This window comes from Paraburkholderia adhaesiva, assembly GCF_021390575.1.
In the GTDB taxonomy this organism is placed as follows: domain Bacteria; phylum Pseudomonadota; class Gammaproteobacteria; order Burkholderiales; family Burkholderiaceae; genus Paraburkholderia; species Paraburkholderia adhaesiva.
The window spans coordinates 1,605,688-1,663,358 of record NZ_JAJEJQ010000001.1; the positions used below are offsets into that span (position 1 = coordinate 1,605,688).

Annotated in this window: 53 protein-coding genes (2 of these 53 only partly in view); 24 read left to right on the plus strand and 29 right to left on the minus strand. The window is 63.4% G+C overall.

What is annotated here, in order from left to right:
- The 13 genes from L0U80_RS07185 to L0U80_RS07245 all read left to right on the plus strand — a co-directional run.
- Positions 1–779 carry the 3' portion of a LacI family DNA-binding transcriptional regulator gene (locus tag L0U80_RS07185; protein WP_233863275.1) on the plus strand. It extends 286 nt beyond the left edge of the window, so only the last 779 of its 1,065 coding nucleotides appear in the window; the start codon falls outside the window, past its left edge; the stop codon is at positions 777–779.
- A gap of 99 nt (positions 780–878) precedes the next feature.
- Entirely contained in the window at positions 879–1,817 is a 939-nt protein-coding gene (gene rbsK / locus L0U80_RS07190) for a ribokinase (RefSeq protein ID WP_308444844.1), read from the plus strand.
- Between the two features lie 411 nt (positions 1,818–2,228).
- Complete coding sequence (locus tag L0U80_RS07195) at positions 2,229–2,990, plus strand: 2-keto-4-pentenoate hydratase (protein ID WP_233863276.1); 762 nt, start codon at positions 2,229–2,231, stop codon at positions 2,988–2,990.
- A 580-nt stretch (positions 2,991–3,570) separates the two neighbouring features.
- Positions 3,571–5,493 (plus strand): PrkA family serine protein kinase, encoded by a 1,923-nt coding sequence (locus L0U80_RS07200; RefSeq protein WP_233863277.1) that lies wholly within the window; start codon positions 3,571–3,573, stop codon positions 5,491–5,493.
- Between the two features lie 173 nt (positions 5,494–5,666).
- On the plus strand, positions 5,667–6,935 hold the full coding sequence (locus tag L0U80_RS07205; RefSeq protein ID WP_233863278.1) for a YeaH/YhbH family protein: 1,269 nt from the start codon (positions 5,667–5,669) through the stop codon (positions 6,933–6,935).
- Entirely contained in the window at positions 6,932–8,623 is a 1,692-nt protein-coding gene (locus tag L0U80_RS07210) for a SpoVR family protein (RefSeq protein ID WP_233863279.1), read from the plus strand. The genes L0U80_RS07205 and L0U80_RS07210 overlap by 4 nt, the downstream gene beginning before the upstream one ends.
- A gap of 192 nt (positions 8,624–8,815) precedes the next feature.
- Positions 8,816–10,492 (plus strand): SulP family inorganic anion transporter, encoded by a 1,677-nt coding sequence (locus L0U80_RS07215; protein WP_233863280.1) that lies wholly within the window; start codon positions 8,816–8,818, stop codon positions 10,490–10,492.
- Positions 10,493–10,700: 208 nt separating this feature from the next.
- Positions 10,701–12,110, plus strand: a complete 1,410-nt coding sequence (locus L0U80_RS07220) for a GH1 family beta-glucosidase (RefSeq protein ID WP_233863281.1) — start codon at positions 10,701–10,703, stop codon at positions 12,108–12,110.
- Positions 12,111–12,236: 126 nt separating this feature from the next.
- A complete protein-coding gene (locus tag L0U80_RS07225) occupies positions 12,237–13,433 on the plus strand; it encodes an ABC transporter substrate-binding protein (RefSeq protein WP_233865743.1) in 1,197 nt (398 codons plus the stop codon).
- An 8-nt stretch (positions 13,434–13,441) separates the two neighbouring features.
- Positions 13,442–14,377, plus strand: coding sequence for a carbohydrate ABC transporter permease (locus L0U80_RS07230; protein ID WP_233863282.1), 936 nt, complete (start codon positions 13,442–13,444; stop codon positions 14,375–14,377).
- The gene (locus L0U80_RS07235; protein WP_233863283.1) at positions 14,374–15,306 is read left to right on the plus strand and encodes a carbohydrate ABC transporter permease; all 933 of its coding nucleotides are present in this window, start codon (positions 14,374–14,376) and stop codon (positions 15,304–15,306) included. Before L0U80_RS07230 ends, L0U80_RS07235 begins: the two co-directional genes overlap by 4 nt.
- Before the next feature lie 15 nt (positions 15,307–15,321).
- Complete coding sequence (locus L0U80_RS07240) at positions 15,322–16,419, plus strand: ABC transporter ATP-binding protein (protein WP_233863284.1); 1,098 nt, start codon at positions 15,322–15,324, stop codon at positions 16,417–16,419.
- 45 nt (positions 16,420–16,464) lie between these two features.
- Entirely contained in the window at positions 16,465–17,487 is a 1,023-nt protein-coding gene (locus L0U80_RS07245) for a LacI family DNA-binding transcriptional regulator (RefSeq protein ID WP_233863285.1), read from the plus strand.
- A 22-nt stretch (positions 17,488–17,509) separates the two neighbouring features.
- Here the strand turns inward: L0U80_RS07245 and L0U80_RS07250 are convergent, their stop codons facing one another.
- From L0U80_RS07250 to L0U80_RS07270, 5 genes are all read right to left on the minus strand, one after another.
- Entirely contained in the window at positions 17,510–18,892 is a 1,383-nt protein-coding gene (locus tag L0U80_RS07250; protein WP_233863286.1) for a cytochrome c peroxidase, read from the minus strand.
- Positions 18,893–19,489: 597 nt separating this feature from the next.
- The gene (locus L0U80_RS07255) at positions 19,490–20,257 is read right to left on the minus strand and encodes an ABC transporter ATP-binding protein (RefSeq protein WP_233863287.1); all 768 of its coding nucleotides are present in this window, start codon (positions 20,255–20,257) and stop codon (positions 19,490–19,492) included.
- Positions 20,258–20,290: 33 nt separating this feature from the next.
- Positions 20,291–21,004, minus strand: a complete 714-nt coding sequence (locus tag L0U80_RS07260) for an ABC transporter permease (protein ID WP_233863288.1) — start codon at positions 21,002–21,004, stop codon at positions 20,291–20,293.
- Complete coding sequence (locus L0U80_RS07265) at positions 21,001–21,690, minus strand: ABC transporter permease (RefSeq protein WP_233863289.1); 690 nt, start codon at positions 21,688–21,690, stop codon at positions 21,001–21,003. Before L0U80_RS07265 ends, L0U80_RS07260 begins: the two co-directional genes overlap by 4 nt.
- Before the next feature lie 85 nt (positions 21,691–21,775).
- Positions 21,776–22,534 carry an ABC transporter substrate-binding protein gene (locus L0U80_RS07270; protein WP_233863290.1) on the minus strand — a complete coding sequence of 253 codons (759 nt, stop codon included), beginning with the start codon at positions 22,532–22,534 and terminating at the stop codon, positions 21,776–21,778.
- A 299-nt stretch (positions 22,535–22,833) separates the two neighbouring features.
- On the opposite strand from L0U80_RS07270, the gene hutH reads away from it, so the two are divergent.
- Positions 22,834–24,357, plus strand: coding sequence for a histidine ammonia-lyase (gene hutH, locus L0U80_RS07275; RefSeq protein WP_233863291.1), 1,524 nt, complete (start codon positions 22,834–22,836; stop codon positions 24,355–24,357).
- 629 nt (positions 24,358–24,986) lie between these two features.
- Positions 24,987–26,411 (plus strand): ISNCY family transposase, encoded by a 1,425-nt coding sequence (locus L0U80_RS07280; protein ID WP_233863292.1) that lies wholly within the window; start codon positions 24,987–24,989, stop codon positions 26,409–26,411.
- Between the two features lie 449 nt (positions 26,412–26,860).
- Here L0U80_RS07280 and L0U80_RS07285 read toward each other — a convergent pair whose 3' ends face one another.
- Complete coding sequence (locus L0U80_RS07285; RefSeq protein WP_308444845.1) at positions 26,861–28,078, minus strand: phospholipase A; 1,218 nt, start codon at positions 28,076–28,078, stop codon at positions 26,861–26,863.
- Between the two features lie 285 nt (positions 28,079–28,363).
- Between L0U80_RS07285 and L0U80_RS07290 the strand changes: the two genes are divergently transcribed.
- From L0U80_RS07290 to L0U80_RS07300, 3 genes are all read left to right on the plus strand, one after another.
- On the plus strand, positions 28,364–28,840 hold the full coding sequence (locus L0U80_RS07290) for a Spy/CpxP family protein refolding chaperone (protein ID WP_233863294.1): 477 nt from the start codon (positions 28,364–28,366) through the stop codon (positions 28,838–28,840).
- Between the two features lie 937 nt (positions 28,841–29,777).
- A complete protein-coding gene (locus L0U80_RS07295) occupies positions 29,778–30,158 on the plus strand; it encodes a DUF883 domain-containing protein (RefSeq protein ID WP_233863295.1) in 381 nt (126 codons plus the stop codon).
- A gap of 420 nt (positions 30,159–30,578) precedes the next feature.
- Positions 30,579–31,010: a hypothetical protein gene (locus L0U80_RS07300; protein WP_233863296.1), complete on the plus strand. Its 432-nt coding sequence runs from the start codon at positions 30,579–30,581 to the stop codon at positions 31,008–31,010.
- A gap of 170 nt (positions 31,011–31,180) precedes the next feature.
- On the opposite strand, the gene phnX is transcribed toward L0U80_RS07300, so the two are convergent.
- Together phnX and L0U80_RS07310 are read right to left on the minus strand one after the other, a co-directional pair.
- Positions 31,181–31,984 (minus strand): phosphonoacetaldehyde hydrolase, encoded by an 804-nt coding sequence (phnX, locus tag L0U80_RS07305; protein ID WP_233863297.1) that lies wholly within the window; start codon positions 31,982–31,984, stop codon positions 31,181–31,183.
- 64 nt (positions 31,985–32,048) lie between these two features.
- A complete protein-coding gene (locus tag L0U80_RS07310) occupies positions 32,049–33,209 on the minus strand; it encodes a 2-aminoethylphosphonate--pyruvate transaminase (protein ID WP_233863298.1) in 1,161 nt (386 codons plus the stop codon).
- Positions 33,210–33,377: 168 nt separating this feature from the next.
- Between L0U80_RS07310 and L0U80_RS07315 the strand changes: the two genes are divergently transcribed.
- Positions 33,378–34,235 carry a LysR substrate-binding domain-containing protein gene (locus tag L0U80_RS07315; RefSeq protein WP_233863299.1) on the plus strand — a complete coding sequence of 286 codons (858 nt, stop codon included), beginning with the start codon at positions 33,378–33,380 and terminating at the stop codon, positions 34,233–34,235.
- Between the two features lie 15 nt (positions 34,236–34,250).
- Here the strand turns inward: L0U80_RS07315 and L0U80_RS07320 are convergent, their stop codons facing one another.
- Entirely contained in the window at positions 34,251–34,472 is a 222-nt protein-coding gene (locus tag L0U80_RS07320; RefSeq protein WP_233863300.1) for a hypothetical protein, read from the minus strand.
- A gap of 225 nt (positions 34,473–34,697) precedes the next feature.
- On the opposite strand from L0U80_RS07320, the gene L0U80_RS07325 reads away from it, so the two are divergent.
- Positions 34,698–35,357 (plus strand): phosphoribosyltransferase, encoded by a 660-nt coding sequence (locus L0U80_RS07325; RefSeq protein WP_233863301.1) that lies wholly within the window; start codon positions 34,698–34,700, stop codon positions 35,355–35,357.
- A gap of 21 nt (positions 35,358–35,378) precedes the next feature.
- Here L0U80_RS07325 and L0U80_RS07330 read toward each other — a convergent pair whose 3' ends face one another.
- Complete coding sequence (locus L0U80_RS07330; RefSeq protein ID WP_233863302.1) at positions 35,379–35,675, minus strand: YciI-like protein; 297 nt, start codon at positions 35,673–35,675, stop codon at positions 35,379–35,381.
- A 256-nt stretch (positions 35,676–35,931) separates the two neighbouring features.
- Between L0U80_RS07330 and L0U80_RS07335 the strand changes: the two genes are divergently transcribed.
- Positions 35,932–36,243, plus strand: a complete 312-nt coding sequence (locus L0U80_RS07335) for a PsiF family protein (RefSeq protein WP_124150526.1) — start codon at positions 35,932–35,934, stop codon at positions 36,241–36,243.
- 272 nt (positions 36,244–36,515) lie between these two features.
- The gene (locus L0U80_RS07340) at positions 36,516–36,977 is read left to right on the plus strand and encodes a hypothetical protein (RefSeq protein WP_233863303.1); all 462 of its coding nucleotides are present in this window, start codon (positions 36,516–36,518) and stop codon (positions 36,975–36,977) included.
- Positions 36,978–37,110: 133 nt separating this feature from the next.
- Here L0U80_RS07340 and L0U80_RS07345 read toward each other — a convergent pair whose 3' ends face one another.
- From L0U80_RS07345 to mltG, 11 genes are all read right to left on the minus strand, one after another.
- Positions 37,111–38,178: a glycosyltransferase family 4 protein gene (locus tag L0U80_RS07345; protein WP_233863304.1), complete on the minus strand. Its 1,068-nt coding sequence runs from the start codon at positions 38,176–38,178 to the stop codon at positions 37,111–37,113.
- Positions 38,179–38,410: 232 nt separating this feature from the next.
- Complete coding sequence (locus L0U80_RS07350) at positions 38,411–39,574, minus strand: AAA family ATPase (RefSeq protein WP_233863305.1); 1,164 nt, start codon at positions 39,572–39,574, stop codon at positions 38,411–38,413.
- 92 nt (positions 39,575–39,666) lie between these two features.
- Complete coding sequence (gene otsA / locus L0U80_RS07355; protein ID WP_233863306.1) at positions 39,667–41,064, minus strand: alpha,alpha-trehalose-phosphate synthase (UDP-forming); 1,398 nt, start codon at positions 41,062–41,064, stop codon at positions 39,667–39,669.
- 172 nt (positions 41,065–41,236) lie between these two features.
- Positions 41,237–42,529, minus strand: coding sequence for a mechanosensitive ion channel family protein (locus L0U80_RS07360; RefSeq protein WP_233863307.1), 1,293 nt, complete (start codon positions 42,527–42,529; stop codon positions 41,237–41,239).
- Between the two features lie 351 nt (positions 42,530–42,880).
- Positions 42,881–43,237, minus strand: coding sequence for a Rap1a/Tai family immunity protein (locus tag L0U80_RS07365; protein WP_233863308.1), 357 nt, complete (start codon positions 43,235–43,237; stop codon positions 42,881–42,883).
- An 84-nt stretch (positions 43,238–43,321) separates the two neighbouring features.
- Complete coding sequence (locus tag L0U80_RS07370; RefSeq protein ID WP_233863309.1) at positions 43,322–44,065, minus strand: ankyrin repeat domain-containing protein; 744 nt, start codon at positions 44,063–44,065, stop codon at positions 43,322–43,324.
- 67 nt (positions 44,066–44,132) lie between these two features.
- Positions 44,133–44,918 (minus strand): TatD family hydrolase, encoded by a 786-nt coding sequence (locus L0U80_RS07375; protein ID WP_233863310.1) that lies wholly within the window; start codon positions 44,916–44,918, stop codon positions 44,133–44,135.
- A gap of 17 nt (positions 44,919–44,935) precedes the next feature.
- The gene (locus L0U80_RS07380; RefSeq protein WP_233863311.1) at positions 44,936–45,448 is read right to left on the minus strand and encodes a GNAT family N-acetyltransferase; all 513 of its coding nucleotides are present in this window, start codon (positions 45,446–45,448) and stop codon (positions 44,936–44,938) included.
- A gap of 116 nt (positions 45,449–45,564) precedes the next feature.
- Positions 45,565–46,602 carry a DNA polymerase III subunit delta' gene (locus L0U80_RS07385; protein WP_233863312.1) on the minus strand — a complete coding sequence of 346 codons (1,038 nt, stop codon included), beginning with the start codon at positions 46,600–46,602 and terminating at the stop codon, positions 45,565–45,567.
- Between the two features lie 85 nt (positions 46,603–46,687).
- Positions 46,688–47,308: a dTMP kinase gene (gene tmk / locus L0U80_RS07390; protein ID WP_233863313.1), complete on the minus strand. Its 621-nt coding sequence runs from the start codon at positions 47,306–47,308 to the stop codon at positions 46,688–46,690.
- Positions 47,309–48,319 carry an endolytic transglycosylase MltG gene (mltG, locus tag L0U80_RS07395; RefSeq protein WP_233863314.1) on the minus strand — a complete coding sequence of 337 codons (1,011 nt, stop codon included), beginning with the start codon at positions 48,317–48,319 and terminating at the stop codon, positions 47,309–47,311.
- Positions 48,320–48,397: 78 nt separating this feature from the next.
- On the opposite strand from mltG, the gene ygfZ reads away from it, so the two are divergent.
- Positions 48,398–49,426, plus strand: a complete 1,029-nt coding sequence (ygfZ, locus tag L0U80_RS07400; RefSeq protein WP_233863315.1) for a CAF17-like 4Fe-4S cluster assembly/insertion protein YgfZ — start codon at positions 48,398–48,400, stop codon at positions 49,424–49,426.
- 81 nt (positions 49,427–49,507) lie between these two features.
- A complete protein-coding gene (locus tag L0U80_RS07405; protein WP_233863316.1) occupies positions 49,508–50,341 on the plus strand; it encodes an NRDE family protein in 834 nt (277 codons plus the stop codon).
- A gap of 21 nt (positions 50,342–50,362) precedes the next feature.
- On the opposite strand, the gene L0U80_RS07410 is transcribed toward L0U80_RS07405, so the two are convergent.
- From L0U80_RS07410 to L0U80_RS07445, 8 genes are all read right to left on the minus strand, one after another.
- Positions 50,363–51,325, minus strand: a complete 963-nt coding sequence (locus L0U80_RS07410; RefSeq protein WP_233863317.1) for an alpha/beta hydrolase — start codon at positions 51,323–51,325, stop codon at positions 50,363–50,365.
- Positions 51,326–51,327: 2 nt separating this feature from the next.
- Complete coding sequence (locus L0U80_RS07415) at positions 51,328–52,215, minus strand: SDR family oxidoreductase (protein ID WP_233863318.1); 888 nt, start codon at positions 52,213–52,215, stop codon at positions 51,328–51,330.
- An 86-nt stretch (positions 52,216–52,301) separates the two neighbouring features.
- Entirely contained in the window at positions 52,302–53,300 is a 999-nt protein-coding gene (locus L0U80_RS07420) for an NADP-dependent oxidoreductase (protein WP_233863319.1), read from the minus strand.
- Between the two features lie 63 nt (positions 53,301–53,363).
- The gene (locus tag L0U80_RS07425) at positions 53,364–53,861 is read right to left on the minus strand and encodes a PaaI family thioesterase (RefSeq protein ID WP_233863320.1); all 498 of its coding nucleotides are present in this window, start codon (positions 53,859–53,861) and stop codon (positions 53,364–53,366) included.
- An 8-nt stretch (positions 53,862–53,869) separates the two neighbouring features.
- Positions 53,870–54,172: a Dabb family protein gene (locus tag L0U80_RS07430; RefSeq protein WP_267954768.1), complete on the minus strand. Its 303-nt coding sequence runs from the start codon at positions 54,170–54,172 to the stop codon at positions 53,870–53,872.
- Positions 54,173–54,311: 139 nt separating this feature from the next.
- The gene (locus tag L0U80_RS07435) at positions 54,312–55,490 is read right to left on the minus strand and encodes an acetyl-CoA C-acyltransferase (RefSeq protein WP_233863322.1); all 1,179 of its coding nucleotides are present in this window, start codon (positions 55,488–55,490) and stop codon (positions 54,312–54,314) included.
- A gap of 95 nt (positions 55,491–55,585) precedes the next feature.
- Complete coding sequence (gene pncA, locus L0U80_RS07440; RefSeq protein ID WP_233863323.1) at positions 55,586–56,221, minus strand: bifunctional nicotinamidase/pyrazinamidase; 636 nt, start codon at positions 56,219–56,221, stop codon at positions 55,586–55,588.
- A 26-nt stretch (positions 56,222–56,247) separates the two neighbouring features.
- Positions 56,248–57,671, minus strand: the 3' portion of a protein-coding gene (locus tag L0U80_RS07445; RefSeq protein ID WP_233863324.1) for a 3-hydroxyacyl-CoA dehydrogenase NAD-binding domain-containing protein. 658 nt of this gene lie beyond the right edge of the window; only the last 1,424 of its 2,082 coding nucleotides appear in the window; the start codon falls outside the window, past its right edge — the gene reads right to left on this strand; its stop codon occupies positions 56,248–56,250.

The following is a 57,671-nucleotide window of genomic DNA, read 5'->3' on the forward strand; positions in this document are numbered from 1 at the left end:
ACTCGGACGACGATCCGGTCAAGCAGCGCAACTATTTGCGCGTGCTGCAGGAGAAGCGCATCGACGGTCTGATCGTAGCGTCGGCCGGTGAAGACGCGGTGCTCGCGGCGACCCTCGCGGACGCGCGCGAGCCGCTCGTCGTGGTGGACCGCAACATTGAAGGCCTCAGCGCCGATCTCGTGCAGATCGACCACGAGCGGGGTGCGTGGCTCGCGACGCGGCACCTGATCGAACAAGGCCACTCTCGCATCGGCTGCATCACGGGACCGGTCTCGACGGCCGTGAGCGCGATGCGCGTGCACGGCTTCCTGCGTGCGATGGCCGCGCGCGGCCTCGAGATTGCGCCGGGCGCGATCGTGGAGAGTGATTTCTCGGGACCGGGCGGCTATCGCGCGGCGGCGCAACTGTTCGACACCGTGCGTCCCACCGCGATCTTCGCCTGCAGCGACATGATGGCTATTGGCGCGTTGCGCGCCGCGGCTGAGTGCGGCGTTTCCGTGCCGGGCGATTGCTCGATCATCGGGTTCGACGATATCGAGTTTGGCCGTTTCACCTGGCCGGCGCTGTCGACGGTCGGACACTCGGTACGTGCGCTCGGCGAAATGGCGGCGCTCAAGCTGATCGAGCGCATCTCGGGTGGAGCCGAGGCGTCGCCGCCCGGAGCCCGGCACGTGGCGGCGCCGCGGCTCATCGTGCGAGAATCGACTGGGCCGGTTTCCGGGGCGGTCGAGCCGGAGCAGGTCGCGACCTCAAGCGCCGTGCTGGAAGGGGCCGCCTGAAGGAGGCGCTTGCAGGGGCCGTTTCAAGCGGACGTTTGAAGCGATCTGCGAAAACGCGCGCAGCGCCACCAGACACAATGTCTCTACGCAGGAGAGCCTGTGGCGACTGAAACGCTCACCCGACCCGCACGCGGACGCGTCGCCGTGGTCGGCAGCCTGAATATGGACCTCGTCGTGCGCGCGCGGCGCCTGCCTCATCCCGGCGAAACGCTCGCGGGAAGCGCGTTTGCACAGGTCGCCGGCGGCAAGGGCGGCAACCAGGCGGTGGCCGCCGCTCGACTCGGCGCGCAGGTCGCGATGATCGGCTGCACCGGCGCCGATGCCAACGGTGCGGTGCTCCGCGCGGGACTAGCCGCAGAGGGCATCGACTGCAGCGCGCTGGAAACGTCGTCACAGGCGCCTAGCGGCGTGGCGCTGATTGTCGTCGACGATGCGAGCCAGAATGCGATTGTCATCGTCGCGGGCAGCAATGGTGACGTGACCCCCGACACGATTGCCCGGCACGAAGCCGTGCTCACACAGGCCGACGTGGTGGTCTGCCAGCTCGAAACGCCTTATGACGCCGTGCATGCGGCGCTTACCGTCGCGAGACGGCTCGGGAAGACGACGATCCTCAACCCCGCACCAGCCACAGGTCCGTTGCCGGCCGGGTGGCTGCCGCTCATCGACTACCTTGTACCGAACGAACTCGAAGCCGCCGCACTCACGGGTCTGCCGGCAAGCACGCCCGAGGACGCCGGACGCGCTGCCGTGGCGCTCCGCGGCCAGGGCGCGCGCAACGTGATCGTGACGCTCGGGGCACAGGGCGTCTGCGCGCTGCTCGGGGATTCGCCGGCCGTGCAGTGGCCGGCGCCGGGTGTTGCCGCGATCGATACGACCGCTGCCGGCGACACGTTCATCGGCGCTCTCGCTGCAAGACTGGCCGCTGGCGTCGCGGCGCCCGAAGCCGTGCAGTTCGCATTGCGCGCAGCATCGATCTCGGTGACGCGTGCGGGCGCGCAACCCTCCATTCCGCGCTTGCACGAGGTGCCGGTCTAACCGCCCGGGGCGCTGCCACGCGACGCGTTGCAGCCTTGCGGCCCGGCGAGTCTGAGGTTTCTCACTATTTGGCACACCGGGGCTGGGCGTCGTACTGCCACATTGGGCAAGCGCTCCCGCGCGCTGCCCACGGTCGCGCCGCTGCGCTGCAATAGCGTTACTTTTCATTCCGCTCCGTGGGAACCCGCACGCTGCGGCATCACAGTTACGGTAAATTGAGGGACGCTACCATGACCGTGGTCCGGTGGCGCGGTACACTGCGCGCGTCGGCATTCGGGCGCCGCCCTGCGGCGCTCCGGGCCCTCGTGTTTTGCCGCGGGCATTCCCGACGGAAGCGCCCCCGACGCAACGACACCCGAGTTCGCCGGCGCCTGGTGCCGGTCGTGTGTGACGGAACAAAAGGACCCAGACATGACGCATGACCATCTCGCGCAGCTACTCGTGAATGCGCGCCGCCAGCATCGACCGATCGTCACTGTGGAGCCCGAGCGCTTGCCGCCCGATGCGGCCACGGCCTATGCCGTCCAGCAGGCGGTGCTAGCCGGCCTTGGCATGAGCACGGGGGCGTGGAAGGTCGGCGCGCGTGCGCCGGGAGCCCCGGCATCGGGTGCGCCGATACCGGCGCCGCTCGTCTACGCGTCGCCCGCACGCCTCGAACAGCAGGCGTTCTTCCGCGTGCTGGTGGAACTGGAGGTTGCGTTTCGCTTCGCCGAGCCTATCGCCCCGCGCGGCGATGCCTATGCGCGCGACGAGGTCCTCGCGCGGGTCGGGCAGATCCTGCCGGCCATCGAGATCGTGGACAGCCGCTTCGCCGAATGGCCTAACGTTGCGCCGCTCGCGCAACTCGCCGACGCGCAGAACAACGGCGCGCTCGTGACCGGCCATGCGGTTCCATATAGTGCGCTCGCCCGCTCGTTTGATTTCGTCGCGCCGCGGCTTGAACTGACGTTCAATGGTGCGTCGCTCGTGTCCGAGGCGTCCGGCAATCCCGCGGGGGACCCCCGCGAGTTGCTGGTGTGGTTCGTCAACCACTGTGCGGCCATGGGCATCACGATCGAATCCGAGTGGACCGTGACAACGGGCACATACGTCGGCGCGCATCGCCTCGACGCACCTGGGTTGTTACACGGCCATATCGACGGACTCGGCGAGGTGGAAGTCGAGTTCGTTTGAAGCGGGCTGCGCCGCGGCACCCCGGTCTCGAACAAACTAAAGCCGTCGGCGCAGCGCGCGACGGCTTTCTTTTTTGCCTCGTGTTCATTGCCCGCACAAACTGTCGGGCCTGCCAGTTTCGTTCGCAGCAAAAGCACTACTGACTTCAGGGACAGGGACGCGACCCAGGGCGAATCCCGTATACGCATGTGAGGCTAACGAAACATGCGGCACTTGCACGTAAAGCGGGAAAAAAATAAACGGTGACGTGTAGTGACAACAGCGCGCAAAGGCACAGTGAGGCTACGAGAAGTGGGTGAGACTGTGGGTAGGCTCGATGACGATACGCCCTGTGCACCAGGGCGCTGACGCATAGTGTGGATCAGGCCTTCCGGATGCTGCGCGGCCTGAATATTGCGCGAGCGGGGAAGATAATTGTACGGCGTGATCGGCGGCCCTCCAAGCGCTCTTTCCACCAGGACATCAGGCGCGATTTATGTGTGAAAAAAAATAGAAAAGGGTTTAGGATGAATTCGAGCGATGTCGTTTCCTGTGGGCGCGCCGCGCACGACATCCGTCGCAGATCTAGCGAGGAGGTAGCATGGATATCTACAGCAGCTTCGCGACCCGCTTCGAAAAAACGCGAGAGGAAGAGTTCTCGCTTGAGGAGTATCTCGCGCTCTGCAAAGAAGATCCCAGTGCGTACGCCACAGCAGGCGAGCGCATGCTGACTGCAATCGGGGAACCCGAACAGATAGACACTCGCCACGATCCTCGCCTGTCGCGCATCTTCGCGAACAAGGTCATCAAGGTTTATCCCGCGTTCCGCGAGTTCTATGGCATGGAGGACGTGATCGAGCAGGTGGTCGCGTATTTCCGCCACGCGGCCCAGGGCCTCGAAGAAAAGAAACAGATTCTCTATCTGCTCGGTCCGGTGGGCGGTGGCAAATCGTCGATTGCCGAGCGCCTCAAGCAGCTCATGGAGCGCGTGCCGTTCTATGCGATCAAGGGATCGCCGGTGAACGAATCGCCGCTCGGGCTGTTCGATTACGACGAAGACGGACCCATTCTCGAAGAGCAGTACGGCATTCCGCGCCGCTATCTCAAGAGCGTGCTGAGCCCTTGGGCGGTCAAGCGTCTGCACGAGTACAACGGCGATATCCGCCGGTTCCGCGTGGTGCGCCGCTATCCTTCGATCCTGCGGCAGATCGGCATTGCGAAGACGGAGCCAGGCGACGAGAACAATCAGGACATCTCCTCGCTCGTCGGCAAGGTCGATATCCGCAAGCTCGAACAATACGCGCAAGATGATGCCGATGCGTACAGCTATTCCGGCGGCCTGTGCCTCGCGAATCAGGGTTTGCTCGAATTCGTCGAAATGTTCAAGGCGCCGATCAAGGTGCTGCACCCGCTGCTCACCGCGACGCAGGAAGGCAATTTCAAGGGCACCGAAGGATTCGGCGCGATTCCGTTCAACGGCATCATCCTCGCGCACTCGAACGAGTCCGAGTGGAAGGCGTTCCGCAACAACCGGAATAACGAAGCACTGCTCGACCGGATTTTTGTCGTGAAAGTGCCGTACTGCCTGCGCTACTCGGAAGAGATGAAGATCTACGAGAAGCTGCTGCGCAATTCGTCGCTGGCCGATGCCGTGTGCGCGCCTGGCACGCTCAAGATGATGGCCCAGTTTTCCGTGCTCACGCGTCTTCAGGAGCCCGAGAATTCCAGCCTCTTTTCGAAGATGCAGGTCTACGACGGTGAAAACCTCAAGGACACCGATCCGAAGGCAAAGTCGTATCAGGAGTATCGCGACTTCGCTGGCGTGGATGAAGGCATGAACGGCGTTTCCACGCGCTTCGCATTCAAGATTCTTTCTCGCGTGTTCAACTTCGATTCGACCGAAGTCGCCGCCAATCCGGTGCACCTGATGTACGTGCTCGAACAGCAGATCGAGCGCGAGCAGTTCCCGCCGGAAACGGAGCAGAAGTTTTTGTCGTTCGTGAAGGACGTGTTGGCATCGCGCTACGCAGAGTTCATCGGTAAGGAGATCCAGACCGCTTACCTCGAATCGTATTCGGAATACGGCCAGAACATATTCGACCGCTACGTCACGTATGCCGACTTCTGGATTCAGGATCAGGAGTTCCGCGACCACGATACGGGCGAAAGTTTCGACCGCGCGGCGCTCAACGCCGAACTGGAGAAGATCGAGAAGCCTGCGGGCATCAGTAATCCCAAGGACTTCCGCAACGAGATCGTCAACTTCGTGCTGCGCGCGCGCGCAGGCAACGCCGGAAAGAATCCGGCGTGGATTAGCTACGAGAAATTGCGCGTGGTTATCGAGAAGAAGATGTTCTCCAATACGGAAGAGCTTTTGCCGGTCATCTCGTTCAATGCGAAAGGCTCGGCAGAAGAGCAGCGCAAGCATGAAGACTTCGTCAACCGCATGGTGACGAAGGGTTATACGCCGAAGCAGGTACGGTTGCTCTGCGACTGGTATCTGCGGGTGCGCAAGTCGTCATGAGCGACGTGGCTTTACTGTCCGTTCGGGGCGCGACCTGTGCTGCACACAGGCCGCCCGCGCGGACTTCCGGCGTGGCACGCACCGCATGGCCGTAAGCGCGAAGTAGACGGCCTGCGCCGCACGCGCAAATCGCGCAGCGCCTCGCCATTCGAAACTCGAGCGGGAGACTGGATGTGCTTCATCAAATCATCGACCGCAGGCTGGCCGGCAAGAACAAGAGCATTGCAAACCGCGAGCGCTTTTTGCGCCGCGTGAAAAACTATATTCGTCACGCCGTCTCGGAGGCGGTGCGCGACCGAAGCATCAAGGACATACAAAAGAACCAGAGCATTACGATTCCGCGAAAGGACATCGCCGAACCGTCATTCCGCCACGGTCCTGGCGGGCGGCGTGAGATGGTCCATCCGGGTAACGAGGACTACGTGCGCGGCGACCGCATTCCACGTCCGCAGGGCGGTGGGGGCGGCGGCGGGAGCCAGGCGAGCAACGAGGGCGAAGGGCAGGACGATTTCGTTTTTGAGCTTTCGCGCGAAGAGTTCATGCAGTACTTCTTCGACGACCTCGAACTGCCGCGTCTCGTCAAAACCCATCTGATGGCCGTGCCTACGTGGAAGAGCATCCGCGTGGGCTGGGCGGCCGAGGGCACACCCAACAACATCGACGTCGTGCGTTCCCTGCGCAGCGCGCTCGGGCGCCGCATCGCGCTTGGCGCACCACTTGTCAACGAACTTCACGACCTCGAAGAGCAACTCGAGGTGCTCAAGGCCGATCCCGCCGACCGGCGCGAAGAAATCCGCGCGCTCGAAGAACAGATTCACCATCTGCGCGGACGCATCTGGCGCATCCCGTTCATCGATCCTTTCGACCTGCGTTACATCAACCGCATAAAACAACCGCAGCCGTCGAGCCAGGCGGTCATGTTTTGTCTGATGGATGTATCGGGTTCGATGGACGAACAGCGCAAGGATCTGTCCAAGCGCTTTTTCATCCTGCTTTACCTGTTCCTCAAGCGCAATTACGAGCGCATCGAGGTGGTTTTCATCCGCCACCATACGCGCGCCGAAGAGGTGGACGAAGATACGTTCTTCCATTCGACCGAAAGCGGGGGCACGGTCGTTTCCAGCGCGCTGGAACTGATGAGGGAGGTGATCGAGGACCGTTATTCGCCGACCGACTGGAATATCTACGGAGCGCAGGCGTCGGACGGCGATAACTGGACGGACGATTCACCCAAGTGCAAGAAGATCCTCGCGGATGACATCCTGCCAAAGGTGCGGTATTTTGCGTATATTCAGGTGACGCCGGAAGAGCAAAATCTCTGGCTCGAATACGCACAGCTGGCGCTCACCGAACCGCATCTGGCGATGAAAAAAGTCGACACCGCGGCGGATATCTACCCGGTTTTCCGGGAGCTTTTCGAAAAGCAGGTGGAGACATCATGACGACGCGCCACTTGCACAACGAAGCGCGCGGCTACCAGCCGGAGCGCCAAAAAACTGGCGGCCACGAAAAAGGGCAGCATGGCGTGCAGGAGGACGCCGCTGCGTCCGCCGCCGAGCCCGCCCGTGAGACGCAGCGCGCGCAAAGCCAGCGAAAGGAAGTGCAGATGAACGTAGCCGATAAAAGGCCGTTGCCGTGCCCGTCCGACTGGACCTTCGAGTTGATCGAGGAGTACGACACGCACATCTCGCACGTTGCGGAGCAATATGAGCTGGATGTCTATCCGATCCAGCTCGAGCTGATCAGCGCCGAGCAGATGATGGATGCCTACGCATCGGTGGGCATGCCGGTGAACTATCGCCACTGGTCCTTCGGCAAGCACTTTCTCTCGACCGAGAAAAGCTACCGGCGCGGCCAGATGGGGCTGGCGTACGAGATCGTCATCAACTCGAATCCGTGCATTGCGTATCTCATGGAAGAGAACACGATGACGATGCAGGCGCTCGTCATCGCGCATGCGGCTTACGGCCACAATTCGTTCTTCAAGGGCAATTACCTGTTCCGTCTGTGGACAGACGCGCACGCCATCATCGACTACCTCGTCTACGCGAAGAACTACATCGCGGAATGTGAAGAGCGCTATGGCCTCGATCGCGTCGAGGAACTGCTCGACTCCTGCCACGCGCTGATGAACTATGGCGTGGACCGCTACAAGCGCCCGCAGAAGCTCTCGCTCGAACGCGAAGCCGCCATGCGTCGCGAACGCGAGGTCTATCTGCAGTCGCAGGTCAACGATTTGTGGCGCACGCTCCCCGCGAGACATCAACCGGTCGCCGAAGAAGTAGAGGAGCGTTTTCCGCCCGAGCCACAGGAAAATCTGCTGTACTTCGCCGAAAAAAACGCGCCGCTTCTCGAACCATGGGAACGCGAGGTGATCCGCATCGTGCGGAAAATCGGTCAGTACTTCTATCCTCAGCGACAAACGCAGGTCATGAACGAAGGATGGGCTACGTTCTGGCATTACACGCTGCTCAACACGCTCTATACGCAGGGCAAGCTGGAAGACGGCTTCATGATGGAGTTCCTGCATTCGCACAGCAACGTCGTGTATCAGCCACCGGTCACGAAGCCCTATTACAGCGGCATCAATCCGTATGCACTGGGGTTCTCGATGATGAGCGACATTCGCCGCATCTGCGAAAACCCCACTGACGAAGACCGCAAATGGTTTCCCGAACTCGCGGGTAGCCCGTGGCTCAAGTCGCTGCACTACGCCATGCGTAATTTCAAGGATGAGAGCTTTATTGCGCAATACCTCTCGCCGCATCTGATTCGCGAAATGCGGCTTTTCTCTGTACTCGACGATGACATGCGCGACGCGCTGGAAGTCTCGGCGATCCACGACGAAAGCGGCTACCAGTATGTGCGTCAGGCGCTCTCGCGGCAGTACGACATGCATCACCGGGAGCCGAACATCCAGGTGTGGTCGGTCAACACGCGCGGCGACCGCAGTCTCACGCTGCGCCACTTCATGAGCGACAACCGCCATCTCTCCGGCGACACGGATGAGGTGCTCCGTCACATGGCAAGGCTGTGGCAGTTCGACGTGTTTCTCGAAAGCGTCGACGAAAACGGCACCGTGCGCAAGCGCTACGACTGTCGTTACATGCCGCCGCCGGTGAGGGCGTAGTCGCGCCGGCTGTCGCTCGCGCTTCGAGAGTCTCGTCCATCGCGTTGAAGGCCAGCCTGCGTGCTGGCCTTTTTCGTTTCCTCCGTGCATGTTGGCTAGCGCGTAGCAAAGTGCTCGGCCGCGCTACCATACGCGCTCATCGAAACCGATTGAAGGGGCATGCGCGGATGCAGAGATCCAACGGATGGCGCCATGGCATTTGAACCATTCAAGGGCCTGCGGCCGTTGAGCCGCGCGTCGGCGCTACGCGATTCGCGCGCGGGCGTGATGCTCGCGTTCATGAACATCCCGCAGTTACTCGGTTACGCACGCATTGCGGGCATGACTGGCGTCACTGGCTTGTATACGGGCTTTCTGCCTGTCATTGCGTTCGCGATCTTCGGCGCGTCGCGACATCTCGTCGTGGCCGCCGATTCCGCGACAGCCACGATCTTCGCAAGCCGTCTCTCGACGATGGCCACGCCGTCCAGCGCGGAATACGTTGCGCTCGCAGGCATGACCGCGCTGCTCACTGCCGTGCTGCTATTAATCGCGCGTGTTTTTCGCCTCGGCTTTCTAGCCGATTTTCTCTCGCGGACCGTGCTCGTTGGCTTCCTGACCGGCGTCGGCGTGCAGGTGGGCATTGCGATGCTCGGCGACATGCTCGGCATTGCAGTGACTTCGCGGCGCACCGTTGTGCAGATTCGTGAGATCGTGACGCAATTGCCGCACATCAACGGGTCGGCGTTGGGCATCGCGGCGTTTGTCGTCGTGGCAATCCTGTTCTTCAAACATTACCGGCCTCGCTGGCCAGTGCCGCTTATCGCCGTGGTGGGCGGCATAGTCGCGAGCGCGACCCTGAACTTTGCTGCACACGGCATCGCCGTGATCGGTCCTGTAGCGGGCGGATTGCCGCCCGTCACGTTTCCCTCCGTCGATTTATTTCAGGTGTTCGACCTGCTGCAGGTGTCCGCAGCGTGCGTCGTTGTCATCGTCGCGCAGAGCGCAGCGACGAGCCGTGCCTTTGCAGAGCGCTACGGTGAACGCGTCGACGAGGACGTCAACCTGCTCGGTCTGGCTGTGGCGAATGCCGTCGCGGGCTTGAGCGGCGCCTTTGTCGTGAACGGCAGCCTCACGCAGACGGCCATGGCCGTTGAGGCGGGCGCTCGCAGCCAGTTGGCGCAACTCGTGTTCGCAGGCGTCGTGCTCGTCGTGTTGCTGTTCCTCGGCCACTGGCTGCAATACCTGCCTCACTGCGTGCTGGCCGCGATTGTGTTCACGATCGCCGTAGGGCTGGTCCATGTCCGGCAGATGTACGCCATCCGACGCGAAAGTCCTGGCGAATTCCTGCTCGCATTGACGACGGCGCTGGCCGTGGTGGTGATCGGTGTGGAGAACGGCATTCTGATCGCGATCGGGCTGTCTCTGCTTCGTCACGTGCGTCATAGCTACCGGCCGCACACTATGGTGCTGTTGCCGGGCGAGCAGGGCCGCTGGCAGCCCGAACCGACGCAGCCCGGCATGCAGACCGCGCCCGGATTGATCGTCTACCGCTTCGGCTCCGATCTGTTCTACGCGAACGACCATCTGTTCGTCGATGAGGTCCGGCACCTGGTCGATCATGCGCCGACGACGGTGCGCTGCTTCGTCATCGACGCGGCAGCAATCACCGATCTGGATTATTCGGCTGGGCGCTCGGTGGGCGACTTGTGCGAATCTCTTTCGAACCGGGGTGTGAAGGTCATTTTCGGCCGCGTGAACCGCTATTTGCGTTCGGACATGGACCGGCATGGCATCACGCGCGTGGTTGGCGCAGAAAACCTCTACACGACGCTACACGAGGCGCTGGCTGCCGCGCGACCCGACCTCCAGATTCATACGGAAGAGTGAACGCGGCGCCGGGATCGGCACCAGATAGCGATCCTGGATGATTGCGCATAGCTTGCGAAAAGCTTTCTGCGGCGCGTCCAGACAAACCCCGATTGTCCCGGCGAATTCGCCGCTGCAATCTTGCGCCACAAGCGTGTGGAAGCGCTTCCACTTCTTACCGTTGCGGGCGCTGCGCGCGCCAGGTCGACGGTCTAGCGAAGGAGCTTTCGTGATACAAGATCCAGCCGCTTCGCCGTATTCCGCCCACACCGTCGCGCCGGACGATGCGTTCACGCCATCTGCCGAATCGTCGCTATGGCGCCGTGACTTTCTGCTCGGAGCAGCCACGGCGTCGTATCAGATCGAGGGCGCCATCGCCGAGGACGGCCGTCTTCCGTCGATCTGGGACACCTTCAGCGCGACGCCCGGAAAAGTGCTCGCGGGCGACACGGGTGCGGTGGCCTGCGATCACTATCACCGATGGGAAGCCGATCTCGACCTCCTCGACAACCTGAATTTCGAGGCCTATCGCTTCTCGATTGCGTGGCCGCGCGTGATGGACGCCGCGGGCCGCCCGAACACGAAGGGCATCGACTTCTACAAGCGCCTGCTCGAACGCCTGAAAGAGAAGGGCATACGCGCGTTTGCGACGCTCTACCACTGGGACCTGCCACAGCATCTGGAAGACCGCGGTGGCTGGCTCAACCGTGAGACGGCCTGGCGCTTCGCCGACTATGCCGACCTCATGAGCCGCGAACTCGCGGGCCTCGTCGATGGCTGGATGACGCTCAACGAGCCATGGTGCTCGGCGTATCTCGGCTACGGTAGTGGTCATCACGCGCCTGGTCTCGCGAATGTTCGCTATGCGACGCAGGCGATGCACCATCTGCTGCTCGGGCACGGCCTCGCGATTCCGGCGCTGCGTGCTAATGACCCGGGCTCGGCGAAAGGCCTCGTCGCGAACGTGGGACGCGGTACGGCGGATTCGTCGTCCGCCGCTGACGTGCGCGCAGCGCATTTGTTCGAGGTGCAGCACAACGCGTGGATTCTCGACCCGCTGCTCTGTGGCACGTATCCGCAGGATCTGTTCGAGTTGTGGCCCGGCGCTGAACCGCTGGTGCTCAACGGGGATATGCGCACGATCTCGGCGCCGCTCGATTTCCTCGGCATCAACTACTATTTCCGGACCAACGTAAAGAGCGATGGCGCGCATGGTTTCGTCGAGGTGCCGCTCGATGGCGTCGAGCGCACGCAGATGGGTTGGGAAGTTTACCCAGACGGTTTGCGCGATCTGCTCACCGGCTTTCGTGACGCCTATGACAACCTGCCGCCCATCTACATCACCGAGAACGGCATGGCGTCGAACGATAGCGTGATCGACGGCCGGGTGGATGACGCACAACGGATTGCGTTCCTCAAGCGCCATCTCGCAGCAGTCGATGCCGCCATCAAGTCAGGCGTGGACGTGCGTGGTTATTTCGTGTGGTCGCTGCTCGACAACTTCGAATGGGCGTTTGGCTATGAGCGGCGCTTTGGCGTCGTCCATGTCGACTACGACACGCAAAAGCGCACCGTCAAGCGCAGTGCCGAATTGCTTCAGCGTTTCATCGAGGAACGCCGCACGCGCGGTGCGGCATAATGCGTGCGCGCTAGACCGGTTTGCGGTAACCACGTAGTGACCGTTCATGCACGGCAACCCGGAAAGACCGGAGGAGACACAATGAAACATAATGTACCTGTCCTGCGCGGCGTGGTAGCCGCACTGATGTTGGCCGGCGCATTCGCGGCACATGCCGCAGCGCCGCTCAAGGCCAACGTGATCCACTGGTGGACTTCAGGCGGCGAGTCCGCCGCCATCAAACAGTTCGCGCTTGCTTACGACCAGGCGGGCGGACAGTGGGTCGACAACGCCATCGCGGGCGCGGACCAGGCGCGCTCGACGGCGATCAACCGGATCGTCGGCGGCGAGCCGCCCACGGCCGCGCAATTCAACACGTCGAAGCAGTTTCATGATCTCATCGACCAGGGACTCCTGAATAATATCGATGCAGTCGCAGCGAAGGAAAAGTGGGATGCAATCTTTCCCGAGTCGATCCTCACTTCGATCAAGGTGAAGGGCCACTACTACGCCGTGCCGGTCAACATCCACATGCAGGACTGGTTCTTCTACTCGAAGCCAGCGTTCACGAAGGCCGGCATCAAGGATGAGCCGAAAACGTTCGACGAACTTTTCGCCGATCTCGACAAGCTCAAGGCCGCCGGGGTCATCCCGCTCGCGCTGGGCGGCCAGGCATGGCAGGAGAAAATCACTTTTGACGCGGTCTTCGCCGATATGGATCGCGACCTGTACATGAAGGTCTATCGCGATCGCGACGCGAATGCCGTGAATACCCCGGCCTTCCGGAACGTGCTGACGACTTTCAAACGTCTGCACAATTATGTGGACCCGGGCTCGCCGGGACGCAACTGGAACGACGCAACGGCGCTCGTGATTACGGGTAAGGCCGGCATGCAGATCATGGGCGACTGGGCGAAGGGCGAGTTCTCGGCCGCGAACCAGGTAGCGGGCAAGGACTTCGGCTGCTTTCCGGGTTTCGGGCCGAAGCCGCCGTACATGATCGCCGGCGACGTATTCGTGTTCCCGAAGACCGACAACACGGAACAAGTCAAAGCGCAACAGTTGCTTGCGACTGTGATGACATCACCCGCGGCGCAGGAGGCGTTCAACCAGCGCAAGGGCTCGATTCCGATCCGGCCGGACGTCGACACATCGGGCTTCGACGTCTGCGCGAAGGAGGGCATGGCGATCATGAAGGACAAGTCGCGGCAGCTGCCTAACCCGGAAATGCTGATTCCGCCTGACGTGCAGGGCGCGCTGCAGGACGTCATTACGAACTTCTGGAACAAGAACCAGTCGGTCGAGGACGCGCAGAAGGCCTTTGCTACGGCAATCCGGAGCTAAGCCTTTTCATGTACGCGCTCAAGCTGCATCCCGCGAGACGGCAGGCGCGGCCGCGAGGGTCCACGCGGCGGCGTCTGTCGGTCGCCGCGTGGATCGCACTGGTGCCGATGGCTGCGACCGTGGTGTTCGCTTATCTGGGCACAATGCTATGGACGGCGCACGTTTCGCTGACCTTTTCGCGCTCACTGCCCTCGAATACCTTCGCGGGCGCGACGCAGTACGTCCGGCTCTTCCAGAATGACCGCTGGATCGGTTCGCTGCAGAATATCGCGATCTACGGCGCGTGCTTTATTGCAGCCTGCCTCGTGCTGGGGCTGCTGCTCGCGATCTATATCGACCAGCACGTCGTGGCCGAAGGCGCACTGCGCACGGTATTCCTTTACCCGTACGCGATGTCCTTCGTCGCCACGGGGCTCGTGTGGCAGTGGATTCTCAACCCCCAGCTCGGCGTGCAGTCCGTACTGCATCACCTTGGCTTTACCGATGCGCGTTTTGACTGGATCGTCTCGCAGCGCTTCGCAATCTACACACTCGTGATCGCGACGGTGTGGCAGGCGTCGGGGCTCGTGATGGCGCTGATGCTGGCCGGCCTGCGCGGCATCGACGACGAAATCTGGAAGGCCGCGCGGCTCGACGGTATTCCGCGCTGGCGCGTCTACGCGAGCATCGTCGTGCCGATGCTCAGGACATCGCTTTCCACGGCATTCGTGCTGCTCTTCGTGATGGTGGTGAAGCTCTACGACGCCGTCGTGGCGATGACCCAGGGCGGCCCCGGTACTGCTAGCGAAGTACCCGCGAAGTTCATCATGGACTATCTGTTCAATCGCGCGAACATCGGACTAGCGTCCGCGGCTTCGATCGTCCTGCTCGCAACCGTGCTCGCGATCCTCGCCCCGTTCTTCTACGCACGCAGCCGCGCGGCCCTCAAAGGAGAGCGTCGATGAGCGCACCGCTCGCCGATTTGCCGGAGGCCGCATCACGCCTGCGAGCGAAGCCCGCACACGCTCGTCCAAAACGGCGTTCGCGCCTCACACCGGCGCGCGTGGGCGTCTATGCCTTTCTTTTCACTGCTGCGCTCTTTTTCCTGCTGCCGCTTTACGTGATGCTCGTGACGTCGGTGAAGCCGATGGAGGAGATCCGGCTCGGCAATCTGCTCGCGCTGCCCGTGAATCTCACCCTGGCTCCGTGGCGCGACGCGTGGGCATCGGCGTGTACGGGGCTCGATTGTGGCGGCATTCGGGTAGGCTTCTGGAACTCGGTGCGCATCGTCGTGCCGAGCACTTTCTTCTCGATTGCCGTGGGCGCCGTGAACGGCTACGCGCTCTCGCTCTGGCGGCCGCGCGGAGCCGGCGTGCTGTTCGGCATCCTGCTCGCGGGCGCATTCATCCCAGTTCAGGTGATGGTCTATCCGCTCGTGCGCGTGCTCGCGACCGTGCACCTGTTCAGCTCGCTGCCCGGCATCGTCGTGATTCACACGATCTTCGGTATGCCTGTGATGACGCTTCTGTTCCGCAACTACTATGCGTCGCTGCCGGAGGAACTGTTCAAGGCCGCGCGAATCGACGGCGGCGGATTCTGGCGCATCTTCGCCCAGCTGATGTTGCCGATGTCGGTGCCTATCATCGTCGTCGCGATCATCATGCAGGTCACGGGTATCTGGAACGACTTCATTCTCGGTCTCGTATTCGCTGGCACGAAGAATCTGCCCATGACCGTTCAGCTGAACAACATCATCAACACCACAACGGGCGAGCGGCTCTACAACGTCAACATGGCCGCGACGATACTCACGTCGCTCGTGCCGCTCGCGATCTATTTCATTTCGGGACGCTGGTTCGTGCGCGGCATCGCGTCGGGTGCCGTAAAGGGGTAGCCCAAGGAGCAGGAGATGGCGGAACTGGCGAACGTAGCGGTGCGCAACTTGCGCATCGAACTTGGGGCAAACACAATCATCGAGAACCTCGATCTCGACGTGCGCGGCGGCGAGTTCGTCGTGCTGCTCGGGCCGTCGGGTTGCGGCAAGTCCACCCTGCTGCACAGTATCGCGGGGTTGATCGATGTGACCGAAGGGAGCATCGAGATCGGCGGCGAAGACATGACGTGGGCCGATCCGAAGGATCGAGGCATCGCGCTCGTTTTCCAGTCGTACGCGCTCTATCCGACCATGAATGTCGAGCGCAATCTTTCGTTCGCGTTGCGTATCAATGGAACGCCAAAGGCCGAAATTGAACGACGCGTAAAGCGCGCGGCGGACATGCTCCAGCTTGAACCGCTGCTCAAGCGCAAGCCTGCGCAACTTTCGGGCGGGCAGCGGCAGCGCGTCGCGATCGGACGCGCGATCGTGCGCGAGGCGGACGTGTTTCTCTTCGACGAACCGCTTTCGAACCTCGACGCGAAGCTGCGTACCGAATTGCGCCGCGAGTTGAAGCAACTGCATCAGCAACTCGGCGCGACGATGATCTACGTGACGCACGACCAGGTCGAGGCGATGACGCTCGCCACGCGCATGGCGGTCATGAAGGGCGGAGTAATCCAGCAGTTCGGCACACCCGCCGAGGTCTACGCGCGACCGGACAATCTGTTCGTTGCCACGTTCCTCGGCGCACCGCCGATGAACCTGTTGCACGGCACGCTTGCGGCCGGCGAGGGCAAGCTGTGGTTTCGCACGCCGCACATCGAGGTGGACGTCACACGCTATGCGTTCAGGAGCGCGCCTGATTTCACGCGGCCGTGCGTGCTTGGAATACGCCCCGAGGACGTGCGCGTGGCAGGGGCGGTGCGTGCCGGCGATACGGCGTGGCAAGGCCGAGTGACGCTCGTCGAACCGATGGGCAATCATCGTGTAGTGTGGCTCGAATGCTACGGTGCGCAGATCGCGTCGATCGATCAGGACAAGACGCCGCTTGTGACCGACACGGTAGCGCCATTCGGCCTCGACAGCGCACACGCCTCACTCTTCGACGAGGCAACGGGCAACCGCCTTTGAACGGCGACGGCGCATGAACGGCTGCGGCAAAGGGGAGAACAGGACGTGGCAACCCTGAAAGATGTTGCGGCGCTGGCAGGGGTGGGGCTTTCCACGGCGTCGCGGGCACTATCGGGCAACGGACCGGTATCGGCCGAGACAGCCGCGCGCGTGCAGGCCGCCATCGATCAACTCAATTTTCGCCCTTCGTCGATCGGGCGAGCCATGGCGACGCAGTCGCTCGGGATCATCGGCCTTTTTGTGCCGACGTTCTTTGGCTCTTACTACGGCACTATCCTCAAGGAAATCGACACGGAACTGCGTGCTGTACACCGCCACGTCGTGGTGGCGACCGGTTGCGGGGAGGGGGCGCCGCGCGAGCAGGCCATCGAGGCAGTGCGCTTTTTGATCGGGCGCGATTGTGACGGCGTCGTCGTCATCGGTCACGAACTGCACGACGAGGATCTCGCGATGCTGACTGGCATGAATCCGCGCATGGCGTTCTTGAATCGCGCGTTCGGCCAGTTACCCGAGTCTTCCTTCTGCGCCGATCATTTTCACGGCGGCGAACTCGCCGCGCGCACGCTCATCGAGCACGGACATCGGGAGATTGCGGTGATCGGCGGGCCGGCGTTGTCATCGGACAATATCGCGCGCCTGAACGGTTTTTTCGCAGAACTCGCGCGCCACGGTATCGCGCGCGAGGCTGTTCAGCACGTAGAGTCCGATTTTTCGCCGGAAGGCGGCTATGCCGCCGCGCAGACGCTGCTCGACGCGAGACGGCACTTTACCGGGCTCTTCTGCGCGAACGATACGATGGCAATGAGTGCGCTGGCGCGGCTGCAGCAGGCTGGTTTATCCGTCCCGCACGACGTTTCGGTGATTGGGTACGACGACGACTATTCAACGGCCTATATGGCGCCCGCGCTAACGTCAGTGCATATTCCAACCGCCGAACTCACGAGAAATGCCGTGCGCTGGCTCATCAATCAATGCTACGGGGCCCACTGGTCAATCGAGCGCACCTTTCCCGTGAGTGTGACCATGCGCGCGTCGGTGGCGAGGGCGTCCACCGAACGCGCGCGATGAATCGGGTGCCGCGTTCGCACCACTAGCGCACGGGGTTGTACGTTCCCGTCAGCGACTTGAGGAACGCCACGATGGCCTTTTCGTCGTCATCGGAGAGCGTTGTGCCCAACTGGTATTTCGCCATGTCGCGCACAGCCTCCTGCAGTCCGGTCACGCTGCCGTCATGGAAGTACGGCGCCGTCAGCTCGACGTTGCGCAGTCCCGGTACCTTGAAGGAGCGGCCATCGAGCGGGTCTTTCGTGACGTTGGCGCGGCCATTGTCGGCCTCGGTCGGCTCAGTGCCGCGTGCGGCGAACCAGTCGGATGCGCGGCCCATGTGCTCGAACGATTGTCCGCCCAGGTTCTTTCCGACGTGGCAGGTCGCACAACCCTTCTCCTTGAAGAGGGCGTAACCCCGCGCTTCTTCGCTGTTCAGCGCTTGCAGGTTTCCGCGCAAATAGGCGTCGAAGCGGCTCGGCGTCAGCAACGTCTTTTCAAATTCGGCGATGGCGTTCGTGATGTTGCTACCCGACCATCCATCCGGATACACCGCGACGAAGTCGCTCGTGAACGCGGAATCCTGCTTGAGTTTGCCGACGATCTGATCCCACGACGTGGACGCCATTTCGACGGGGTTGAGCGGCGGGCCACCAGCCTGGTCCTGCAGCGTAGCAGCGCGGCCGTCCCAGAACTGCTTGTGATTGAGCGCCGCGTTAAACACAGTGGGCGCATTGACTCCGCCCAGCCCCCCATTCACGCCCAACGAATATTTGCGTCCGTCCACGCCGCCCGTCGCAAGCGAGTGACAGCTTGCGCACGAGATCGTGTTGTCGGAGGAGAGCCGGGTATCGTGGAAAAGCCGCATGCCGAGCGCGACCTTGCGCTTGTCGACAGGCAACGAGTCAGGCAAAGGCTGCACGGGGTCGTTCGCGAATGCTTCGGCGGCGCCTTGTGTTGCGTACCACTGACGGCGCGACTGCGCGATCCAGTTGAGCAGGGTTTGGCGGTCGTCTTCGGTCAGCCCGGTGCTCCAGTGCACCGAACGGAACAACGGCGGCGGCATCGTCCCATTCTTCGTGACGGCTTCGATTTTCGCGAGATCAGCCTCCGGTGGCGGCGTGCCATCGCGCAGGGAATCGTAGATCGCATCCAGTCGGAAATAACGCAGGCCGGTCTGCACGTCGCGCTCCGAGAGTTGCTTGATACCGGGCAGCGCGGCGTAGCCCGGTAGCACCGTGGTGGCGGAGTGGCAGTAATAGCACGCGTTGCGATCGAACACGCTGCGAATGCGGCTTGCTTCGGGCGACGCAGCGGGCCGCGCGACGGAAGCCTCAGCGTAGGTGGTGTCGTGGTGCCACGCAATGGCGGAGATAGCGAGATAGCCGGCGGCAAATGCAGAGACGATAACAACTAACGGCTTTTTCATGCGTGTATCGTTGTGGATATATAAAAGGAGACCTTATTGAATATCCAGTTAAACACGCGTGCATACCAGGTGCGTTGCATGGATTACTGGGGGTAACGGCCCATGCTACGCAAGCGCGGCCTGTTGTCATTGTTTTCGGTCAAGCCGTCTGAATCCCCTCAGGTGGCGCATGGTCGACGCGTAGTTCGATGTGAAATGTCATGTAGGACATCGGGTTAGGCCTGCGCGGGATATAGGTGCGCCGTCGAGCGAGATTCAGAATTGGCCTCATGCCATCAAACGCTCGATGCGTTCGCGGAATATCCCGTCGAATAGGACGTCGCTGCTGTTATCGACAGCGCCTGCGCGATTCTGTTTGTCTGGCGGCCGGAAGACGCGACGATCGCGAGTGGCAAGCTCGCGGGGCACACGGAGCGGCGTGGTCGCTGAACAAGCGGCGTCCTGCGGACGTTCATGCGCGAACTAGCGCATGCGAGGGAGGAGGGTGTGGATTTACGTAAGGAACAACGCGGTGCGCGTCCCGGCTATGCGATCTTCATTCGAAGGAGTCGAATGATCGATCGCACAGCTTGCCGGCGTGGGCGCAACAGGTAAGACCTACTTCAGCCGCCCAGCCAGAAATTGTTGCAGCCGCTCGCTGCGAGGCGCATTCAGGACCTCCCGGGGATCGCCTTGCTCCTCGATTTTCCCCTTATGCAGGAAAACCACATGATTCGACACATTGCGCGCGAACCCCATTTCGTGGGTGACGACGATCATCGTGCGGCCTTCTTCCGCGAGCGCCTGCATGACTTTCAGCACTTCGCCGACAAGTTCGGGATCGAGCGCAGAAGTCGGCTCGTCGAACAGCATGACTTCCGGTTCCATCGCCAGCGCGCGGGCGATCGCCACGCGCTGCTGCTGGCCACCCGACAGGTGCGACGGATATTTGTGCTCGACGGCGGCCGTAAGGCCCACCTTCGTCAGGTATTTGCGCGCGCGGGCCTCGGCTTCGCTCCGACTCAATCCCAGGACACTCACCGGCGCTTCGATGATGTTCTCGAGCACGGTCATATGTGCCCACAGGTTGAAGTGCTGGAAGACCATCGACAGGCGCGTGCGCATCGTCTGCAACTGCTTCGGATCGCTCACGCGCAAGGCACCGCTGCGGTCGGTGGTCGTGCGGATTTCCTCGCCGTTTAGCGTGATGCGTCCGGAGCAGGGCGATTCGAGGAAGTTAATGCACCGCAGAAACGTGCTCTTTCCCGAACCGCTGGATCCGATCAGGCTGATCACGTCCCCGGCTTTCGCCTTGAGCGACACACCCTTCAATACCTCGTTCTCGCCGAACTTTTTGTGCAGGTCGTCGACAATCAGCTTGTACATTGCTCAATACACTCCATCGGGGCGGCCTGGGGTTCAGTGCCCTTGCGGTTTCAGGTAAGCCAGCATGCGTGTTTCCATGCGGCGGAATGCCCAGATCAGGGCGAAGACGATGGCCGCGTAAATCGCGGCGGCGATACCGTAAGCCTGGAAGGTCATGTAGGTCGCGGAGTTCGCGTCGCGTGCCACTTTCAGAACGTCCGGTACGGTCGCGGTGAAGGCGAGCGTCGTGGCGTGCAGCATCAGGATCACTTCGTTGCTGTACGAGGGCAGCGCACGCCGCAATGCAGAGGGCAGGATGATGCGCGTATAAAGCTTGTACTTCGACATGCCGTAGGCGAGGGCCGCTTCGATTTCGCCGTAAGCGGTTTCCTTGATCGATCCGGCGAAGATCTCCGTGGCGTAGGCGCACTCGTTGAGGGTGAACGCCAGTAGCGTGCAGTTCATGGCGCTGCGAAAGAACGCGCCCAGCACTTCGTGTGAGTGGACGAAGTGCAAGCTGTAGATGCCGGTGTAAGCGAGCAGCAGTTGGACATAGAGCGGCGTGCCGCGAAACACATACGTGTAAAACCAGACGGGGCGCGAAATCCAGGCGTTACGCGACGCGCGCGCGATGGACAGCGGCACGGCGAGCAGGAAGCCCAGTGCGATCGAGACCACCAGTAACCAGAGCGTAATGACGAGGCCGGTGTAGTTGAAGCCGTCGCTGTAGAGAAAATTCCGCCAGTATTCCTGAAGAAGTGCGATCACAGCGCAGCCCTCCGGACGCCGATCGAATAGCGCTTTTCGAGGCGATGCAATGCGAAGTTGGAAACGGTGGTGATCGCGAGGTAGATGGCACCTGTGATGAGCGTGAAAAAGAAGAACGCCTGGGTCGCCTTCCCGGCGTCCTGCGAGGCCTTCACCACGTCGGCGAGTCCGATGATCGAAACAAGCGCGGTTGCCTTCACGAGCACCTGCCAGTTATTGCCGATGCCCGGCAGCGCGAAGCGCATCATCTGCGGGAACAGGATGCGCGTGAAGACTCTCCGGGCACTCATGCCATACGAAAAGCCGGCCTCGATCTGTCCGCGGGGCACGGCGAGAAATGCGCCGCGGAAGGTCTCGGTGAAGTACGCGCCGTAGATGAAGCCGAGCGTGACTACGCCTGCTACGAAGGGGTCGATGTCGATCTGGTCCATGCTCAGCGCGTCGGTCAGATTGTTCAGCCAGATCTGGATGCCGTAGAACAACAGCAACATCAGCACGAGATCGGGCACCGCACGGATCAGCGTCGTGTACATCGTGCCGATGCGGGAAAGCAGGCGGTTCGGCGAAAGCTTCGCCGCAGCGCCGGCGAGCCCAAGCACGAACGCCGCAGCAAGCGATAGCACCGCAAGCTTGATGGTTTCCCACGTGCCCGCGAGGAGTAGTGGGCCGAAGCCGTGAAAATGCATGGGTGGATTTCCTCGATAGCAGAGCGCGCGACGCGCCTTGGCGCGGCCCGCGCTCCCTTGTTCAAGCGATTGGAGACGGCCGGATTCAGCTGCCGTAGACGTCGAAGTCGAAATACTTCGACGCGATCTTCCTGTACGTACCGTCCTTGACCATGTCGGCAATCGCTTTGTCGATCTTCGACTTGAGGTCGGCGTCGTCCTTGCGCATGCCGATGGCGGCGGCGCCCGTCGGGATCTGCGGGCCGGCGAACGCGAAGCCGGCACCGCGCGGGGTTTTCAGGAAGCCCAGGTTGGCCTGTATTTCGTCCTGCAGCGCCGCGTCGAGACGGCCCGACTGCAGGTCCTGATAGACCTGATCCTGGTTCTGATAGGTGACGACGTTGACGCCCTTCGACGCCCAGTTCTCCTTCGCGTAGGTCTCCTGGGTCGAGCCTTGTTCGACGCCGACCGTCTTGCCCTTGAGCGACTCGATGGTCGGAAGCACGGTGGAGCCTTTCTTCGCGACGAGGCGCGTCGGCGTGTTGTACATCCTGGCGGAGAAGGCGATCTGCTGTTCGCGCTGCGGCGTCATCGTCAAAGCGGAGAGCGCGCCGTCGAATTTCCGCGACTTCAGGCCAGGAATCATGCCGTCGAAATCCTGCTCGACCCACACGCATTTCGCATTGAGGCGTCGGCAGATCTCATTGCCGAGGTCGATATCGAAGCCGACGAGCTTGCCATCGGGCGCCTTCGATTCGAACGGGGCATAACTGGCGTCCGTACCGAAGCGGATCGTGGACCAATCCTTCGCATAAGCGCCACCGGCAGCAAGAGCGAGCGCGACGCACAAAGCAAGTTTCTTCATGAAGTCTCCTAAAGCGATTGTCGACATTGCACTTCGGACCAAAGCTGGCCTGCACTGCAAGCCTCGATACCCTGAAGTACGATGGGATCGGGCTGGCTAGTTGTCTATACAAATTAAACGCTTGGAGCGATGGTCAACAATCAGTGTTATTACTGATGAGGATGACTTCGCCGGCGGATCAATGGTATGAGCATGCCGACGAGAGGGGTATTAGCGGGTATACGCGTAGTTGATTTAACTTGTATAGACAAGATGGCTTGTGTAACCTGAACTCACCTTGTCCAGACAACTTTATCGCGATGATTAAACTGACCCCCGGCCACCTGACTCTCCCGCAACTGCGCCAGATCGCGCGCGAAACGGTGAAACTCGAACTCGATCCGGCCAGCTTTGCCGCGATCGACGCCCGCGCGCAAGCCGTCGCCGACATCGCCGCGAAGGGCGAGCCCGCCTATGGCATCAACACCGGCTTCGGCCGCCTCGCCAGCACCCACATTCCGCGCGAGCAGCTCGAACTGCTGCAGCGCAATCTGGTGCTCTCGCACGCCGTGGGCGTGGGCGAGCCGATGTCGCGCCCGGTCGTGCGCCTCTTGATGGCGCTGAAGCTCTCGAGCCTCGGCCGCGGCCACTCGGGCATCCGCCGCGAGGTGATGGACGCGCTCATCACGCTGTTCAACGCCGACGTGCTGCCGCTGATTCCCGTGAAGGGCTCGGTGGGCGCCTCGGGCGATCTCGCGCCGCTCGCGCACATGTCGGCGGTGCTGCTCGGCATCGGCGAGGTGTTCATCCGCGGCGAGCGCGCGAGCGCCGCGGCGGGCCTCGCCGCCGTGGGCCTCAAGCCGCTCGCGCTGCAGGCGAAGGAGGGCCTCGCGCTGCTCAACGGCACGCAGGCCTCGACGGCGCTCGCGCTCTACAACCTCTTCGCGATCGAGGACCTGTACCGCACGGCGCTCGTGTCGGGCGCGCTGTGCGTGGATGCGGCCGCGGGCTCGGTCAAGCCGTTCGATGCGCGCATCCACGCGCTGCGCGGCCATCGCGGCCAGATCGAGGCGGCCGCGGCGTACCGCGCGCTGCTCGAAGGCTCGGAGATCAACCTCTCGCACCGCGACTGCGGCAAGGTGCAGGACCCGTACTCGCTGCGCTGCCAGCCGCAGGTGATGGGCGCGTGTCTGGACCAGATGCGCCACGCCGCGCAGGTGCTGCTCGTGGAAGCGAACGCGGTGTCGGACAATCCGCTGATTTTCCCGGACACGGGTGAAGTGCTCTCGGGCGGCAACTTCCACGCCGAGCCGGTGGCGTTTGCCGCCGACAATCTCGCGCTCGCGGCCGCCGAGATCGGCGCGCTGGCCGAGCGGCGCATCGCGCTGCTGATCGACGCGACGCTCTCGGGGCTGCCGCCGTTCCTCGTGAAGGACGGTGGGGTGAATTCGGGCTTCATGATTGCGCACGTGACGGCGGCCGCGCTCGCTTCGGAGAACAAGACGCTCGCGCATCCGGCTTCGGTCGATTCGCTGCCGACGTCGGCGAACCAGGAGGACCACGTGTCGATGGCGACGTTCGCCGCGCGCAAGCTCGCCGATATCGCGGAGAACACGGCCAACATCCTGGCGATCGAGCTGCTCGCCGCGGCCCAGGGCGTGGACCTGCGCGCACCGCATCCGACGAGCCCTGCGCTCGCGCGCGTGATGCAGGCCGTGCGCAGCGAGGTGCCGCACTACGATCTCGACCGTTACTTCGCACCGGATATTGCGGCGATCACGCGGATGGTGCAGGGCGGGGCGATCGCGGCGCATAGTCCGTTCGAGTTCGAATCCGAGCAATGAGCGCTTCGCCATCACGCACGCAGCGTTCCTGAGTAATGCCTGGTTCGCGTTGCGTCGTGGCGTTATGTGGGCGCGTGGTGAGGGCTTTTCGCAGCGTTTGGGTGTGGGTAACGCCGCGCGCGGCGCGGATGCAGTGTGCGCGTTCGGGCGAAGCGCTGCATAACGCCCCGACGACGCGAGCGATGCGCCACGCGTACGCTTCGTTACGGAGTAGCTGGGCGGACGATGTGTGAAGCGGACCGGGCGCGCTGGCAATGATCGTGCGATGAGCGGCGCTCAGTCAATCGCGTGGGTAATCCGCGTCGCGCTTTTGCGCGGCGCGGATTACGTCGCTTCACCGTGGGTGAACTGCCGCACGCCACCTGTAAAGCACGGTGCTGATAGTCCCGCGATCAACAATCTCTGGTCACGCGAAGTTGGGCGGTGTTGGGCGGTGTTGGGTGGGTCGAGACGGCCAGGTAGCCAGACGCTGATTGCGCGTGAAGATACATAATTTAACATAATACAAATTATCGAAGTTTCAGGTGTTACGGCTTTTTTGAAATGTCCGGTTCTGGCTCATTAGAGATGTCCGATTCCTGCCCTGGTTGAAGCGCACGCTCGCGTGAGGCGTCGACCAGGGGCGAACCATGAACGGACGTGAGCTGATCACGGCAAGCATGCGCGAACTCGAGCGGGTCAAGGTCATCGAGGCGGTCATTGAAGGCCGCCTGCGGTGTTTTCAGGCGGCTGAGCGGCTGCAGCTCGGCGTACGGCAGATCAGCCGGCTGTGCCGGCGCTATGAGGCCGCGGGTCCGGCCGGGCTGGTTTCGTCCAAACGCGGGCGGCCGAGCAACCGGGAACTGTCCATCGACCTGCGGGCCCGGGCCATGGCGCTGGTGCGCGAGCGCTACGCCGATTTCGGGCCGACGCTGGCCTGCGAGAAGCTGCGCGAGTGCCACGGGATGACGCTGGCCAGGGAGACCGTGCGCCGATGGATGCGCGATGCGGGCCTGTGGATTCCGCGCGCCCAGCGCCCGCCGAAGGTCTACCAGCCGCGTGCGCGGCGTGCGTGCCTGGGCGAGCTCATCCAGATCGACGGCAGCGACCACCGCTGGTTCGAGGACCGGGCGCCGGCCTGCACGCTGCTGGTGTACGTCGATGATGCGACGAGCCGGCTGATGCACCTGCACTTCACGCAGACCGAATCGACGTTCAGCTACTTTGAGGCCACGCGCGCGTACCTGGAGCGTCACGGCAAGCCGGTGGCACTGTACAGCGACCGCGCCAGCGTGTTCCGCAGCGTGAGCGCCGGCAAGACTGGCCACAGCGTGACGCACTTCGGGCGCGCAATGTACGAGCTGAACATCGACACGTTCTGCGCCAACAGCAGTTCGGCCAAGGGGCGGGTCGAGCGCGCACACCTGACGCTGCAGGACCGGCTCGTCAAGGAGCTGCGGCTGCGTGGCATCAGCACGGTGAGCAAGGCCAACGCGTATGCCCCCGCCTTCATGGCGGCCTACAACATGCGCTTCGCGAAGGCGCCGCGCAGCACGTTCGACGCGCACCGGCCGCTGCGCGGGGACGAGGATCTGGACGCCCTGCTCACCTGGCGCGAAACGCGGCGGGTGACGAAGTCGCTCACGGTGCAGTACGACCGCGTGATGTACCTGCTCGACGATACGCCCCAGAACCGCAGGCTCGTGCATCGCTACATCGAGGTCTGGGAGTACCCGGATGGGCGCATCGAACTGCGGGCGCAGGCTCGCGTGCTGCCGTACCGCGAGTACGACCGGCTCACCGGGGTGGACCAGGGCGCGGTGATCGAGCACAAGCGGCTGGCACACGCACTGCAGGTGGCGCAGGCGCTGCAGGCGCAGCGCGACAATCGGCGTGCCTCGGGCTCGCCATCACGCACGAATCAGGGTGAGCCGGTGCGTGCAAAGGCACGCGTGCCTGGCACGAAGAAGCAACGCGAGTTCACGCAGGCGGACATGGACGCGGTGATCGTGAAGCTGGCGCAGGCCCCAAAGTCAGATTCAAAACCGGGCCCGCGGTCTGCAAGGAGCCGCTGAATAGACGTCAGCGCCCTGCTGCTTCATCCTCTACCCTTCAACACGATGGAAGTTCAACCCCGGAAAGACAGAATCAACTCCCTTCAAAACCGGACATTTCTATTGAGCCGGAGATCGGACATCTGTATCTGGCCATGACATCAGGTGTAGGTCCCAAATAGAAATGTCGGGTTTCCGCTAAATAGAAATGTCGTGTTGTGGCTAGGTCGAGCGCCGGCGACAAGCGCAGCTGGGGCGATCACCGCGACGATGCACTACGTCGGCCGGTTCAAGGTCATCCGGGCGATCGTTGAGATTGGCCTGACGCACCGGCGCGCGGCCGAGCGCTCCGGACTGACGACCGCGCAGATCCGCCCGCTGACCGCCCGGCTTCGCAATCACGGACCTGAACGCCAGTCCAACAACTCGCGCGAAAAACAACCGCCCCCAACGACACCATCCGCAACCGTCTACCAGCGCGACACGGAGAAACCAATACGCGCAATCGAGCGATGCTGGTTGTAGTCGAGAATATCTTCGCCGTAGCCACCGAAGTAACCGATCCACAGATACGCGCCCGACGCGCTGCCGAACAGTTTGGCCAGCGGATAGGTAAATTGTGCATCGACGCTGCCGTAATGCGATTTCGTTCCCTTCCTGAGCGTCACAGCAAGCTGCCAGCCATCTGGACTGCCATATGTCATGAGCAAGTCAACGTAGCCGCGATAGTCCGTGATATTCGAATTTTCTCCGGCGATGTGCTCGTACCAGTAGACCTTGGGTGCCACGGTCAGGTGATAGGCATTGACGTTGCCGAAATCCCAGATCGGCTTCACGAACAGAATGTCGATCCCACGCGAGTCAGGGCCAGCGATGCCGTTCGACTCGTGCTCATAGCCGGCCATCACGCCCATCTTGCTGAACCAGTTGCTCTTCCATCCCGTGTCCGGCAGGTAGTAGAACATCGCGGGTTTGTAGCTCGTATCGCGGAACGGCGCGGAATACTCGCGGATATCCCACAGCGAAGTTTGCGTGTACGCGAAATACAGATTGTCGAAAAAGCCTCGCGAACGCGGGTCCTTAGGCAAGATGAAGCGATACTTGAAGCTAACCTGGAACTTCGCGATATTGTTGCCATGCGAATCGACGCCATCGGCGAAATAAGTCGGCTCATACATCGACAACCGTCCCGCCAGAAAGGTGCCGAGGTCCGGTATCAGTGAATTCGTGTGCGTCGGTGCAGGCGTGGGCGGCATAGCAGCGACAAGTGCCTCGTTGCCCGTCTTCGGCGCTTCGGGTGTACCCGTGGCTTGCGCTGCAGGAGCCTGCCCAGGCGTTGCTGCGTTCGCCACGGCAGCCTGCCCGGGTACGCGCGTAAGCAGCACGACGGACGGCGATACATCGACACCCGGCACATCGACGCGCAGCGCCCCACGCGCCCACTCCGGCCAGGCCGCGCTGTAGCTTACGGCTTTGATTTCGCCCGTGCCCAGTTGCAGATGCTCCGGTGCGCCGGCTTCTCGCGTGAGCACCACTTCGCGTGGCAAAGCCTCGCCGTTCGTCAACGTAATAGTTACCGTGCGCGGGACATCGATCGAACTGCCTGAAGGTCCCTCTCCCGAGTAGATGATCGTTACGGCGAGCGGTTCGTCCGAGCGCGCTTCGCGTGGCGGGCGCAGAACGGACACGGCGGCGTCCACTGCGGTGGCGTACCCCGCGGCCAGCACCAATGCGACTGCGGCACACCCTGCCCGCTGCCAGCGAATCCGGGCCCACGGAACAGATTTGAAACGGCCTTCCCTGCGGATTACCGATCGCATCGACACGTGGCCTCCTTTTGTTCCGATGTAATGCTTACCTCGATGTGAACCTATCGGAATGCCTGCACGCATGGTGCATCGTGCGTTCAATACCCGTCCTCGTTACTTCGCTGCGTGCCGGACTCGCAAATTGAATTGTCCGCGAGGACTGCTATGATCAATTCAATGCTCCTTCCACCTGCCGAGCCGTTGCCGGTGATCGTTTTCGCGAGAACTGTCATGAAATGTATCCTGGTTGCTGCGATGCTGCTCTGTACGTCGACATGCTGGGCACAAGCAAGCCCAGCCGCTTCGTCGCAACGACACGTTGAGACTGTCGAAGAGCACATAACGGCTCTTCATTCGGAGCTCAAGATTACGCCGGCAGAAGAGGATAAATGGGCCAAGGTGGCAGACGCCATGCGTGCCAACGCAAAAGCAATCGACACCCTCCTCGAGCAACGACACGAAAATGCGGAGAAGGAAACAGCGATCGAGAACCTGCGTTCGTGGGCCGAACTAGCCCAAGCCCACGCAGATGGCAGCAAGGCGCTACTCGCGGCATTCGAGTCGCTTTATATGGACATGCCCGACGCACAGAAGAAAGTTGCGGACGACGCATTCCGGCCAGCGGAGCACCACGCGAAATAGACTTCGCGAGAGCACCGCCAGATTCTGCACCCTCGTGGACACGGCAAAGCCAAACGTAGGGGAAGCGCAATGTTGAAGCAACGCCTGATACGGTCAGGATTCGTTTCTGCTCTCGTGATGCTTGGTGCACTGCATTGCGCGCAAGCCCGGGTCAATGTGAGTGTGGGTATCGGTTTTCCGGGCGTGTTTTACGCGCCGCCGCCTCCGCTCATCGTCGCGCGTCCAGTACCCTACTGGGCGCCTCCCGTCATGTATAACCGGTGGGGCCATCCGGCCTGGCACGGCCGGCCAGTTCATATGGTTCCTCGGCACCGTCACCCGCCGGGTTGGGGCCATCCGCGGCGTTGGCACTAGACACGCGAGCACCATCGACATGCCTTGCGGATATTCTCCGATGCGATGGGTTGTCGGGCTCCGGAAGCATGCAAGCACACTTCAGCAAATTAAATCAGTGCCTGATCCGCGCGGTAACAAAATGCGCGCCGCGTGGATAAACGAATTCATAAACGCCCTCCGCTAATCTTTCCTGTGGCATGCAAACTCGCATCGCACGCGTCGCGAGAAAGATACACAGACGAGCGTTGGGTGATTCAGATGCCTGTGATGACCGACGACGACAAAGCGAGCGTCAATTCGTACGGGAAACGGCTTCAAGCATCACCTGATACACCCGTATCAATGCATTGAACGCGATGCCGCATTTATCGAGTTTGCGCGCTAGATGATGCTGTTGCGCCCGCATTTATAGAACTGTTTTTTGGCAAATTCGTTTCGACGCGGATCGAAATTGGCAGTCTGCTACACCACAATACGCCGCCGTCGAGCGTGATTGATGTGCGCGGTAGCGCGCACTCAATCGATCGAAATACGACTTGTGCGCAGATAATGCCTTTGCAGGACCCGACTGGTTTCCTCACGCATCCAACGGAGAAGAAGCATGATCCTCACAAATGGATTTACGTTTCCAAACTTCATAATCGACATTTTTTCGATCTTCATGTTCATCTTGTGGTTCTGGTTGTTCATTACTATCACAAGTGACTTGTTCCGCCGGGACGACATATCCGGATTCCTGAAAGTCGTGTGGGTGATCTTTCTGATCCTGCTCCCCTACATTGGCATTTTCGCGTACGTGCTGACGCAAGGCCGGAAGATGGCACTTCGCAACGAAGAACGCGCCCGGAAAGCGCGCGACGAGTTGCGTCAGGTGGTTGGCTTCAGCGCGGCGGACGAAATCGAGAAACTGGACCGACTGAAGTCGACCGGGTCGCTTACGGAGGATGAGTACAAGCGCCTTCGCTCAAGGCTCTTCGACTAACGGCCACCGGGTCGTTCACGAGATCTGGGTAAAGGAGCCGGGTGCGAAGCAAACTGCCAACGTGCTCAGACGGTCGTTCAAGACGTCACACGACAACGCGTTGCACTGTCAGACCCGACCAGCACGGTCCTGCATGCGGTTAGTCAGAGCGGACCGTGCAGCCATGATCCTCATGGTGTCGCGTGCTTGCTCGCAAAAGGGCTTTGATGATCGCATCACCCTTTCGTCCGCACGCTGCGTCCTTCCCTCCTGAGGCCCTCATCCCCCTCGCCAGTGCAACGTTAAAGAGTCGAAAGCGATCTGCCGTAAACAGAGTAAATGATGCGATTCCGTCTGGTGGCGGTTCGCAAATTTTGCTTCAGGGAGGCCGTAATGAGCGCGAGAGATCTGCAAAGGCGTTGGAAAATCGGCGCAGTGGCGATGAGTATCGCAACCATCATCTGCACGCCTTGCGCCGCCGTCGCTGCGAGTAGTGGCCGGATCTTTTTCTCGGGGATGATCGTCGCGCCGCCGTATAGCATTGAAACAGTGTCCGGAACCTCCTCTGCTGGTACCACCACCGCAGGCGTCGGCCATTCGGAGCCCGCGACGGCGACTGTCACGTTCGCGGCCGCCCCGTCCAGTCCGCCCTACGCCGAAGTCGCATTGGCGACGATGCAACCTGCGAGTACCGGGACCGGTTCGAAAGCGGCCAGTCCGTTCGTAGAGAAATTCTTCGATGGCAACGGCCATCGGCTGACGCCTGACCAGTCGGGCATCTATCACCTCGGCGCCTCGGGTGGCACGCTCCAGATCAAGGGTCCGGACTCCTCCGCACAAACGCCCGTAATCGTAGTGACCAACTACGATTAAGGCATCCGTTCGATGCAAGATAACTCAGGGACGGCCCTGCCGACCCTGAGCGTAAAGGCCTGCAACGGGCCGGCTAATCGCTGTGCCGACCTTCCGTTGCGCGAGGTAAGCCTCGACTTCAACCCGGCCCAAATGCAAAAAAAGCGCGCCTTTAAGGCACGCCACACAGCTTAGGGACGCTCGCCGCGAGCAAGCCGCCCTTCGATCTCGCTCACGATCGGCAGCAAGTCGGCCACGCTGTCGATCACATAGTGGGCACCCGCTGCGACGAGCCGTGCGACAGCGGCCTCGCGGCGACGTGCGAATACCTCGGGCGGGAGCGCGCGAACTTCGTCCTCAGTCATCCCGAATGCATTGCCGCTCACGGCGACACCCACAGCCCACGTTCCGGCGTTGATGCCCTCCTCGATGCCGACCTCGGTATCGTCCACCTTGATCACATCACGTGTGCGCCACACGCCCAGTTGGGGCAGCGTGCGGTAGATCATGTACGGCGACGGCCGGCCTTCGGGCGTGTCCCCGGTGCAGACGATGCTGTCCGCCACGAAGCCCTGCTCTGCCGCTCCCGGCACGATCTTGTCGATGATCTCGCGCGTGTAGCCCGTGGTCGAACCGATGCGGATGCCTTCGGCACGCAGTGCGGCCGTCACGGCGGCCACGCCTGGAATCACATCGCTGTACTGCGCCGCCACCGCGATGTTCTTCGGCACGAACACGTTGTAGACCGCGTCGATGTCTGCGTCCGCCGGCGCATGGCCATGACGCGCTTCCCACGCCCTGGCGACGCGAGGCAGCGCCATCAGCGCCGCGATGTGCGGACGCTTTGCCATGCCCATCGGACCGCGCGCTTCGTCGATCGTGATCGGTACGCCAAACTCCTCGAAGGTCTCGACGAAAGCGCCCATCGGTGCGCGCGAACCATAATCGACCACCGTGCCGGCCCAGTCAAAAATTACTGCCTTGACGTGTTTCATTGCGTTTTGTCCTGCGAGTCATCCACAAAGAGAGAAACCTGGTCTGCCGACTGACGGCAGGTGCTCATGCCGCGAGCGCTTCGCGCGCGCCGAGCGATGCGGGCGCCGGTGCCCCGTTTGCCACCCCGAGCGAGGCAAGCGCGTTGCCGCATGCTTCAATCACGCGCCGCATCACACTTTCGTCGAGTGCGCCGATGCAGCCAATACGGAAGCTCTCGACCGTGGTCAGCTTGCCCGGATAGATGATGAATCCTTGCGCCTTCATCAATTCATAAAAACGCTCGAAGCTGAAGGCAGGATCGGAAGGCGAAAAGAACGTCACGATGATCGGCGAACGCCATGGCTCCGTGAGCAGCGGCTCGAAGCCGAGCGAGCGCATGCCCGCGACGAGCACGTCGCGATTCCTCGCGTAGCGTGCGAGGCGCGCCGGCTGGCCGCCTTCGAGCGTGTGCAGCCGCAGTGCCTCGATGAATGCCGCTACGGCGTGCGTCGGCGGCGTGAAGCGCCACTGGCCGGTGCGATTCATCACGTCCCACTGATCGTAGATATCGAGCGCGAGTGAATGGCTGTTGCCCTTCGCGTCGCGGAGCACCTCTTTCTTCGCGATCACGAAGCCAAAACCGGGCACGCCTTCGATGCACTTGTTTGCCGACGAAACGAACGCGTCACACGGCAGCGTGCGCACATCGAGCGGTATCGCGCCGAATGCACTCATGGAGTCGATCAGGAGACGGCGGCCGAGCCGCTGCGTGACCTCGGCAATTTCCTCGACCGGGTTCAGGATGCCGGAACTCGTCTCGCAGTGGACCACGACGACATGCGTGATATCGGCGTTCGCGGCGAGAATGCGTTCGACGTCGGCGGCACGCGGCGGCAGATAGTCGCCGGTGTCGTGGACGGTGTGACGGCGGCCCAGATAGCGCAACGTCGTCGCCATGCGCTTGCCATACGCGCCGTTCGCGAGCACGAGCGCGTGGCCGTCACGCGGCACGAAGCTGCCGAGCATCGCCTCGACGCAATAGCTGCCGCTGCCCTGCAGCGGCACGCAGTCGTAGTCGCCGTTCGTGTCGCCTGCGATGTCCAGCAGGCTGCGGCGCAACCTGGCCGTCATCTCACGAAAGTCGGCGTCCCACGATCCCCAGTCGCGCAGCATCGCCTCTTTCGTCGAGGCTGCCGTCGTGAGCGGGCCAGGGGTCAGCAGGTACGGATCGGCCGGGGTCGTCATGCACTTGCTCCTGTCGATCGCACCTCGTGCTGTGGCACCAGGTGCGATCCGATACAAAGTTAGTCGGGATTCAGCATCGAATGCCGACACGGTACTGGAAATCGTGGCATCGGTAAAATCGATATAATCGATGACGGTATAAGTCAAACTTATCGACCCGGATTGACCATGCAATACGCCCAGTTACGCGCTTTTCACGCGGTCGCCGAGCACGGTGGCTTTTCGCGCGCCGCCCAGGCGCTATCGATCACGCAGCCAGCCGTATCGGATCACGTGCGGCGGCTGGAGCAGGATTTCGGGGTCAAACTCTTCGAGCGTGCGCCGCGCGGTGTCGAATTGACCGACCTCGGCAGGCGCCTTTTTGCCGTCACGCGGCAGATGGTCAGTTGCGAGCGCGACGCGCGGCGCCTGCTGGAAGCGGCGGGCGCGCTGGAGTCGGGTGAACTGTCGCTGATCGCCCACGCCCCCGACCTTGCCATCAAACTGGTCGGCGCGTTCCGGCAGCGCTATCCGGGCGTCGTGATCAAGCTGTCGATCGCGAACGCAACCGAATGCATGCGGCGCGTGCTCGCGAGCGAAGCGGACGCAGCCGTCACGGCTGCACACCAGGTCCACAGCCGCCTTCAGACACGCGCGTTGCGCGAGGAGCCGCTCGTGGCGGTCGTGCCCGCCGACAGCCCGGCCGCCAGGAAGCGCCGGATGACCTACGAGGAACTGGTGCGCGAGCCGATGGTGTTCCGCGAGGCGCAATCCGTGACGCAGCAACTGCTCGAGGCCGAACTGGTGCGCAAGGGGCTGCAGGTGCAGCCGGTGCTTTACGTCGATGGACGCGAGGCGCTGCAGACGGCCATCGCCCAGGGCGTGGGTGTCGGCGTGATCGCACACACGGAGTTCGGCGAATCGCCGCGTATCCGCATGATTCCCCTCACGGATTGCCAGGTGCGCATGGTCGAATCGCTGACGAGGCTCGCCGATCAGCCATCGTCGAACCTGCTCGACGCCCTCTTCTCGACCGAACTCGACTGAGCGTCGCGCGCCGTTTCAGGTCACGACGATATTGGTGCCGATGGCATGCAGGAGATCGCGCAGCGTCTCGGCCTCGTGCATACGCGTGCCGTATCGCAGATCGATGCGCAGCGCGCGGCCCGCAATGCCGTCGACGGGCCGCGAGAGCCACAACTCCACGGCGAGCGCGCGCCCTTCTGGCTGACCGACGGCAGCCGGTTCGACGACGCACGGCTTGAAACAGGCGGATTCGGACATGGCGTGGACCTCGTTCTCGACAAAGGGCGGTGCCATCGTACCGGCAGGCGTTTGCCCCACCAAACAACGAATTCGCGTTTGCAAATGACGGCCGTGCCTCATGAAAGCGCGGCGGCTGCGCCGACGTTAGAGCGAGCCGGCTTCGATTGCATCCTGTCTTTTTTCCCGCGCCGGATGGCGCGCTGCGTGGCAAACTGGTCGGATCGCTCCACCCGGGAGCCGCTCATGGAACGTCCATTCACCGATCGCCGCGAAGCGGGCCGAATGCTCGCGCAACACCTAGGCGCCTATGCGGGGCGGCGCGACGTCGTCGTACTCGCACTGCCGCGCGGGGGCGTGCCGGTCGCATTTGAGGTGGCGGCCGCGCTCGGCGCGCCGCTCGACGTGCTGCCCGTTTGCAAACTTGGGGTGCCCTGGCAGACGGAACTCGCGATGGGCGCGCTGTCCTCGAACGGCGCGCAGTTCGTCGACGAAGCGCTGGTGCGCGAAACCGGCGTGAGTGCGGCGCAGCTGCAGAGCGCCATCGCCACCGCCCGTATCGAACTGGGCCGCCGCGAGTTGCGCTACCGCGGCGAGCGTCCGCCCACGCCCGTGGCGGGGCGTGTGGTGCTCATCGTCGACGACGGCATAGCGACCGGAGCTTCGCTGAAAGCTGCCGCCCGCGCACTGGCGAGCCGCGGTCCGGCGCGCATCATCGGGGCGATGCCGGTTGCGCCCGCAGGCGCACGGGAGCGTCTTGGCGGCGCCATAGACGATCTCGTGTGCGTGCTCACCCCCATGCAGTTTTACAGCGTCGGCCAGTTCTATCTGGACTTCGAGCAGGTCGACGACGAAACCGTGCGCGACCTGCTCGACCGGGCCGCCAGTGGTACGGACAACGCCTGACGCCTTGCACGCCGCGCTGCCTTAGCGCACAGGATTCGTCGCCTCATCGCCCACGACCGTTTGCCACGGCCGCACGCGCCAGCTTTTGACCAGCCCGGCCAGGACGTAGGGATCGGCGCGCGCGAAGGCCTCGGCGGCGGCGGGCGAATCGCCCTGAAAGAGCAGCAGCGCGCTGTCGACGGGTTCGGCCACCGCCCCGGCGAGCAGGAGTTCGCCGCGCGATACGGCCTCCCACGCAAGTGCGAGGTGCGCGTTGCGGTGCGCCGCGCGCTGTTCGAGATAATCATCGACCAGTTCGTACGTCAAGAGCCAGTGCATCGTCTCCCTCCGCGGATCGGGGGCTGCGCGTGTGCCGCTTGCTTGTCGCCGTCCGTCGCCGTCCATTGCCGACTGTCACGGTTTGACAATGCTTAACGCCGCGAGCCCAATAAGTCGCATTGTGCCGTCAACCGCGGACGTCGCCACGCCGTTTTTAGGACAGCTTTGCCAAAATGGTCGCGGCGATGGGCCACAAAAGCGCTTCAGGCCTGCGAGCACGACTACCGACAACGTCGAAATCCCCTGGGAGTGAGCTATGAAGATTCAATCCGCAATCGCTGCAATCGTGCTGGGCGGCGTGCTGGCCGCACCGGCATTCGCACAAACCGCTGCCCCGGCGGCCGCCCCGAACAGCCAGCAGGACAAGATGAAGGCGTGTAACGCACAGGCGGCCGACAAGAAAGGCGACGACCGCAAGGCCTTCATGAAGCAGTGTCTCTCGGCGGGCGGTGCGGCGCCGACCATGACGCAGCAGGAACGGATGAAGGCGTGCAACGTTCAGGCGGCCGACAAGAAAGGCGACGATCGCAAGGCCTTCATGAAGCAGTGCCTCTCGACGAAGAGCTAAGCGGCAACGAACGCAAGACGAACGGCGGCCCCTGGCCGCCGTTTTTTTATGGGCGCCCACGTTGAATTGCCGTCGGCTGCGGTGAATGGCCGGGCGACACCGTCGCCTCGTGCAACGCCCCCGGGGTTTCCCGCACTCTCTGCGGGCCCTGCTCGAACGGGTCGTTTTTCTCCTATGATGCCTCCAGCGGCGACCCACTTCAGATAACACCACACAAACGCCATCGGGCCGCCGTTTTTCGTTGATGCCAAAGGCATCGAACGGAGGCGCAAATGGCATGGAGACACAAAAATCGCTGGTTTCGCCGCTGGCTGATGGTGACCGTGTTCTGGCTCGTGCCGGTGATGATCGTCGCGGTACGCGAAGCCCAGGACGAAATGGCGTACAACCGAGAGGACCTGCAGCGGGCCCTGGCGACATGGACGTTCAGCGCCGCCGATCGCGACACCGGTGCGCCGTTGCGCTGTCGCGGCACACCGGAGGCAGCCCGCACGTCCGGCTGTCCGGCGGATGTGCTCGCCGCGAATGCCGCCCGTCATCAGCAAGCGCTCGACGACTATGCCCAGCGCCGCTCGACACTGGCCGTCTATCTCTGGGATGCGCTCGTCGGCTACTGGGTCGCGCCGATGGCGACGCTGCTCTTCGTGGGCATCGTGATCGGGGGGATCCGGCGCGCACTGCGGCACCCGAGCCCGAAACCAGAGCCGGAACCGAAGCCTGCTCCAGAGCACTGATGCCGCTGCTGCGGGGTGTCATCCCGATGGCCCGCGCAACGGCACGCTGCACGCGCGGCCCATAAGCCGCCAGCAGCAGTACGAAAATCACGCATCTGAATCCGCGACGCGAGTAGCGTGCTCGCGTGCCGCATCAGCTCGCGGATGTGTCGATCACCTTGAAACGGGCGCGTCTGCTCGCGCGGATCACCGCTTGATAGAGGTCCACGTACTGCTGCGCCATGCGCCGCGACGTAAAGCGCTCCTCGAAACGCCGCCGCACGCCGGCACGCGGCACGCGCGAGATGCGATTCACCGCTGCCACGGCGCCGATCTCGTCCTCGACGATGAAGCCCGTCACGCCCTCGTCCACCACTTCCGGCACGGCGCCACGCTTGAACGCGATCACGGGCGTACCGCACGCCATGGCCTCGATCATCACGAGGCCGAACGGCTCCGGCCAGTCGATCGGGAACAGCAGTGCATGCGCGCCTGAGAGGAACTCAGCCTTCTGGGCGTCTGTAATCTCGCCGACGAACTCGACGTTCGGCTGTGCGAAGAGCGGCTTGATCTCGCGCTCGAAGTACTCGCGGTCGGCCTCGTCGACCTTCGCGGCGATGCGGATCGGCAGCCCGCAGCGCTGCGCGATGCGGATCGCCGTATCGACGCGCTTTTCCGGCGAGATACGTCCAAGAAATGCGAGGTAGCGTTGCTCGACGGGCTGCGGCGTATAGAGGTTTTCGGGCAGGCCGTGATAGACGGTGCCGAGCCATTTGGCCTGGGGCAATGGCTGGCGCTGCGCGTTCGAAATGGAAATGACCGGCGCGGTATCGAACGTGTCGAAGACCGGCTGCTGTTCCGGCAGGTCGAGCCGGCCGTGAAGCGTCGTCACGAAAGGCGTGTCCTGGCGCTTGAAGACCGAAAACGAGTAGTAATCCATATGGAAATGCAGCACATCGAACCGGTCGGCCTGACGGCGCACCATCTCCATGAGCAGCATGTGCGGCGCGATCCGGTCGCGAATGCCCTTGTCGAGCCGCAGCGCCTGCGGCCAGACGGCCTCGAGCTTCGCGCTCGTCACGGAGTCGCCGCTCGCGAATAGCGTGACGTCGTGACCGAGGTCGACCAGCGCTTCGGTGATATACGAGACCACGCGCTCGGTGCCGCCATAGAGCTTGGGCGGAACAGATTCGGTCAGCGGGGCGATTTGCGCAATTCTCATCCGGCATCTCCGTCGATCGGGGTGTGCGGCCCGGCGGTGTGCCCCCCGGGTCCTGCCGCTTTGGTGTGCCTCATTGTAAGGCAATGCGGAAGCCGTCCATCAGAGAGGTACTTGCTGCATATCGGAATCCAGCGCGGGCGTTGTGGGATCCGGTCATTCTTCTACAAGCTGTGAGCCCGCGCCGCAGGTCTTTCAATTGCTATCCGGACTTACATGCCGATACATCGCGCGCTCAACGCGTGAGCCACTTCCAGGGCGGCACGTCGAACGCATCGGCGTCGGCGAGCGCCGTCGCGCCGAGCCTGCGTTCGAGCACAATCGACTGGCTCTCCGCCTCGCGCTCGAGTGCCGCCACGAGACGCGTCGCGTGCGACACCACTAGCACCTGCGACTGGCGCGAAGCCAGCGCGATGAGCCGGGCGAGCGACGGAAGCAGGTCCGGATGCAGACTCGTCTCCGGTTCGTCGAGCACGAGCAGTTCGGGCGGCCGCGGGCTCAGCAGCGCCGCCACGAGCAGGAGGTAGCGCAGCGTTCCGTCCGATAATTCGGCGCCACGCAACGGCCGCAGCAGCCCTTCCTGGCGAAGCGCAACCTCGAAGCGCCCTTCGTGATTGACGATCTCGACGCGCGCGCCTGGAAAGGCATCGCCGATCGCCGTGTCGAGCGCTTCGCCGTCGCCGATCTCGCGGATGGTCTGCAACGCGGCGGCGAGATTCGCGCCGTCATCGGCGAGCACCGGTGAATGCGTGCCGATCTGCACCTGGCGCGCGGGTGCGAGTTCGTCGGTGCGGAAATGGTCGTAGAAGCGCCACGAGCGGATCTGCTCGCGGACGGCGATCATTTCCGGTGCGCTGCGCGGGTCGGCGTACTCGGTCATCATGCTGTCGAAGCCCGCGACGGGCTGCGCGAGCGTCGTCCACTCACCCGATTCACCACGCACGCGGATCATTGGCCCCTGGCGATCGACGAGCAACGCCGAGGGCCTCAGGATCGGCCCACTCCAGATGCACTCTCGCTTGATCACCGGATCGAGCGAGAACTGCGAGCTCGACGAAGGCGGCAGGCCAAGATCGATCGCGTAACCGAACGCATCGCCCGCGAAGCCGAGACGCAGGCTCACGACGTCCTTTCGCACGGTGCCCTCGACCGGTGCGTCGCCCGCCAGGACCGCCCGCGAAAAACGCTCGGGTCCGGCCCAGAGCGTCGACTGCAGACCACCCTCGTGCGCGAGTGACGAAATCACGCCGCCGCGCGCCGTGAGCGCGAGCAGGCGCAGCGCGCGGTAGAGATTCGATTTGCCGCTGCCGTTCGGGCCCGTGACGACGTTGAGCGGTCCGAGCGGCACGATGATCTCGCGCAACGAGCGATAGTTGGCTATGGCGAGCGTGGTGAGCATGGGTCGGTAAGGCCTGGGCGCGGGATCTGACGCAATCGCGGCAATCATACGCAATCGTGGGTGTTGAAGATTCAATGCGAGGTTCAATGCGCTCAGTGCGACTTCGGAACGTTGCCCAGGTCGCGCAGAAAGCTGTCTCGCCACACGCCGAGATTGTTGCGCCGCAGTGCTTCCATGTTGGTCTCATACCGTGCCTGGCGCTCGGCGAGCGGCATCGACAGCGCGCGCTGCAGCGCCTCCGACGTGGCCGCCGCGTCGTGTGGATTCACGAGCAGCGCCCCGGTGAGTTCAGCCGCTGCGCCCGCGAAGATGGACAGCACGAGCACGCCGGGATCGCGCGGATTCTGCGCGGCGACGTACTCCTTGGCGACGAGATTCATGCCGTCGTGCAACGGTGTGACGTAGCCCACCTGCGACTCGCGAAAGAGCGACATCAGCTCTCCGTGGTCGAACTGCTGGCTCAGATAGCGGATCGGCGTGTAGTCGAGACCGGAGTAGCGGCCATTGATGCGCCCCGCTTCCCGCTCCAGTTCCTCGCGAATCCGTTTGTAGCTCGCGACGTCGGAGCGCGTGGGCGGCGCGATCTGCACGAGCGTGACCTTGCCGCGCCATTCCGGTTCGCGTTCGAGCAACTGTTCGAACGCGTGAAAGCGTTCCACGAGTCCCTTCGAATAATCGAGCCGGTCCACGCTCATGATGAGCTTGCTTCCCTCCAGGCTTTGCTCGAGGTCGATCACGTGCTGGCGGTTCTCGTAACGCGCTGCCTGTTCGGCGATCTCGTCGGGGAACACACCGATGCGATAGACACCCGTGTGCAGCTTGCGGCCGAAGGCTTCCACGCGAGCGGACTCGCCCTCCTCGAAAACCTTGCCGCGCGCGTTGCGCACGATGTAGTCATGGAACGCCAACTGGTCGTTGCGCGTCTGGAATCCGATCAGGTCGTAACAACACAGCGATCGGACCAGTTCCTCGTGTGGCGGAATTGTCTGCAACACCTGGGGTGACGGAAACGGAATGTGCAGGAAGAACCCGATGCGGTTTTCGATGCTCTCCGAGCGCAGCGCCTCGGCGAACGGGATCAGATGATAGTCGTGGACCCAGATGTTGTCGTCGGGACGAATCAGGTTCACGAGCTTGTGCGCCAGCCACGCGTTCACGCGCCGGTAGCCCGCGTACTCGTCGCGCTCGTAGTGCGCGAGGTCGTTGCGGTAGTGAAAGACGGGCCACAGCGTGGCGTTCGAAAAACCACGGTAGTACTGGTCATAGTCCTTGCGAGTGAGGCCGATGGTCGCGAAGGTAACGGAGCCGTCCAGAACGAGCGATGGCCCGGCATTGGCGACGGACTCGCTCACGACGTCCCCGCTCCACCCGAACCAGATGCCGCCGTTGCCCTTCAGCGCGCCGAACACGGCGACGGCTAATCCGCCCGCGGAGTCCTTCGTCTGTGCCGGCGTTGCCACGCGGTTCGACACGACGATCAATCTGCCCATTTATGCGTTCCTCCGCTTGTGACGCGTGCTGCGTCGTGCTTCCGCGTGGCCCCTTCGTACCCTTGGCACCGTTCGCGCGCCCGTCCTGCACCTGACGCGAGCAGTGCCGCCCGCCTTGCGCGCATCGTCGTGGACCGTGACGAAACCGCGCCCGCGCCCGTGTGCCCCGCTGCTATCCCGCGGACCGCCGTGTGCCTTTTCGTGCATCACCGGCGGGAGCCGTTGCTGTGTGATCCGGCGCACCCTTCGCCTTCTCCATCGTCTGCACGGCGCCGGCCTCCCCAGTCCGCTCCCCGCCGCCCGTCACCGGATCGGCCTCCGTGTTGGCCGCCGTGCTCGAGGCCGCTGGCTGCGCGGGCCGTTGCGAGCGTCCCGGCAACTCGCTCGCACTGCTCTCCAGTTCCGTCGACATCTCAGCGCGCGTCCTCGGCAGGAATTGCGGATACTGCGCCTTCACCAAGCCGAGCAACCCTTCGCGCACGCGGCAGCGCAGATCCCAGGCCAGCCCCGAATCCCGCGAACTGACCAGCACGCGCAGTTGCATCGCGCGCTCGTTGGCGTCGGTAACCTGCAGCACCTGCACGCGACCGTCCCACTCTGGTGCGTCCGCTACGATTCGCGCCAGTTCCTCACGAAGCGGCGCGAGCGGCATGCGGAAATCGAGCCACAGGAACACGGTGCCGATGATCTGCGAGCTGCTGCGCGTCCAGTTCGCGAACGGATTCTCGATGAACCACTGCAACGGTACGATCATTCGCCGCTGATCCCAGAGCCGCAGCGAGACGTAAGTACTGGTGATTTCCTCGACACGCCCCCACTCGCCCTGAATCACGACCACATCGTCGAGCCGGATCGGCTGAGTAAGCGCGATCTGCAACCCGGCGATCATATTGCCAAGCACGGGACGTGCCGCGATACCGGCGACGAGACCGGCCACGCCCGCCGACGCGAGCAGGCTAGTGCCGATCTGCCTCACGTTCGGAAAATTCATGAGCGCCGCGCCGGTGCCGACGATCAAGATCAGCCCCATCACCGTGCGCGCAAGCACGCGCGCCTGGGTGTGGATGCGGCGGGCCTGGAGGTTATCGTCGGTGTCGAGCGGATGGGCCGCGATGATCGTCTCGCCGATGGCGGCTGCGCAGCGCAGCGAAAGCCAGGTGATGGAAGCGATGAACGCGACGCCGGCGAGTTCGCGCAGGCCGGAAATGAAGCGCAATGTGTCGAGCGCCTGGGACCAGACGGAGTCGAGCGCGAAAATGAGGAGGACGGCGAGCGCAGGGAGGCGAATATTGCGCAGAAACACGCTCACGCGCGGATACGGTAGCGCGAGGCGGCGCAGCACGCGCGAGCCGAGCCAGTGGACGGCAGCGGCAACGGCGAGCGCGATGACACTAACGACGAGGGTACCGTGCCAGGTCAGCAGCGAGGTGTCGGCGACGAGTGAGAGAGCGTCGATGGTCTCCATCTGCAGCCTGTTCCTCCTGAGCGTGGGGACGACTCGTGGAAGCGGTCCAGGCGCCGCGCCCGCGGGCGAAACCAGCGTGCTGTCACGTACCACCGCGACGTGCCGCAGCGGCCTGCCGCGCGTGAGCGTGATGAGGCGCACCGGGCGATCCGCAACGTCGTGCGTCCTGCTACACCTGCTACTTCACGTCCGCGCTTCGTCGATCGCCCGGCGCGCCATGCACAGCAAGCCGGGGCGAAAAGCCGACCGCGTCGGCCATTCACCGCGCAATCCCCGTCAGGTCATGCAAGGTCTTTCAAGGTCCCAGATCAGCCGATCACGCGATCAGCCAATCCGGAAGTACGACGGGACTCAGTTGCCGGCCTTGCAGGGAAACGCCTTCCCGAGCCCGAGCGAGACCGCCGTGCTTGCGTTATAGCCCGCGACGTTCGGGTTATCGGCGATGTACTTGCGTACCGCGTCGGTGAGCTGCGCCGAGCGCGCGTCCGGCGGCAGGCAGAAGTACTGGCCGACGCGCGGCCCAGTCGTGCCGCCGATTGCATCGATTGTGTTGAACACCCCGTCAGCGGCACCTTCGATGTACGCCGCGCACGCCGCGCGCGAGGCGATATCGGTCTTCATGCAAAGCCGGTTGAGGTCGCCTGCCGTGAAGGCAAATGCCGAAATCGGCAAGACGAGCGCGCCGGCGCAAATCAGAGCCCGCAGCATGGTTCTCCTTGTTCGTTACGTGTAGTGAGGCACCGCGTTCGAGGCTCGGCGAGCCGCCGGCCGGTCTGGGCGCCGGCAGTCTCGTTATTTTGCACTGTTTTGCGGTGCCGCCGTGTTACCGGCCGGGGCGCCCGATTGCGCCATCCGCGCGGACAAGCCCTTGATTGCGTCAGGCGCCTTGTACTGCTTCGCGAAATCGAGCGCGTTCATGCCGATCTGGTTCTTCGCGCTGACGTCCGCGCCGTTGTCGAGCAACAGCTTGAGCGTCGTGAGGTGATCGCCTCGCGCGGCCATCATGAGCGGCGTCGTGCCGTTGGGCGACTGAGCGTCGACGAAAGCCGAATGGTCGAGCAGCAGCTTGACGATGTCGTCGTTGCCATTCGCCGCCGCGTAATGCAGCGGGGCCCAGCCTTTCTTGTTCACTTCGGCGCCCTTCGCGATGAGCAGCTTCGCGAGGCCCATGTCGCCGTTGAGCGCGGCCAGCATGAGCGCGTTTTCGCCCGCCGTATCCTCGGCTCCTACCTTGGTGGCCGGATTGTCGAGCAGGAGCGCGGCCACCTTATCGGACTTCTCGCGTGCGGCGATCACGAGGAGCGGCATGCCGTGGTCGTCGGTGGCATTCGGGTCCTGACCCTTGGCGAGCTCTTTCGCAATGCTCTTGTCGTCGTCGAACTTGACGGATTTCACGACCGAGTCGATCGACGCGGCGTGTGCGGGCACCGTGGCCAGCAGCGCGGCACTCACGGCACAGGCGAGCGCGGCGCTCGCGCGCCGAACGGACGCGGCACGAACGGAAGAGACGGCGGGCAAAAGCGGCTTTGAGTTCATGTCAAACCTTAACTTTATTCGGTATGTTACTGATAAAAGACGATATTGCCAGCTTGCGGAAACCGGATCAAACCGCCGCCGGAATCTTGAAGAGCCGGAAGAAGTTCTGCGTGGTAGCCGCGCCGAGTTCGGCATCGGTCATCCCGCGCTGCTGCGCAATAAATCTTCCGACATGGCCCACGTACGCAGGTTCATTAGGTTTGCCGCGATATGGCACTGGCGCAAGATAAGGCGAGTCGGTTTCGATCAACAGACGCTCGATCGGCACCCGGCGCGCGACCTCCTGGACATCGGTCGCGCTTTTGAACGTCACGATGCCCGACAGCGAGATGTAGAAGTTCTGCGCGAGCGCGCGCTCGGCGATCGGCCAGGGTTCGGTGAAGCAGTGCATCACGCCGCCCGGCTCGCCTGCCCGTTCCTCCTCCATGAGGCGCAGGGTGTCGTCCGCGGACGCGCGCGTGTGGACGATCAGCGGTTTTCCCGTGGCGTGCGCCGCACGAATATGGGTGCGAAAGCGCTCGCGCTGCCATTCCATGTCGGCGATGGTGCGCTCGCCCAAGCGGTAGTAATCGAGCCCCGTTTCGCCGATCGCGACCACCTTGGGATGGGCGGCCAGTTCGACCAGTTCGGCGACGGTGGGCTCCTTCGCGTCCTCGTGATCGGGATGGACGCCCACCGAAGCGAAAACATTCTCGAAGCGATTCGCGATGTCGATGACCGACGGTAGCGTCTCGAGATCGACCGAAACGCAGAGTGCGTGCGTCACGGCGTTCGAGCGCATGTTCTCGAGCACCTCCGGCAGGCGGTCGCCGAGGCCTTCGAAGTTGATGTGGCAATGTGAATCGACAAACATGGGCAGTCCTGCGGGGTTCAGGCGGCGGGCGCGGTGTCGAGCCGCTTGCCGAGGATGACGAGATCGCGTTCGACGCCATCGAGCACGGCGACGCGCGGCAGCGTCCCCCACACGGTAAAACCGAAGCCGCTGAAAAGCCGTACGCTCGGCTCGTTGTGGCCGAACACGAAACCGAGCACCGTGTGGATGTCGAGTCGCGGCGCGGCCTCGATGGCGGCGTCCAGCAGCTGGCGGCCAAGCCCCTTGCCGCGCGCGGCCTCATCGAGGTAGATGCTGACCTCGGACGTGTGACGGTAGGCCGGGCGTCCGTAAAAATCGGAGAAGCTAAGCCACGCGATCACGCGGCCGCCTTCTTCGACCACCCACAGCGGCCGCTTCGCGGGGCCGTGCGCCTCGAACCACGCCAGGCGGCTTTCGACGCTCACCGGCTCCAGATCGGCTGTGACCTGCCGCGAAGGCACGGTGGAGTTGTAGATCGCGACGATTGCGGGCAGATCGTCGAGGGTGGCATCCCGGTAAGCAAGGCTCATGGTGATCAGATTTTGGATGGGGCCGGCCGTGCTGCAAAGGGCGCGCGGCCGGCCGGGTCAGTCAGGTCTGGTTAAACGGGCTCAGCGGCCTCAGCGGCCTCGGGTTCAGACGAACCTCAGGCAAACAATTCACGATAGCCGAGAAACAACTCCTCGAACACGAGGCGCGCGTTCAGCGGATGGTTCTCCACGGCGCGCTGACGCGTGACAGCCTTCAGATAGCGGGCCAGTGCCGGAGCGTCGAGCTTCGCGGCGCAGCGCGCGAGCGCGGCGTTCGCTTGAGGGAAATAGCGCGGGCGGCCCGCAGTCCGCTCGGCGAGGAGGTCGTAGACCCAGCGCTGCAGCCAGCCGAGCACGAGCGGCACCGGCAGTTTCTGCAGCGTCTCCCCACACGCGAAGGCGTCGCACGCGGCGCCCGCCGAAAGCTGCGCAATGGTCCAGTCGCGCAGCGGGCGGTTCTCGTCGTTGGCAAGCGCGAGTGCTGCCAGCGGCGCGCCGCCCGCCTCGGCAAGGAGGCCCGTGGCGTCGGCGATACCTTGCGCCGCGAGCCACGCCGTCGCAGCCTCGGGCGCGGGCGTGCCCATCGGCCACTGGCGGCAGCGGCTGATGATCGTCGGCAAGAGCCGGTCGATGCGCGCGCTAACGAGCAGGAACACGACGCCCGCGGGCGGTTCTTCGAGTGTTTTCAGCAGGGCATTGGCAGCGGCCACGTTGAGGGCCTCGGCCGGATACAGCACGACCACGCGCATACCGCCGCGATGCGAGCCGACGCTGGTGAAATCGAGCAACGCGCGCACCTGCTCGATGCGGATTTCCTTGCTCGGCGTGCGACTTTTCTTGCCGTCGTCGTCGCCCTTTTCGGCTGCTTTCTCGTTGTCCTCGGCACCGGCCGAGCCAACTTCGGCGGCCAGCGCCTCAGGGACGACGATGCGGTAGTCGGGATGATTGCCCTGGACGAACCAGTTACACGCGGAGCAGGTGCCGCACGGCTCGCCGTTGGGCTTCGGCGCTTCGCAGAGCAGTCCCTTCGCGAGGTGCTGCGCGAAATGAAGCTTCCCGATCCCCGCCTGGCCGTGCAGCAGCAGCGCGTGCGGCCAGTGGCTACGCAGTTGCTGAAGGCGCTCCCAGTCTACGGTCTGCCACGGATAAATCATTTTTTATCAATCAGTTAGCCGATAAAACCAGGAATTGAGTCGAGGTTTACATCGAGACATAAATTTGTCAAATAATGCTTTTTAATCAAACCTTTGCAATTATTTGTTCAAGCTGTTTGCGAATCACATCGATGCTCTGACTCGAATCGATAATCGCAAACCGGTGCGGCGCCTCTTCGGCCCGGCGCAGATATTCCCCGCGCGTACGCGCAAAGAAAGCGTCCGTCTCGCTCTCGAAGCGGTCCGGCTCGCGCGCGGCGCCTCGGCGCTCGCTGGCCGTATCGGGCGGAATGTCGAACAGCACCGTCAAGTCGGGCTGAAAACCGCCCTGCACCCACCGCTCCAGGGTCTCCAGCTTGTCGCGCGGCAATCCGCGGCCGCCGCCCTGGTAGGCGAAGGTGGCGTCTGTGAAACGATCCGAGAGCACCCAGTCGCCGCGCGCGAGCGCCGGCTCGATGAGCTGCGCAAGATGTTCGCGGCGCGCCCCGAACATCAGCAGCGCCTCGGTCTCGAGGTCCATTGGCTGGTGCAGCAGAATCTCGCGCAATGTTTCGCCGAGGGGCGTACCGCCCGGCTCACGCGTCATGACCACCGTCTGCCCGGTCGGCGCAAGCTTTTCGACGAGCCTGTCGCGGAACCAGGCTAGATGCGTGGTCTTGCCCGCGCCGTCGATGCCCTCGAACGTGATGAATCGGCCCCGCGCCATTTACTGCCCCCGAATGTATTTGTCGACGGCCTTGTTGTGGTCGCCGAGATTGTCGGAAAAGACACTGCTGCCATCGCCGCGCGCCACGAAATACAGCGCGGTGGTCGGTGCCGGATTCAGCGCCGCCTGCAACGACGCGACGCCCGGCAGTGCGATGGGCGTCGGCGGCAACCCGGTGCGCACGTACGTATTGTAAATAGTGTCGGTTCGCAGATCGCGCTTGTGCAGATGCCCGTCGTAGTTGCCCCCGAGCCCGTAAATCACCGACGGATCGGTCTGGAGCGGCATGCCCGCACGCAGACGGTTCAAAAATACAGCGGCTACGAGCGGCCGGTCGCCCGCACGGCCGGTCTCCTTCTCGACCAGCGATGCGAGCGTCAGCGCCTCATACGGCGTCGTCACCGGCAGCCCCGGCGCGCGCGCGGCCCATGCCTCGTCGAGGCGCGTCTGCATTAACCGATAGGCGCGACGATACACATCGATATCGCTCGAATTCTTGTCGAACAAATAAGTGTCGGGAAAAAACAGGCCCTCGGCGTTACCTGAGGGCATGGCTGGCGCACCGATCGCGGCCAGGATTTCGGCATCCGTCAGGCCGATGCTGTCATGGCGCAGCGCAGGATTCGCATTGAGTTCGGTGCGCATGCGCTTGAACGTCCAGCCTTCGATGATCGTCGCGACGTATTCGTTGACGTCGCCGAGCGCCATCTTCTGCAACACCTGATACGGCGTCACACCGAGCTTGAACTCGTAGTTGCCGGATTTCAGCTGGCTCTGGAGGCCCAGCACGCGGGTCATCAGCACGAACAGTTCGGTCTGGACCGGCACGCCGCCGTGGCGCAGCTGCGCTGTGGCACTGCGCACGGAGCTGTGCGGCTTGATGGTGACATCGAGCTGCTCGGAGGCGAGATCGACAGGCGTATTGGCCCAATGCCAGACACCCGCCACGGCGCCAGCGCCAAGCACGGCGAGCGTGGCGGCGGCAACAAGGCATTTCTTCAGAAGGGACATGCGGAACACGGCTCGGAATGACCTCATATAATAACTGCTCGCTCTCGCCAAAGTCAGGATTGACTGTTACCCGAATCCATGAACTCCCCGCTCGACTCCGCCGCCACGCTCTCTCCCGCCGCCGAACGCCCTGCCAGTGCCGATTTCGACGCCGTGCTCAAGGGTGGCGCCTACGCGCTCCTGCCGCAGTTCGGCGTAATCGATGCCAACGGCGACGACGCTGCCAGCTTTCTGCACAACCAGCTTACCAATGACATCCAGCATCTCGACGTGACCGGCGCGCGGCTCGCGGGCTACTGCTCGCCGAAGGGCCGCCTGCTCGCGTCGTTTCTCGCGTGGAAGACCGGCGAGACGATCCGCCTCCTGATTTCGAAGGACGTGCAGGCGAGCGTGCAGAAACGGCTCTCGATGTTCGTCCTCCGCGCGAAGGCAAAGCTCACCGACGACAGCGACAAACTGCTCGTCGTCGGTCTCGCAGGCGACGTGCGCGGTCCGCTCGCCGCCCAGTTCGATGCGCTGCCCGATGGCGTCCATGTCAAGGTGGACGATCCGTCCGGCACGCTGATCCGTCTGCCCGACGCGGCCGGTCTCCTGCGCTTTCTGTGGGTTGGCCCGAAAGAAGCGGTCGAGGCGCGGCTCGCGGCGCTCGACGGCAAGTTGCAGCGCGTCGCGCCTGCGGTATGGGACTGGCTCGACATTCGCGCTGGCGAGCCGCGCATCACGCAGGCCGTCTCCGAGCAGTTCGTGCCGCAGATGGTCAACTATGACGTGCTCGGCGGCGTGAACTTCAAGAAGGGCTGCTATCCGGGCCAGGAAGTCGTCGCGCGCAGCCAGTATCGCGGCACGATCAAGCGCCGCACGGCGCTCGCGAGCGTTGCGGCGAGCCTCGATGCCGCACGCGCGGGCGTCGAACTCTTCCACTCCGACGATCCGGGCCAGCCGTGCGGCATGATCGTCAACGCGGCAGCGGCGCCGGATGGCGGCGTCGACCTGCTCGCCGAAATCAAGCTCGCCGCGCTCGAATCGGGCAGCGTGCATCTGGGCGCCGCCGAGGGACCCGCGCTGCGCTTCCTGCCGCTGCCCTACGCTCTGCCCGACGAGGTCTGACGCGTTGACGGCGTTCCATTCGATCGCGCGCGGCGCTGCGGTTTCCGCTGGTATGTCACAGCGTGCCGGGAGCTTTGCGCTATGTGCCTGATCGTTTTCGACTGGCGCCCGCACGCGACCGATGGCGCGCTCTTCACGCTCGCAGCCAATCGCGACGAATTCCTGCGCCGCACGGCCGATCCGCTGCACTGGTGGCACGACGCCCCTGACGTGCTTGCGGGGAGAGACCTCGTGGGTGGCGGGACCTGGCTCGGCATGACGCGCGGCGGCCGCTTCGCCGCGCTGACGAACTACCGCGCACCGCACGAGATGCGCCCTGACGCGCCCACGCGAGGCACGCTCGTCTCGGCGTGGCTCACGGGGGCCGAGGGCCAGCCGGATACGCCGCTCGGCTATCTCGCCGAGGTCGCGCGCAATGGCAGCCTCTACAACGGCTTCAATCTGGTGGTCGGGGACTGGACGCGACGCGAGCTGGCCTGGTACTGCAATCGCGGCGATCTCGCACCTGCGCTGCTTCCCGAGGGCACACACGGGATTTCGAACGCCGTGCTCGACACACCGTGGCCCAAGCTCGTGAAAAAGCGCGCGGAACTCGCGCGGCTCGTCGATGGCGCAGCACCCGCCGCGCCCGCACCGCTGGAACGGTTCGTGGCCATGATGCGCGATCCGCAAATCGCCCGCGACGACGAACTGCCCGCCACCGGCATCCCGCTCGAGCGCGAACGCGCGCTTTCGGCGGCCTTCATCGAGACACCCGAATACGGCACGCGCGGCACAACCGCAGTCCGCGTGAGCCTCAACGGCGGGCGCGTCGAGGTCGAAGCCCTCGAACGCAGCGACGACAACGGCTCGCACCGCATCACGCGCCCCGGCGACTTCGAGCGCCGCGAAGCGTTCGCGCTCGCCGCGCGCTAAGCGCATCGCCGCCGGGCGCGCTCAGTCGCCGATGCCGAACGCCTCGCGCAACGCGCGTGCCGCATCGGCGTGTGCGCGACGCGCATCCTCAACGAAACCGCCCATCTTGAAGAATTCGTGGATCATGCCGTCGTAGTGAACGAGCGTCACCGCGTTGCCCGCGTCGCGAAGCTTGTCGGCATACGCCTTGCCTTCATCGACTAGCGGATCGTATTGCGCCACGGCGATCCACGCGGATGCGAGGCCCGCTAAATCCGGCGCGTCACGCGTGCCGTCGAGCGGCGCAAAACGCCAGTCGTCGCGATCTCCGGCGTCGCGCACGTAGTGATTGAAGAACCACTGGATCGTTTCAGCCGTGAGCAGATGGCCATCTGCCAGCCGCGCATGCGAAGGCGTGTCCTGGTTGCCGCACGTGCCGGGGTAAATCAACATCTGCAGCACTGGCGCAATGCCGGCATCGCGCGCGAGTACGGCACACACCGCTGCGAGCGTGCCACCGGCACTGTCGCCACCCACCGCCAGACGCGCTGGATCGATCGCGAATTGCGCGGCGTGCGCGTGAAGCCAGGCGTAGGCATCGAAACTGTCATGAACGGCCGTCGGGAAACGATGTTCCGGTGCGAGCCGATAGTCCACCGACAAAACTGCACAACGCGCATCGCTCGCGAACATGCGGCACAGCGCGTCATGCGTGTCGACGCTGCCCACCGTGAAACCGCCTCCGTGGAAATACACGAGGGCGGGCAGCGGTTCGGCCCAGTGGGGCTCCACGGGGTAGTAGAGACGCGCGCGGATCGTGGTCCCATCGCGCACCGATACCCGCAGGTCCTCGACCGAATGCATCGGCGCGGACGCAATCTCCAGCACGGAAGCGCTCTTCTCGTAGGACGCGCGCGCCTCTAGCGGCGTGAGCGTGTGATACGGCGGCCGCTCCGCGCGGGCAACCATGTCGAGCACCAGTGCGATCTTCGCATTCAGCGTCATGTTTATTCGGGTGCTTTGGCTTCTTTTACTTCCGGCTTCAACGAAAGCGGATCCGTGGGGTTGCGCAATATTTCGATATCCTGATGACGCATTTTCACCGAACCAAGAATCGCCGGATGCGTGAGGATGTAGAAGCGCCCTTCGCGTACTGCTTCGAACGTCTGCGTCGCTACGTCGGCGGGCGTCAGGCGGCCCGAACGCACCGCGCGCTGCAACTGCAGATCCGCGGCCTGCTGCGAGCGCGTGGGCGGCGCATCGTTGCGCAGATCGTCAGGGCGGCTGCGCTCGGCATTGGCGATGCCCGTGGGCACGAACGCCGGACACAGCAGCGAGCAGCCGACACTAGCGCCGACGCTCTTGAGGTCGTGATATAGCGTCTCCGTAAGCGAGACGACCGCGTGCTTCGACGCGTTATAGACACTCATCGCGGGCGGCGACAGGAGCCCCGCCACCGACGCCGTATTGACGATGTGCGCACGCTCGCCCTGGGCCAGCATGATCGGAGTAAACGTGCGCACGCCGTTCGCGACGCCGAACACGTTAACGCCGAACACCCATTCCCAGTCCTTCGCGCTGCTCTCCCATACGAAACCGCCGGTGCCGACGCCTGCGTTGTTGAAAAGCAGATGCACGCGGCCATAGGCGTCGAGCGTCGCTTTCGCGAGCGCATCGACCGCTGCGGGGTCGCGCACGTCGGTCGGCACGCCGATCGCTTCGGCACCCGCCGCGCGCAACGTTGCGACGGTTGCATCGAGCGACGTCTTGTCGACGTCGGCCAGCACGAGCTTCATGCCGAGCGCGGCGGCCTTGTCTGCGAACGCGCGGCCGAAGCCGCTCGCCGCGCCCGTGATGACGGCCACGCGGCCGTCGAACTGAAACGGATCAGCCATTGCATATCCTGCGAGAAGCATGGGTAAAGAAACCGGGCCGGCGTAAGTGCGCGGGCCCGGCGGAATGATGAAACGGTGGAACCGCGTCAGATCAGCTTGACGAGTTGCTTGCCGAAATTCTGGCCCTTGAGCATGCCGAGGAACGCAGCGGGAGCGTTTTCGAGCCCTTCGGCCACCGTCTCGCGGTATGTGAGCTGCTTTTGCGCGACGAGCGCACCGAGTTCTGCGAGCGCCTGCGGCCACACGTCCATGTGCTCGCTGACGATGAAGCCTTGCACGAGCAAGCGCTGCGTCAGCATCAACGCCGGGTATTTGAGCGGTTGCGGATTGCCCTCGTAGCCCGAGATCATGCCGCACAGCGCTATGCGCCCGAATGCGTTCATGCGGGCGAGCGTCGCATCGAGCACTTCGCCGCCGACGTTTTCGAAGCAGCCATCGATGCCGTTGGGCGTCGCCGCCTTTAGGTCGTGATAGAGATTGCCGGCCTTGTAATCAACGCACGCGTCGAAGCCGAGCGTTTCTACGACATAGCGACACTTCTCTTCACCACCCGCGATGCCGACCGCGCGACAACCCGCGCGCTTCGCGAGCTGACCGACCACGCTGCCGACCGCGCCGCTCGCTGCGCTCACTACGACCGTCTCGCCAGCCTTCGGCGCGATGATGCGATTCAGACCGTACCAGGCAGTGACGCCCGGCATGCCCACGGGACCGAGGTACGCCGAGAGCGGGACGTGCGTCGTATCGACGGCGACGAGGCCGGTGCCGTCCGACGTGCCGAACTCCTGCCAGCCGAACATGCCCACCACCTTGTCGCCGGCCTTGAACTTCGGATTCTGCGATTCGACCACCTCGCCCACCGTGCCGCCGATCATCACTTCGCCGAGCGGTTGCGGTGTGGCGTACGACTTCGCATCGCTCATGCGGCCGCGCATATAGGGATCGAGCGACAAATAATGATTGCGCACACGCACCTGCCCAACTTCGAGCGGCGCGAGCGGCGTCTCGACGAGACGGAAGTTGTCGACGCTCGCGGCACCGGTCGGGCGCGACACGAGCAGGATCTGGCGATTGGTCTGGGTCATGGCGTTCGCTCTGCGGCACGAAAGCCGCACGTGTTGGAATTGATTGGGGCGACGCGGACGCGATTAGCCGTCGCTCGGTCCCGGTTTCGCGCTGGGGTCGCTGCGCAGTCGCTGACGCGTCACGTCACGTCCCACAGCGAGCCTGCGCATGTACTTGAAGGTGCCGAGCGCCTTGGCGACGAAATGGCCCTCGCTGTCGCGGATTTCGCCTTCGCAATAGGCCATCGTCGTCGAACGATGCAGTACGCGGCCATACGCGCGCAACTCGCCGCGTCCTGGCTGCATGAAATTCACTTTCATCTCGACCGTGACAACGCCGACGCCATCTGCCGCCAGGCTGCGCGCCGCCATCGCGAGCGCGATATCGGCGAGCGTCATCGTCACACCGCCGTGCACGACGTCCCAAGTGTTGAGGTGCCACTCGAGAAGCGGCAGCGCGATTTCACTCGCACCGTCGCGCGCGCTCACGAGTTGCGCGCCGAGGTGATCGACGAACGGACTTTCGACGATCATCTGCGGCGTTTGCACCGTGCCGCCCGCGAGCTCTGCCTGATCGGTCATGAGCGAACTCACAGCAAGTGGTCGACGCACTGGCGGCTTTCGGTCACCGCCTTCGCGAACTGCTTCACGACGAGGTGATCGGGATGGTCCTGGTAGGCGTCGAGCGCAGCCTTGTCGGCGAAATCGGAGACGAGTGCTATGTCGTACGTCGAAGGAAGGCCCGGTGCGGCGAGGCCGACTTCCAGACGCAGCGTGCCAGGTACGAGATCGCGGCAGCTTTCGAGCAAGGCTTTGAATTTAACGAGGTTTTCTTCGCGCGTCGCGCCCTCGGCCGACTCTTTGAGCTTCCACATCACGATATGACGGATCAACGTATTCACCTTTTCTGCTTGCATTGAACGGGTGCGGCGCCTCGCGCGCACCGACAGACGTGATGATACCCGTCCTCGCTGCGCGGCGAGCGGCCCCTTGCAAGGCGCGCGGCCCGCTCGTCGCACCGTCTCCGCCGGATCAGACGACCTCGAAAAGACCCGCTGCGCCCTGCCCGCCGCCGATGCACATCGTCACCACGACGAATTTCGCACCGCGACGCTTGCCTTCGATCAGCGCGTGGCCCGTGAGGCGTGCGCCCGACACGCCGTACGGATGCCCGACGGCAATCGCGCCGCCGTTCACGTTCAGGCGGTCATTGGGGATGCCGAGTTTGTCGCGGCAGTAGAGCACTTGCACGGCGAACGCCTCGTTCAGCTCCCACAAGCCGATGTCCTCGACCGTAAGTCCTGCCTGCTTGAGCAGCTTCGGCACCGCGAACACCGGGCCGATACCCATCTCGTCCGGCTCGCAGCCCGCCACGGCGAAGCCGCGAAAGATGCCGAGCGGCGTGAGACCCTCGCGCTCCGCGACCTTCGCGTTCATCACGACACAGGCACTCGCACCATCCGAGAACTGGCTCGCGTTGCCCGCCGTGACGACGCCGCCCGGCAGCGCCGTGCGGATCTTCGAGACGCCCTCGAGCGTTGTGTCCGCGCGGATGCCTTCGTCGGCGGCAATCGTCACCGCCTTCGTGAGGAGCTGGCCGCTCGCCTTGTCGGCAACACCGGCGAGCACCGTCATCGGCACGATTTCCGCGTCGAAGAGTCCAGCTGCCTGCGCCGCCGCCGCGCGCTGCTGCGATTGCACGCCGTACTCGTCCTGGCGCTCCTTCGAAATGTGATAGCGCCTCGCGACGTTTTCGGCTGTCTGCAACATGCTCCAGTAGATCTCGGGCTTGTTCTGCGCGAGCCAGCCTTCCATCGCCATGTGGCGATTCATCTCGTTCTGCACGCACGAGATCGATTCCACTCCACCCGCGACGTACACGTCTCCCTCACCGGCGATCACACGTTGCGCTGCGAGCGCAATAGTTTGCAGTCCAGATGAACAGAAACGGTTCACGGTCATGGCCGGCACCGAGACGGGAAGCCCGGCGCGCAGGGCGATCTGGCGGGCGATGTTGCCGCCTGTCGCGCCTTCGGGGTTGGCGCAGCCCATGATCACGTCCTCGACGCGCGCCGGGTCGAGATTCGCGCGCTCGATGGCAGCCTTCGTCACGTGGCCGCCCAGTGTGGCCCCGTGGGTCATGTTGAACGCGCCTTTCCACGATTTGGCGAGGCCCGTGCGGGCAGTCGATACGATTACGGCGTCAGTCATGCGTGTCTCCATTTTCGACGCTTACTGCGGTTCCAAACGAAATTAGTTTCTCTGCAACGATGTTCCGCGCTGAACGGACGTCTTGTGAAATGGCCTCAAACGGCATTTCGCGCGACCTCGTCCGATTGCGTGCGCCGCACGCCTGCGGCGAGCAGTTGCTGCCACGCGGCGGCGAGCGAGCCGTTGAGATCGATCGCGCGCGAAGCGTCTTCGATCAACACGACTTCGAACCCGGCCGCGCGTGCATCGAGCGCGGACCACGCGACGCAATAGTCGGTCGCAAGTCCACAGCAGTACACGCGCTTCACGCCCGTGTCACGCAAATAGCCGGCGAGACCCGTGGGCGTCGTGCGGTCGGCTTCGAGAAATGCCGAGTAACTGTCCACGTCCGCGTGATGTCCTTTGCGAATGACCGCGCGTGCGTGCGGCACGTCCAGCCCGCGATGAAGCGCAGCACCCTCGGTGCCCTGCACGCAATGTGTCGGCCACAGCACCTGCTCGCCGTATGGCAGCGTGATCGTCTCGAACGGCTGGCGTCCAGCATGGTTCGCCGCAAACGAAACGTGCTGCGCCGGGTGCCAGTCCTGCGTGAGCACGACATGCTCGAAGCCCTGCGCGAGCCGGTTCACCACCGGCACGACTTCGTCGCCGTCCGCGACGGCGAGCGCCCCGCCCGGCATGAAGTCGTACTGCAGGTCAACCAGCAGCAACACATCGTCTGCGGTTCTCATGATGTCCGTCCGTGTCCGTCAACGATTCAGTTGAACGTCCCGTGTTCGTCGGCCAGCGCGGCCAGCGACGGTGCGATCTGCCACGCATCGCCATTGGCCTCGCGAGCGTAGCCGCGAATAGCGCGCGCCACGTTGTACAGGCCGACCGTGTCCGCGTAGAACATGGGGCCGCCGCGCCACAGCGGAAAGCCGTAACCGGTGAGGTAGACCATGTCGATGTCCGACGCCTTCGAAGCGATGCCCTCTGCGAGGATCTTCGCGCCTTCGTTCACGAGCGCGTACACGAGGCGCTCGACGATCTCCTCGTCGCCGATCTTGCGGCGCTTGATGCCCGCCTCGTTCGAATACGCGAGGATCATCTCGTCGACGAGAACCGAAGGCAGCGCGGCGCGCTCGCCCGGTTTGTAGTCGTACCAGCCTGCGCCGGTTTTCTGGCCGAACCGGCCGCTCTCGCAGAGGCGATCGGCGATCTTCGAATACTTGAGGTCCGGCTGCTCCTGATAGCGGCGCTTGCGGATCGCCCAGCCGATGTCATTGCCCGCGAGATCGCTCATGCGGAACGGCCCCATCGCAAAGCCGAATTTTTCGATTGCACGGTCGACCTGGGCGGGAAGCGCGCCTTCTTCCAGCATGTAGAGCGCCTGGCGGATGTACTGCTCGATCATGCGGTTGCCGATGAAACCGTCGCACACGCCCGATACCACCGCGGTCTTGCGGATCTTCTTCGCGAGCTGCATAACGGTGGCGAGCACGTCTTTCGCGGTGTCCTTGCCGCGCACGACTTCGAGCAGCTTCATGACGTTGGCCGGACTGAAAAAGTGCATGCCGACCACGTCCTGCGGCCGTTTCGTGAACGCGGCAATCTTGTTCAGATCGAGCGTCGACGTATTCGACGCGAGGATCGCACCGGCCTTCGCCACTTCGTCGAGGCGCTTGAATACCTGCTCCTTCACGCCAAGCTCTTCGAACACGGCTTCGATGATGAGATCGGCCTTGCCGAGGTCGTCATACGAAAGCGTCGGGCGAATCAGCGCCATGCGCGCTTCAAGCTTCTCCGCCGTGAGCTTCCCTTTTTTCAGCTGTACTTCATAATTTTTGCGGATCGTAGCGAGCCCGCGGTCAAGTGCGTCCTGCTTCGTTTCGAGAAGCGTGACCGGAATACCCGCGTTCAGGAAATTCATCGTGATGCCGCCGCCCATCGTCCCCGCGCCAATCACGGCGACCGTGGCGATTTCGCGGACGGCGGTGCTGGACGGTACGTCGGGAATCTTGCTCGCGGCGCGCTCACCGAAAAACGCGCGGCGCAGCGCGCGGCTTTCCGGCGTCTGGACGAGTTCGACGAAACACGCGCGCTCGAATGCAAGGCCCACGTTGAAACCCTGCTTCACGCCCATGGCGATGGCGTCCACGCATTTCACCGGTGCCGGATAGTTCTTCGACATCGCGGCTA

Bases quoted from the DNA above. Each gene is read 5' to 3' on its own strand.
- L0U80_RS07410 (WP_233863317.1), bottom strand. From the start codon at position 51,325: ATGACGCTGAATGCGAAGATCGCACTGGTGCTCGACATGGTTGCCCGC.
- L0U80_RS07320 (WP_233863300.1), bottom strand. From the start codon at position 34,472: ATGTCCGAATCCGCCTGTTTCAAGCCGTGCGTCGTCGAACCGGCTGCC.
- L0U80_RS07210 (WP_233863279.1), top strand. From the start codon at position 6,932: ATGACGACGCGCCACTTGCACAACGAAGCGCGCGGCTACCAGCCGGAG.
- hutH (WP_233863291.1), top strand. From the start codon at position 22,834: ATGATTAAACTGACCCCCGGCCACCTGACTCTCCCGCAACTGCGCCAG.
- L0U80_RS07420 (WP_233863319.1), bottom strand. From the start codon at position 53,300: ATGACCCAGACCAATCGCCAGATCCTGCTCGTGTCGCGCCCGACCGGT.
- phnX (WP_233863297.1), bottom strand. From the start codon at position 31,984: ATGAAACACGTCAAGGCAGTAATTTTTGACTGGGCCGGCACGGTGGTC.
- L0U80_RS07280 (WP_233863292.1), top strand. From the start codon at position 24,987: ATGAACGGACGTGAGCTGATCACGGCAAGCATGCGCGAACTCGAGCGG.
- L0U80_RS07385 (WP_233863312.1), bottom strand. From the start codon at position 46,602: ATGATTTATCCGTGGCAGACCGTAGACTGGGAGCGCCTTCAGCAACTG.
- L0U80_RS07310 (WP_233863298.1), bottom strand. From the start codon at position 33,209: ATGACGACCCCGGCCGATCCGTACCTGCTGACCCCTGGCCCGCTCACG.
- mltG (WP_233863314.1), bottom strand. From the start codon at position 48,319: ATGTCCCTTCTGAAGAAATGCCTTGTTGCCGCCGCCACGCTCGCCGTG.
- L0U80_RS07250 (WP_233863286.1), bottom strand. From the start codon at position 18,892: ATGAAAAAGCCGTTAGTTGTTATCGTCTCTGCATTTGCCGCCGGCTAT.
- ygfZ (WP_233863315.1), top strand. From the start codon at position 48,398: ATGAACTCCCCGCTCGACTCCGCCGCCACGCTCTCTCCCGCCGCCGAA.
- L0U80_RS07235 (WP_233863283.1), top strand. From the start codon at position 14,374: ATGAGCGCACCGCTCGCCGATTTGCCGGAGGCCGCATCACGCCTGCGA.
- L0U80_RS07380 (WP_233863311.1), bottom strand. From the start codon at position 45,448: ATGAGCCTTGCTTACCGGGATGCCACCCTCGACGATCTGCCCGCAATC.
- L0U80_RS07290 (WP_233863294.1), top strand. From the start codon at position 28,364: ATGATCAATTCAATGCTCCTTCCACCTGCCGAGCCGTTGCCGGTGATC.
- L0U80_RS07375 (WP_233863310.1), bottom strand. From the start codon at position 44,918: ATGTTTGTCGATTCACATTGCCACATCAACTTCGAAGGCCTCGGCGAC.
- L0U80_RS07360 (WP_233863307.1), bottom strand. From the start codon at position 42,529: ATGGAGACCATCGACGCTCTCTCACTCGTCGCCGACACCTCGCTGCTG.
- L0U80_RS07425 (WP_233863320.1), bottom strand. From the start codon at position 53,861: ATGACCGATCAGGCAGAGCTCGCGGGCGGCACGGTGCAAACGCCGCAG.
- L0U80_RS07195 (WP_233863276.1), top strand. From the start codon at position 2,229: ATGACGCATGACCATCTCGCGCAGCTACTCGTGAATGCGCGCCGCCAG.
- L0U80_RS07215 (WP_233863280.1), top strand. From the start codon at position 8,816: ATGGCATTTGAACCATTCAAGGGCCTGCGGCCGTTGAGCCGCGCGTCG.
- L0U80_RS07325 (WP_233863301.1), top strand. From the start codon at position 34,698: ATGGAACGTCCATTCACCGATCGCCGCGAAGCGGGCCGAATGCTCGCG.
- L0U80_RS07295 (WP_233863295.1), top strand. From the start codon at position 29,778: ATGATCCTCACAAATGGATTTACGTTTCCAAACTTCATAATCGACATT.
- L0U80_RS07340 (WP_233863303.1), top strand. From the start codon at position 36,516: ATGGCATGGAGACACAAAAATCGCTGGTTTCGCCGCTGGCTGATGGTG.
- L0U80_RS07255 (WP_233863287.1), bottom strand. From the start codon at position 20,257: ATGTACAAGCTGATTGTCGACGACCTGCACAAAAAGTTCGGCGAGAAC.
- L0U80_RS07200 (WP_233863277.1), top strand. From the start codon at position 3,571: ATGGATATCTACAGCAGCTTCGCGACCCGCTTCGAAAAAACGCGAGAG.
- L0U80_RS07265 (WP_233863289.1), bottom strand. From the start codon at position 21,690: ATGCATTTTCACGGCTTCGGCCCACTACTCCTCGCGGGCACGTGGGAA.
- tmk (WP_233863313.1), bottom strand. From the start codon at position 47,308: ATGGCGCGGGGCCGATTCATCACGTTCGAGGGCATCGACGGCGCGGGC.
- L0U80_RS07270 (WP_233863290.1), bottom strand. From the start codon at position 22,534: ATGAAGAAACTTGCTTTGTGCGTCGCGCTCGCTCTTGCTGCCGGTGGC.
- L0U80_RS07405 (WP_233863316.1), top strand. From the start codon at position 49,508: ATGTGCCTGATCGTTTTCGACTGGCGCCCGCACGCGACCGATGGCGCG.
- L0U80_RS07350 (WP_233863305.1), bottom strand. From the start codon at position 39,574: ATGCTCACCACGCTCGCCATAGCCAACTATCGCTCGTTGCGCGAGATC.
- L0U80_RS07370 (WP_233863309.1), bottom strand. From the start codon at position 44,065: ATGAACTCAAAGCCGCTTTTGCCCGCCGTCTCTTCCGTTCGTGCCGCG.
- L0U80_RS07330 (WP_233863302.1), bottom strand. From the start codon at position 35,675: ATGCACTGGCTCTTGACGTACGAACTGGTCGATGATTATCTCGAACAG.
- L0U80_RS07300 (WP_233863296.1), top strand. From the start codon at position 30,579: ATGAGTATCGCAACCATCATCTGCACGCCTTGCGCCGCCGTCGCTGCG.
- L0U80_RS07345 (WP_233863304.1), bottom strand. From the start codon at position 38,178: ATGAGAATTGCGCAAATCGCCCCGCTGACCGAATCTGTTCCGCCCAAG.
- pncA (WP_233863323.1), bottom strand. From the start codon at position 56,221: ATGAGAACCGCAGACGATGTGTTGCTGCTGGTTGACCTGCAGTACGAC.
- L0U80_RS07415 (WP_233863318.1), bottom strand. From the start codon at position 52,215: ATGGCTGATCCGTTTCAGTTCGACGGCCGCGTGGCCGTCATCACGGGC.
- L0U80_RS07225 (WP_233865743.1), top strand. From the start codon at position 12,237: ATGTTGGCCGGCGCATTCGCGGCACATGCCGCAGCGCCGCTCAAGGCC.
- L0U80_RS07435 (WP_233863322.1), bottom strand. From the start codon at position 55,490: ATGACTGACGCCGTAATCGTATCGACTGCCCGCACGGGCCTCGCCAAA.
- L0U80_RS07230 (WP_233863282.1), top strand. From the start codon at position 13,442: ATGTACGCGCTCAAGCTGCATCCCGCGAGACGGCAGGCGCGGCCGCGA.
- L0U80_RS07240 (WP_233863284.1), top strand. From the start codon at position 15,322: ATGGCGGAACTGGCGAACGTAGCGGTGCGCAACTTGCGCATCGAACTT.
- L0U80_RS07315 (WP_233863299.1), top strand. From the start codon at position 33,378: ATGCAATACGCCCAGTTACGCGCTTTTCACGCGGTCGCCGAGCACGGT.
- otsA (WP_233863306.1), bottom strand. From the start codon at position 41,064: ATGGGCAGATTGATCGTCGTGTCGAACCGCGTGGCAACGCCGGCACAG.
- L0U80_RS07365 (WP_233863308.1), bottom strand. From the start codon at position 43,237: ATGCTGCGGGCTCTGATTTGCGCCGGCGCGCTCGTCTTGCCGATTTCG.
- L0U80_RS07335 (WP_124150526.1), top strand. From the start codon at position 35,932: ATGAAGATTCAATCCGCAATCGCTGCAATCGTGCTGGGCGGCGTGCTG.